The following is a 54,094-nucleotide window of genomic DNA, read 5'->3' on the forward strand; positions in this document are numbered from 1 at the left end:
GTCAGGCCCCAGGGCCTGTTCGGCGAACGCATCATCGAACGCGTCTGACGGCAGGAGCGCCCAAGTGTTCTACCGCGAAGCCGGCCAGTACAAGGTCACTTACGAAGCCGACCAGGCGATCTTCCCGATCGCCCAGGACCGCTTCGTCATGCTGGCCCTGATGGTCGTCGCCTTCCTCGTCGTGCCCTTCGTCGCCAGCGAATACACCTATCGCGCGGTGCTGATCCCGGTGGTGATCCTGAGCCTCGCGGCGATCGGGTTGAACGTGCTGATGGGCTATTGCGGCCAGGTCTCGCTGGGCTCGGGCGCGTTCATGGGCGTCGGCGCCTATGCCGCCTACAATCTCGGAATCCACCTGCCGTTCCTCAATCCGCTGGTCTGCATTCTGCTCTCGGGTTTCGTCGCGGCGGCGGTCGGCATCCTCTTCGGCATCCCGAGCCTGCGCATCAAGGGATTCTATCTCGCCTGTGCCACGCTGGCGGCGCAGTTCTTCGGCGACTGGGCGTTCCTGCGCATCAAGTGGATCACCAACTACACGCCCTCCGGCTCGATCAACGCGCCATCCATCCAGCTGTTCGGCTTCGACCTCAACTCGCCGACCGCGATCTACATCGTGGCGCTGGTCTTCACGCTCGTGCTGGGGCTCGCCGCCAAGAACCTGGTGCGTGGCCATGTCGGCCGGCAGTGGATGGCGATCCGCGACATGGACATCGCCGCCGAAATCATCGGCATCAAGCCGATGTACGCCAAGCTCACCGCCTTCGCCGTCTCTTCGTTCCTGATCGGCGTGGCAGGCGCCATGTGGGCCTTCCTCTATCTCGGCTCGTGGGAGCCCGCGGCCTTCTCGATCGACCGCTCGTTCCAGCTCATGTTCATGGTGATCATTGGCGGTCTGGGGTCGATCCTGGGCAGCGTCCTCGGTGCGGCCTTCATCGTGCTGCTGCCGATCTTCCTCAACCAGGCGCTGCCTGTGCTTGGCGGGCTGGTCGGCTGGCGAATCAGCACGGCCACCATCTCCCATTTCGAAGCGATGATCTTCGGCGCCCTGATCGTCTTCTTCCTGATCGTCGAGCCGCACGGGCTCGCGCGTTTGTGGGCGGTCGCCAAGGAAAAGCTCAGGCTGTGGCCCTTCCCGCACTGAGCGGGAGGGGATAGGTTTTTTGGCAAGGGACGGCCATCAAGGACCGTCCTCACATGTGAGGAGGAAACGATGGGACTACGCAATCTGGCGTTGCTCGGTGCGGCCATCGCATCGGCCGGCGTCTTCGCGGCCGCGTCGGCACAGGCGCAGAACGAACAGTTCATCCCGGGCCTGGTCTACCGGACCGGCGCCTACGCCCCGAACGGCGTGCCGTTCGCCGACGGCGTCGCCGACTACATCAACATGATCAACGCGCGCGACGGCGGCATCAACGGCGTGAAGATCGCCTTCGAGGAATGCGAGACCGGCTATGCCACCGACCGCGGTGTCGAATGCTACGAGCGCCTCAAGGGCAAGGGCCCGACCGGCGCGGCGTATTTCAGCCCGCTCTCGACCGGCATCACCTTCGCGCTGACCGAGAAGGCGCCGGGCGACAAGATCCCGCTGCTCACCATGGGCTACGGCCGCGCCGACAGCCGCGACGGTTCCGTGTTCACCTGGAACTTCCCGCTGATGGGCACCTACTGGACGGCCGCCGATGTCGCCATCCAGCACATCGCCAAGGAATGGGGCGGCGTCGACAAGCTCAAGGGCAAGAAGATCGCGCTCGTCTATCACGACTCGCCGTTCGGCAAGGAGCCGATCGCGGCGCTCGAGATCCTCGCCAAGAAGTATGGCTTCGAGTTCCTGCCGATCCCGGTGCCCGCGCCCGGCAGCGAGCAGAAGTCGCAATGGCTGCAGGTCCGCCAGGCCCGTCCGGACTATGTCCTGCTGTGGGGCTGGGGCGTCATGAACTCGGCCTCGATCAGCGAGGCGGGCAACGTCAACTATCCGCGCGACAAGATGCTGGGCGTGTGGTGGTCGGGCGCCGAACCCGACGTGCTGCCGGCTGGCGACAAGTCGAAGGGCTACAAGGCGCTGATGATGCAGCACGGCTCCGGCAAGCCCGCGGTCTATGCCGATCTCGAGAAGTTCGTGCTGTCGCAGGGCAAGTCGCTGACCAAGCCCGACGAGTTGGGCACGGTTCTCTATAACCGAGGCCTGATCAACTCGATGGTCGGCGTCGAGGCGATCCGTACCGCCCAAGGCAAGTTCGGCAACAAGCCGCTGACCGGCGAGCAGGTCCGCTGGGGCTTCGAGAACCTCAATCTCACCGCCGACCGCATCAAGCAGCTGGGCTTCGAGGGCATGATGGGCCCGCTCAAGGCGAGCTGCACCGACCACGAGGGCACGCGCCTCGCCCGCGTCCACCAGTGGGACGGCAAGGAGTGGAAGGTGATCTCCGACTACTATACCGGCGACGACACGGTGCTGGCGCCGCTGGTCAAGGACGTCGCCGCCAAGTACGCGGCGGAGAAGAAGATCACGCCGCGCGACTGCTCGAAGGAGAGCTGATCCTGCGATGACCGCTTCTGCGGCACCAATGGCGCCCGCGCCCGCCCCGTCGAAGGTCATCGACGTGGCAAACATCGAGGTGATCTACAATCACGTGATCCTCGTGTTGAAGGGCGTGTCGCTGTCGGTGCCGGAGGGTGGCATCGTGGCCTTGCTGGGCGGCAACGGCGCCGGCAAGTCGACGACGCTCAAGGCGATCTCGAACCTGCTTCGGACGGAGCGGGGCGAGGTCACCAAGGGCCAGATCCATTGTCGCGGCGAGCGGGTCGACGGGCTCACGCCCAACGACCTGGTCCGCCGCGGCGTCATCCAGGTGATGGAGGGCCGGCACTGTTTCGGTCATCTCACCGTCGAGGAGAACCTGCTGACCGGCGCGTTCATCCACGGCAACAAAAGGCGCCAGGTCGCCGACGACCTCGAGAAGGTCTATCACTATTTCCCGCGCCTCAAGGTCCGCCGCTCGAGCCAGGCCGGCTACACGTCGGGCGGCGAGCAGCAGATGGTCGCGATCGGCCGCGCCCTGATGAGCCGGCCCACGACGATCCTGCTCGACGAGCCCTCGATGGGCCTCGCGCCACAGCTCGTGGAAGAGATCTTCGGCATCGTGAAGAACCTCAACGAGCAGGAGAAGGTCTCGATCCTGCTGGCCGAGCAGAACACCAACGTGGCGCTGCGCTTCGCCCATTACGGCTACATCCTCGAGAACGGCAGGGTCGTCCTCGACGGCGATGCCGAGAGCCTGCGGTCCAACGAGGACGTGAAGGAATTCTATCTCGGCATCGGCGGCGAGGGCCGCCGCTCCTTCCGCGACGTCAAACACTACCGCCGTCGCAAGCGCTGGCTCTGACTCAAACGGACCGGATGAGTGTTTAGCGGGCGAGCGTGGCCCAGGCGGCGAAGGCGAGGGGCGGGATGGCGATGATATCGGCGATGGCGATGACGCGGAGCGCGCCGGCGGGATTTCCGTACAGCGCGTAGAAGGCCAGGAAGCCCACGACGTTGATCGTCGCCGCCAGCAGCGCGGCTGGGCGCACCGGCGCCCACCAGCTTGCCCAGAGACACAGGATGCCGACCAGCGCGAGCAGCAGCGCGCGATGGCGCATCAGGACCAGCATCGTGGTGTCGGTCGGTGCGATGCCGTAGAGGCGCGACAGGGTCTCGGGCAGGAAGACCGGCGCCACCGGCATCAGGTGAATGGCGCCGACGATGGCGAAGGCGAGCGGCAGGGCAATGGCGATCCACATGCCGCCGAGCTTCGATCGCCGGCAGCGGGGCCGGCAATTACCTGCAAGGTAGCAAGATCACGCCGCCGCCCGGGAGATCTTCTGGATCGGCGGCGCGAAGCGGAAGGCGGCACCCAGGCGGTTCCAGGCGTTGATCGTGGCGATCGACACCGAGAGGAAGGTGACCTCTTCCTCGCTGAAGTGGCGGCGCACGGCTTCGTAGGCCTCGTTCGAGACGCTCTGGCCCACGAGCCGGGTGAGCGTCTCGGCCCAGGCGAGCGCCGCGCATTCCCGGTCGGAGAAGATGCCGGCTTCTTCCCAGGTTGCGACGAGGTCGAGCTTCTCCTGTGGCATGCCGAGCTTGCGCGAGACGTTGAGGTGGATCTGCAGGCAGAAGGCGCAGTTGTTGAGCTGCGAGACACGCAGCTTCACCAGCTCGATGATCTGCTTGTCGATGCCCGACTCGTCGGCCTGCTTGCCCATGGCGATCAGCGACTGTTGGGCGACGGGCGCGGTCTTCGCGAAGGCGTCGTAGGAGATGCGGGGCTGGGACATCGGCGGCTCCATATATCAGAGTGCTGATATTAGGGTCGCTAGGCCGCTTGGCAAGGCTCGGGGCGCCGCCTACCGTGCGTGAAAATACGAGGAAACATATGTCCAGGCATTACGACACCTTGGAGACGCGCTTGCCCGCCGAGCGCGAGGCGGCGCTGATGAACGCCCTGCCGCAGCAGGTCACGCATGCCAAGGCCAACGCGCCGTTCTTCGCCCGGTGGCTGAAGGACATCGACCCCGCGTCTGTGACCTCGCGCGAAGCGCTCGCGAAACTGCCGGTGTTGCGCAAGTCGACCCTCGGCGAGGTGCAGAAGAAAGATCCGCCGATGGGCGGCCTCATCACCGTGCCGATGAACAAGGTGCGCCACGTCTTCATGTCGCCCGGTCCGATCTTCGAGATCGACACCGACGAGCCGGATTACTTCCGCGGCGCGCGCGCCATGTATGCGGCGGGCTTCCGGCCGGGCGACCTCGTCTACAACACCTTCGCCTATCACCTGACGCCGGCCGGCATGATGATGGAGTCCGCGGCGCGGGCGCTGGGTTGCGCCGTGGTGCCGGGTGGCGTCGGCAACACCGAACTGCAGCTCGACGCCATCGCCGCCATCCGGCCGAGCGGTTATGTCGGCACGCCGTCATTCCTGAAAATCCTGATCGAGAAGGCGGCGGAGCTCGGTAAGGACATCTCCTCGCTGAAGCACGCCTTCGTCGGTGCAGAAGCGCTGCCGCCGTCGTTGCGCAAGATGTTCCAGGACAAGGGCCTGAGTTGCCTGCAGAGCTACGGCACGGCCGATCTCGGCACGATCGCCTACGAGTCCGCTGCGCCCAACGGCGCAATCGAAGGCATGATCGTCGACGAGGGCGTGATCGTCGAGATCGTGCGGCCCGGCACGGGCGATCCCGTGCCCGACGGCGATGTCGGCGAAGTGGTGGTAACCAGCTTCAACCGTGCCTATCCGCTGATCCGTTTCGGCACGGGCGACATGTCGGCGGTGCTGTCGGGAACCAGCGCATGCGGGCGCACCAATATGCGCATCAAGGGCTGGATGGGCCGTGCCGACCAGCGCACCAAGGTGCGCGGCATGTTCGTGGATCCCGAGCAGATCGCCGAGATCGCAAAGAAGCATCCCGGCCTCGGCCGCCTGCGCCTCGTCATCGACTGGGTGAACCAGGCCGACACGATGACCCTGAAGGTCGAAGCCGTCGCGCCGACGCCCGAACTCGCCAAGGCCATGACCGACACGGTCCGCAGCGTCTGCAAGGTGGGCGGCGCCGTGGAGTTCGCCGCGCCGGGTGCCCTGCCGAACGACGGCAAGGTGATCGACGACACCCGTAAGTACACGTGATGGAGACCGGGGCCGACGAGCAGGCTGCCGATGTGGCGGAGATCAAGGCCCTCATCGCCCGTCAGTTCGCCAGCCTGAGCTGGGCGCAAGGAGGGACGTTCGACGGGGAAGGGTTCGCGGCCGACTTTCTCGCGGGAGCAAGGCTCCATCCCGCGGCTCGGCCGGTCGCGCCGCAGACGGTGGCCGGCTTCGTGGATCGCATGAAGGGACTCGCCGGCGCCACGTTACGGTCTCTCGACGAGACCGTGCTCGGCGCCGAGATCATCGTGTTCGGCAACGTGGCGGTCGCCGTCGCGGGCTGCGAGATGGTCGAGAACGGCTCGGAGAGCAGCCGGGCGGTCGAGATGATGCTCCTGGTCAGGACCGACGGTCGGTGGCGGATCGCGTCGCAGGCCTGGGACAAGGCCAGCGACGCACGCCCGCTTCCCGAACGGCTCCTGTCCGGGGCCTAGTTCACGTCGAGCTTCAGGCCTTCTTTGTCGATGACACCCTTCCATTGGGCGATCTGCGCGTTCACGAAGGCGTTGAACTGATCGGGCGTGCCGTAGGCCGGGAAGCCCGCCATGGTCTTGAAGCGCTCCAGGGTCTTCGGGTCGGCCAGCCACGCCTTCATTTGGGCGTTGAGCGAATCGACGATCGGCTTGGGCGTGCCGGCCGGCAGGAAGACGCCGAACCAGGTCGAGACGTCGAATGGCTTCAGTTCGGGCATGGTCTCGCAGATCGGGACCAGCTCGGGGGTCAGCGGATTGCGCTGGGCCGAGGTGAGACCCAGCGCCCGGAGCTTGCCGGCGCGCACGAACTCGATGGCGGTCGTCAGGTTGTCGAAGAAGAACTGGGTGACACCCGCCGTCAGGTCGTTGAGCGCCGGGGCGGCGCCGCGATAGGGGATGTGCTCGGCTTTTGTGCCCGTAAGCTGCAGGAACCACGCGCCGCACAGATGGGGCGACTGGCCGGTGCCGGACGAGGCGTAGGAGGCCTTGCCGTTCTGGGCCTTCAGCCAGGCGACGAATTCCGGGATGGTCTTGGCCGGGACCGACGGATGGACGACCAGCACGTTGGGGGCAGTGATGGCGTTGGACACCGGGATCAGGCCAGCCGGCGTATAGGGCATGTTGCGGTAGAGCGAGTAGGCGATCGACTGCGGGCCGATATTGCCCATCAGGATCGTGTTGCCGTCCGGGGCCGACTTGGCCACCTCGGCCGAGCCGATGACCCCGCCGGCACCCGACTTGTTGTCGACGACGCAGGACTGGCCCCAGGCGTCGGTGAGGTAGGCCGCCAGCAGGCGGGCGACGATGTCTGTGGTGCCGCCGGGGGCGGCCGGGCAGACCATGCGGACGTTCTGGGTCGGCTTCCAGGCAGCCTGGGCGTGCAGGCTGCGCGGCAGCAGGGCAGCGGCGGGCAGGGCCGCGGCAGCGCCCAGGGCGGTGCGGCGGCTCAGAATGCGGGTCATCATGTCCTCCCTTGATTCGTATTTGTTACCGACGACCTAGCATGGCCGCGCTGGCAAATCCGCCACAATTCCCGTATCTATTTGACGTGCGGCCGCCCCGAATCGCCGGGCTTTTCCGGTGGTTTCTCCCCTCTCTCAATGTGTCCGCGCCAAGGAGGAATATCTTGAAGAGGCGTACTTTCGTCTCCGGCTCGGTTGCGCTCGCCGCCGGTGCCCTGGCCGCCCCGGCCATCGCTGCCACGATCAAGCCCTACAGCTGGGATCTCAACCCGCCGATGGATTCGCGCGAGAACTTCATCGCCTGGGGTAAGGCCCGCGGTGAAGATCCCGTCTTCCTCGGCCAGCGCTGGGATCGCTTCCAGGCGCTGATCAAGAACAAGGACATCTGGGGCCAGGCGACCATGCGCGCCTTCCTGCTCACCCCGCGCGAAGAGTTCTCCGCGATCAGCCCGGCGATCGCCAAGCGCGCCTACGAGCACGCCTTCCTCGACATCGGCTACGGTGTGACCATGTCCGGCCCGCACGTGCAGGGCCGCATGACCAACGTCATCGACGTGAAGCGCGGCGAGAAGGTGCTCGAGATCGGCACCGGTTCGGGCGTGCAATCGGCGTACATCGCCAACCTCACCGAGAATGCCTACACGATCGAGATCATCGCGCCGCTCGCGCAGCGCACGCGCGGCCTTTACGACAAGCTGATCGACAAGGGCTACACCGAGTTCAAGCACATCAAGACCAAGGCGGCCGACGGCTTCTACGGTTGGGAAGAGGCTGCCCCGTTCGACAAGATCATCGTGACCTGCGGCATCGACCACGTGCCGCCGCCGCTGCTGCAGCAGCTCAAGGCCGGTGGCCTGATGGTGATCCCGGTCGGACCTCCGGGCGCGCAGCGCGTGCTCAAGGTCACCAAGACCCAGGGCGCCGACGGCTCCATCACGACGAGCCGCGAGGACATCTATGGCGGCAAGATCGTGCCGTTCGTGCCCTTCACCAAGCTCGAAGGCGACAAGATCGTCGGCACGCACAACCGCTAAAGGTCGCGTCGAGCGACTTTGAGAGATAGCGTCATCGCAGTGATACGAGGGACCTTTATCTAACGATAAAGGTCCCTCGGTTTACGTGCCGGACGGCACCGGTGACGGACCAGACTGAACGGCTGCCCCTCTAGAGATCGCGCAAAGCGATCCAACAAAAACAACGGAGATCCCCCTTGTCCATCACGGTCGATCTCGATCATCGCCCGCCGCTCACCTTCTATCTGTCCGTAGGCTTGGTCGCCGGCAGCATCATCGCGCTGCAGATCGGCATCATGCGGGTGTTCTCGGTCGGCAGCTGGGCCCATTTCGGCTCGCTGGTGGTCAGCCTCGCCATGTTCGGCTTCGGTCTTACCAGCGCCGTGATGTGCGTGGGCAAGAGCTGGTTCGAGCGGCACTGGATCGGCTCGGTCAAGGGCGCGCTTCTGGCCTTCGGGCCGCTGATGGTGGTGTGCAACCTCGCCGCCCAGCAGGTGCCGTTCAACGCGATCTTCCTGATCTCCGATCCGATGCAGAAGTGGCGCCTGTTCGCCAACTTCGTGCTCTACTTCCTGCCGTTCCTGGCGGGCGCGCTGTATCTCGGCGTCATCTTCCTGAAGGCCCAGAAGACCTTCAGTCGCGTCTACTTCGCCGACCTCGTCGGCTCGGGCCTGTGCGGCCTCACGGTGCTGCTGGCGATGTACGCCTGGCGGCCGGACGATCTCATCATGGCGCCGCTGATCCTGTGGCTGGCCGGTGGTGTGCTGTGGTTCGTGGCGCTGGGCGACCGCAAGGGCATGGCGGCCATCGTCGTCGTCGCGATCCTGGCGGCCGGGGTGCACCACTTCGCGCCGCAGGTGCTCGGCATCCCCAAGCTCGCCGTGTCCGACTACAAGGGCGTCTCCTACGCCCGCAAGTTCCCCGACGCGGTGCGCACCTACGAGCGCGCCACGCCGTTCGGCTATCTGGAAGTCTACTCCAGCTCCTACCTGCACTTCGCGCCGGGCCAGTCCGACAATGCGGCCTTCAACCTGAAGAAGATGCCGTCGAACGCCTATCTTGGCCTCTACATCGATTCCGAAGGCCCCGCAGGCATCATCAAGGACCTGCCGGCCGACGAGACGGCGTACTTCAAGTACCTGCCGATGTACTACCCGTACCTGCTGAAGAAGGACCCGAAGACCTTCGTGGTCCAGTTCGGCGGCGGCATCTCGACGGCGGTGGCGCTGAAGTCGGGCTCCAGTCAGGTCACGGTGGCCGAAGGCAACCCCGCGCTGCTGACGGCTTTCCGCGAGGATAAGGGCCTGCGCGACTTCACGGGCGACGTCCTCAACAATCCGAAGGTCAACGTCGTCGACTATGACGGCCGCCTCTACGTCGCTCATACCAAGAACCGCTACGACGTGATCGACCTGTCGCTGGCCGACTCGGCCGGCCTGTCGAGCCCCGGCGGCTTCTCGATCGTCGAGAAGTATTCGTACACGCGGGAGGCAATGAGCGCCTACATGCGCGCGCTGACGCCCGGCGGTATCCTGTCGGTGACTTTGTGGAACAAGGAAGAACCGCCGAAGTCGGTGCTGAAGCTCTACGCCACGATGGCCGCCGCGGCGCGTGACGTCGATGGTGGCAAGGACATCGCCAAGAAGTTCTACGTTGTCTCGTCCTACCTCTCGACCGCGACCGTTCTCTACAAGCGCGACGGCTTCACGCCCAAGGAGATCGAGGAGCTCAACGCCCATACCAAGGCGATGTCGTTCGACGAGATCTACTATCCCGGCATCAAGGTCGACGAGTCGGATCTCAAGCAGATCCTTTCCGACTATCACGATCAGTTCTTCTTCACCGGCGAGCAGAGCGATCCGACGGCGCCGTCCGAGAAGGAGCCGAACGACAAGCCGCCGCCCGGCATGACGACCGAGGCCGCGCCCGGCGCCGCCCCGACCGAGGTGAAGGCTGACGAAGCGCCGCCCACGCCGAAGATTCCGGCCACCGTGCTGGGACGCCTCGCCTGGCACTACCTGCTCGAAGGCGGCTGGCAGAAGGTCGCCGACCAATATGTCTTCGACACGCGCATCCTCACCAACCACCAGCCGTATTTCGCCGCCTACATCAAGGTGCCGGACCTGCTGAAGTTCACCGACCGGCTCGAACTGGTGCAGGACGAATGGGGTTATCTGCTGCTGTGGGCGACGCTCGGCATCGCGACCGTCTTCGCGCTGACGCTGGTGTTGTTCCCCGTGATCTTCGGCTGGCGTACGATCTTCAGCCGCTATCCCGGCAAGTTCGGCACGATGATCTACTTCCTGTGCCTGGGGCTCGGTTACATCATCGTCGAGGTGGGCATGATCTCCCACTTCATCCTGGCGCTTTCCAACGCCACGGTGTCGGCCTCGGTGCTGATCACCGGCATGCTGGTCTTCTCGGGCATGGGCAGCTTCTTCTCCGAACGCTTCCTCGACCGGGCCCGCACCTTCATGCCCAAGGTCTTCCTGGCGATCTTCGCGATCCTGGTGACCTATGCCTTCACCATCGACTACGCGCTCGACTGGATCGGCACGCTGCCCTATGCGCTGCGTATCCTGCTCTGCCTGCTGATCGTCTTCCCGCCGGCCTTCCTCATGGGCTTCCCCATGCCGACGGCGATGACGACGCTCGGCCGCCTCGGCAAGGACCACATGTTCCTGTGGGCCTGGGGCATCAACGGCTGCTTCTCGGTCATCGGCGCGGCCCTGGTGCCGATCGTGGCGACCAGCTTCGGCCTGCCGGCCGTGGTGCTGGTCGGCGCCTTCGCCTACCTGATCGCGCTGCCGACGTTCTTCTCCGTGCTCATGCCGCTTCCGGGGGCAGGGCGGCCCGCCGCCGCGTGAAGCGGCGGGCGCTGTTGCTGCTGGGGGCTCTCCTGATGCCAACCGTTGCGCACGCCCAGCCGAAGAAACCAAAGAAGGCGACGAAGCGGCAGCCGGCAAAGCCTGGGGCCAAGCCGGCTCCGGTGACAAAGGCAGCCGCGCCTCCGCCGTCGCCCGCGCTCAAGGAGGCGAAGACGCAGCTCGTCGCCTTCGACGCCTCGCCCTTCCCCTATCGCGGCCTCATCCCGGACACGACCAAGCCGTTCCTCGACGCGCGCGACGGCAAGCGGCGCGGCCACACGACCGGTCGCGGCGACGTCTATTGGGAAGAAGTGGCCTATAGCGACCGCCGTTCGCTGCTCTACCTGCCGCAGGGTTTCGATCCGACGCGGCCGGTCCTGATCGTGCTGTTCCTGCACGGCCAGGGGGCGACGCTCGAGCGTGACGTCGAGGCGCGCCAGGCCGTGCCGCGGCAGATCGCGGAGTCGGGCCAGAACATCGCCCTGGTCGCGCCGCAGCTCGCCCTCGACGCGCTCGACTCCAGCGCCGGCAATTTCTGGCGCGGCGGCCACTTCGCGAAGTATCTCGACGAGGCGGCCGAGCGGCTGATGCGCCTCTACGGCAGCCAGAGCGCCGGCCGGGGCTTCAACCTCGCGCCGGTGGTGATCGCGGCCTATAGCGGCGGCTACCTGTCGGCGGCCTATGCGCTTCAGCGCGGCGGCGCCAACCACCGCGTGAAGGGGCTCATCCTTCTGGATGCGCTCTATGGCGACGAGGACAAGTTCGCGGCCTGGTTCGCCGCGCGCCGCCAGCAGGCCTTCCTGCTCAGCGCCTTCACCGAGTCGACCAAGGACGAGAACGCCGCCCTGCAGGGGCTGCTGACCAAGCGGCGTATCGCCTTCAGTCGCACTGTCCCGAAGAGCCTGTCGCCCGGCACCGCCGCCTTCGTGGGCCCCACCGGCGGCCTCGACATGCATGGCGATTTTGTTACGCGCGCGTGGCAGGCCGATCCCCTGAAACAGGCGCTTTCCCTGATTCCCGGTTACGCCCCGGTTCATGGTAAAAAGACCGCATGAGCGATCCCCTGCGTCAGGAACTTTTGGACATCTTCGTCGGCCGCGCCACACGGCGCTATGGCCTGTCCGAGATCAACCAGCTCCAGCATGCGCTGCAGGCCGCGGCGTTGGCTGAAGCCGATGGCGCGCCGCCGGCCACGGTGCTGGCCTCGCTGCTGCACGATGTCGGCCACATGATCCATAAGCTCGGTGAAGATCCCGCTTCGCGCGGCGTCGACGACGTGCACGAGGAACTGGGCGCGCAATGGCTGGCCGAGCGCTTCGGCCCGGCCGTCAGTGAGCCGGTCCGCCTGCACGTCACCGCCAAGCGCTATCTCTGCACGGTCGAGTCGGATTACTTCGGCAAGCTCGCGCCCGATTCCGTACGCAGCCTGCAGCTGCAGGGCGGCCTGATGTCGCCCGACGAGGTCGAGGCCTTCCGCGCCAATCCGTATCACGCCGAAGCGGTGCGGCTGCGGCGCTACGACGAGGAAGCGAAGGACCCGCGCGCCAGCACGCCCGACTTCGATTACTACCTGCGCCACGTCCCGGCCTGCAGATTGTCAGCCAGAGCGTAAGCGAGGGACATTTCCTTTCCGCCCCATCAAGGATCCCTCGGCCCATGGCCTCGGGATGACACGGTCTTACCCATGATCTCCCGTTCCGAAGTCGAGGCCGCCTGGAGCCTGATCCGTCCGCATGTGCGTCGCACGCCGGTGATCGAACTTGCCGCCGGTTCGCTGGGCGTCACGGCGCCGCTCGCCCTGAAGCTCGAATCGCTGCAGGTCAGCGGCTCGTTCAAGGGCCGCGGCGCGTTCCACAAGCTGCTCGCCTCGAAGGTGCCGGCGGCGGGCATCGTCGCGGCCTCGGGCGGCAATCACGGCGCCGCCGCGGCCTATGCCGCGCGCGCCCTGGGCTACAAGGCCGAGATCTTCGTGCCGACCATCGCCTCGCCGGCCAAGGTGGCGCGGCTGCGCAGCTACGGCGCGGTCGTGAACCAGATCGGTCCCGTCTACGCCGAGGCCCGTGCGGCCTCCGAGAAGCGTGCCGCCGAAACCGGCGCCCTCACTGTGCCGGCCTACGAGGACGAGGTCGTGTTTGCCGGCGCTGGCAGTGTCGCACTCGAATTTGCCGAGCAGGCGGAGTTCGACACGCTGCTGATCGCCGTGGGAGGTGGCGGCCTGATCGCCGGCTGTGCCGCCGCGATCGGCTCGGCGAAGAAGATCGTCGCCGTCGAGACCGAAGGCACGCCGACGCTGCACGAAGCATTGAAGGCCGGAAAGCCGGTCGACGTCGCGATCTCCGGCATCGCCGCCGACGCGCTGGGGGCCAGCCGCATCGGCACGCCCAACTTCGAGGTCGCGCGGACGCTGGTCCGCGACTCCGTGCTCGTCACCGACGACGCCGTGCGCGACGCGCAACGCGCACTGTGGGACGAACTGCGCATTGTCGCCGAACCAGCGGGCGCCACCGGCCTCGCCGCGCTGCGTGCCGGCGCTTATCGCTCCGCGCCGGGTGAGCGGGTCGCCACGCTGATCTGCGGTGCCAACACCGATCCCGGTTCGGTGGCGTAGTGCAAGTTTGAGGTAGAGCAGAATTCTGCTATACTACCCGCAGGTATAGACGCAATGCGTCGGCCTTTTCTGTCTGTCGCGATCGGCTTTTGAGCGTCTGAAGGTTCAGTCCGCACGCATCAATGATGCGGCCGTGCTGCTTCGCTCGAAGCGCGTCGTGAAGGCAGTGCCAGCAACGCTCTGATTGACGCCAAGTCACGAACGGCCTGCCGCGATTGCCTCCGCTTGCTGCGGCGGGTTCAAAGCGCGCAGACCGAAGCCGTCGCTTGGCGTACCTCGCAACCATTCCGAAGGAACGAACGATGACCGACCGTAGAGCCGCTGAGATCTTGTATCCAGACCAAGGAAAATCATGGCGAATCGAACTGAAGTACAAGACGATTGCGCATCGAGGGCACGCTTATTTGGCTCTCGTCGACGGCAACGACAAGCTTGTCAGGGAACTTCATGGCCTTGGTTTTTCGAAGCATACCGGCAAGGAGATGATGATGGCCGACGACGGGGCAGACCTGAGAGGCCGAGACAAGCCGGCAAGGCTAGATGGCAAGCCCATAATGTCTGGCGAGAATATCTCCATCGGGACGGTAATGTCTGGAACAAGGGAGGAAGTGGAAAGAAAGTGGTCCCAGGGCGTCGCGACAATGAATGCGATCAACGAAAAAGAATTCGACTACAAGTCGCACGATATATCTTGCGAGGCCGGCACTGATGGCGGCCAGATCCAGAACAGCAATTCGTTCATCTACACGGTGGGTAAGGCACAAGGTTTCGACCTCGATCGCGCCATCAAAGAGGCCAATATGAGCCCTCGCGTGCTATCAGGATGGGGAAGAGATCTACTCGATCCGAAATACGAGCGTTATGTAGCGCCGCCGACATTCCCTGTGAGGGATGCGCCGTAGCGCTTTCGGACAACAACCATAGGTTTGTTGAATGATGATAGATTCTCGGCATGCTGCGCCTTTGTAATGAGGGGTGCAGACATGCCGAGGGTCGTCCAATATCGCCTTGGGTCAGTCGTTGTTCTTTTGTTTGCTCTGCTGACCGCTGGAGGCTGTGCGTTCTGCGACAATGTCGAGGGAGCTATCGTGAACGGTGATGGCGTGAATGGTCCCATGCACTATGAGCAGCCGGCCAATATCTGGATCGCCAACACGAGAATGGCATCCTTCCTTCATATGGTCATCGAGCAGAAAGGACGGCGTCAACTCGGCTATTCGGGATATGACTGTTCACCGCAGCCTGCTGCAGATTGTCCTGATTGTCTGTTGTGCACCCGAAGAATCCAGGGTGCCAACAACACCGACTGCAAGCCCGAAGGCGACTTGTTCATTCGAGCCTATATCGGCCCCGGGTCAAGGGTGCAGGCCCAGACCTATTGGCGGAAGTAAGCTTCTGCTCTGTATCCAGCGAACTTCACGGAATGCAACTATGGATTTTGATCTGCTGGATAATTCTCGGCATGATGGTCTTCTCTAGGTGGGGTGCGAGTATGCCGAGAGGCCTCCTGCAACATCTTCCGCCAGCCATTGTTCTGGTATTGGCTTCAATTGCCACCACAGGCTGCTTCTATTATTTGCCGCCCTGCTCCAATATCGAGACATTATGGACGGATGTTCCCCGTCCTAAGGGCCCTTACCACGAAGAGCTGCCAGCCAATCGCTGGATCGAAAATGTGAGAGCGGCAGATTATGTGCGCAATCTCATAGATAAAAAGGGCCGAGAGAAACTCGCGTCGGCCGGATACGATTGTACGCCTCGACCTGTGGTCGACTGCCCTGACTGCCTTGCATGCACCCGTACAATCAGAGGGGCCAGCAATAGGGAGTGTAACCCCGAAGGCGACCTGTTCATTCGGGCCTACGTCGGTCCCGGCTCGAACGTGCAGGCCCAGACCTACTGGAAGAAGTAGGTCGCCTGCAGCGCCGACGCCTGAGCTTACTTCCCGGCGGGCTTCACCGAAACGAGATCGAGGACGATCGTCTTGGCGGGATCGCGCCAGTCGGGGAAGCTTTCCTTGACCGAAGCCGAGACGGCCGGCGCCCACCAGTGGATGTTGCGGCTGTTCGAATCGGCCTTGGTTTCTTCGACACGGAAGGCGTCGAAGGTGCCGGCCGGCACCGTGATCTTCTCGTAGGCGGCGACGGTCATCGTGACGGTCGAGGTGTAGCTCTTGCCGTCGCGGCCGATGACGGTGACGGTGTTCGTGATCTTGTTGCCGACCTTGAGCGGCCACAACGCTTTCAGGTCGAGGCCCTTGGCGAAGGACTCGCCTTGCGCGTCGACCGAGCCGACGAGGCCGCCATGAACGCGCAGCGCCTCGGCGTTACCGTTCGAGAGGCTGTTGTAGAGACACGTGGTTCCGTCCTGGCCAGCGGCAGCGTTGACCTTCTCGAAGGTGCCGCCCTTGTAGGTGAACTCGGTGCCGCTGGCCGGGCACTGAAAGGATGCGGTTTGCGCGGAGGCGCCGCCCGCAACGGCGGTGGCGAGCAGCACGGCGAGGGCGATCGACTTCATGGGCTTGTTCCTCCGGATGTCGCGCGACTAAGCGCGCCGGAATCTACAAGTCAAACGAGGCTATCGCGTGACCTCGGTCACGATCGCGCGGTTGGCCTTGCCGGCGCCGTCACTGAAATCGTAGCGGATGGCGAACTTGTCGGAGGGCGCGATCCACCAGCGCGAGATCGAGCGCTGGCCCTTGTCGCCGGTCTCGTTCATCTCGATCAGGAACGTGTCGATCATCTTCTCGCCCGGTCCAGTGCGCCGCTCGTAGCGCACGACCGCGAGGCTGTAGGTCCAGGTGCCGCCGCCGACCTTGTAGCTTGCCTCGATCTTCTTGCCTGCTTCGAGCGGCCACAGGCGCTCAGGCCGGAGCGCGGAGATGAAGGCGGTGGCGTCGTTGCCGTCGGCGGACGGGTTGTCGAACAGCAGCGCCCGCAGCTTGAAGGGGCCGCCACCGACACGCTCCATGTTGCAATCCATGCCGCTGCGCCCGCGCGCCACGACCTTGACGCCGCTGTCGTAGGTGAAGGTCGTGCCCGGATCGGGGCAAGCGAACTCCATGGTCTGGGCGGAGGCGGTGCCGGCGGCGAGCAGGGCGGCGGACAGGATGGGCAGGAAGGCGGGCAGTCTCATGGCCCGGATCATAGCCAAATCAGACGAAATGGCACGCTGCCTGCGCGCCGTTGCCGACCGGCCGCAACACCGGCTTCTCGGCCCGGCAGCGGTCCTGGGCGATCGGACAGCGCGAGTTGAAGGGGCAGCCGGCAGGCGGGTTGAGCGGGCTCGGCAACTCGCCCTGCAGGACCGTGCGCTGGCGGGCGCGGGCGAGCTTGGGGTTGGCGATCGGCGCGGCCGCCAGCAGGGCCTTGGTGTAGGGGTGCTGTGGGCTCTTCCAGATCTGGTCGCGGCCGCCGACCTCGAACAGCATGCCGAGATACATCACCGCCACCCGGTCGGCGATGTGCTCGACCACGCTGAGATCGTGGCTGATGAAGAGGTAGGAGACGCCGAACTGGCTCTTCAGGTCCTCCAGTAGGTTGATCACCTGCGCGCGGACCGAGACGTCGAGCGCCGACACCGGCTCGTCGCAGATTATCAGCTTCGGGCTCAAGGCTAGAGCGCGGGCGATGCCGATGCGCTGGCGCTGGCCGCCGGAGAATTCGTGCGGGTAGCGCTGCTTGGCGTCGCTCGGCAGGCCGACCCAGCGCAACAGGGTTTCGACCCGCTCGGCCGTGGCGTCGGCTTTCCAGCCGGCCAGCACCATCGGCTGGGCCACCGAGCGACCGACGGTCGAGCGCGGGTTCAGCGAGCCGTAGGGATCCTGGAAGATCATCTGCACCTTGCGGCGCATGTCGGTGAGCTGCTCGCGATTGAGCGGCGCGATGTCCACGCCCTCCACCACGATCTCGCCGCCGGCGACCGGCACCAGCTTCATGATCGCCTTGCCGAGCGTAGACTTGCCGCAGCCCGATTCGCCGACGAGGCCGAGTGTCTCACCGACCGCGAGGTCGAGGCTGACGCCGTTCACGGCGCGCACGACACCGCCCGCGGTGTTGAACTGGACGCGCACGTCGCGCAGCGAGAGGAGCGACATGGTCAGGCTCCCTCGGCCGCGAAGCAGGCGACCAGCCGGCCCGGCCCGGGTACCGTCAGGGCCGGCTTCTCGGTGAGGCAACGGTCCATCACCCGCTTGCAGCGCGGCGCGAAGGCGCAGCCTTCCGGCAACGCATTGAGCGGGGGCACCATGCCGGGAATGTCGGCCAGCCGTTCGGCGCGCTCGGCGCCGGGTGTCGGCGTCGCGCCGATCAGGCCCACCGTATAGGGGTGCAGCGGGTTCTCGAACAGCTCGTCGACCGTGGCTTCCTCGACCTTGCGGCCGGCATACATGACCACGACACGGTCGGCGGTCTCGGCGACGACGCCGAGATCGTGGGTGATGAAGATCATCGCCATGCCGGCGTCGGCTTGCAGTTTCTTGAGCAGCGCCAGCACCTGCGCCTGCACCGTCACGTCGAGCGCCGTGGTCGGCTCGTCGGCGATCAGCACCGCCGGGCTGCAGGCGATCGCCATGGCGATGACGACCCGCTGGCACATGCCGCCGGAGAGCTGGTGCGGATAGGCGTCGAGCCGGCGCGCCGCGTCGGGCATGCCGACCAGTTCCAGCAGCTCGTGCGCCCGCACCCGCGCCTGGCCGCGGCCAAGCTCGGTGTGGGTCATCAGCACTTCGACGATCTGCTTCTCGACCGTGGCGACCGGGTTCAGCGAGCTGATCGGGTCCTGGAAGATCATGCCGATCTCCTTGCCGCGGATGCCGAGCATGGTCTCCTCGGGCAGGGGCACGATGTCCCGGCCGTTCAGCTTCACCTCGCCGCCGACGATGCGGGCCGGCGGATCGGGCAGCAGGCGCATGACCGACAGGGCCGACAACGACTTGCCGCAACCCGATTCGCCCACGATGGCGACGGTCTCGCCGGCGCCCACGCTGAGGCTCAGCCCGTCGACCGCCTTCATCTCGCCGCGGCGCGTGAACAGCGTGGTGCGGAGATCGCGGACTTCCAGGGGCGGCGGCAGGGCGGTCATCGCTCAGCGGTCCCGGAGCTTGGGGTTCAGCGCGTCGTTCAGCCCGTCGCCCACCAGGTTGAGGCAGAGCACGGTGATCATGATCGCGATGCCGGGAATGGCGCAGATGTACCAGGAGCTGCGGATGAGCTGCCGCCCGTCGCCGACCAGCCGGCCCCAGCTCGCGACATTGGGGTCGCCCAGGCCCAGGAACGACACGGCCGATTCGAACAGGATGGCGCCCGCGACGACCAGCGACGACAGCACGATCACCGGCGGCAGGGCGTTGGGCAGGATCTCCGAGACGATGATGCGGAAGTCGCTCATGCCCATCGAGCGGCAGGCCTGTACGAACTCGCGGTCGCGCAGCGACAGGAACTCGGCGCGCGTCATGCGGGCGATCGGCGTCCAGCTCACGATGCCGATGGCGATCACGATGTTGGTCAGGGTCGAGCCCAGGATGACCACGATGGTGAGCACGAAGATCAGGTTCGGGATGGTCTGGAACAGCTCCGCCGCACGCATGGCGATCTCGTCGACCCAGCCGCCGAAATAACCGGCGATGGCGCCGACACCCACGCCGATGATGGTGGCGACGGCCGAGGCAAACAGGCCGATCAGCAGGGTCGCCCGCGCGCCGTGCACGATCATCGAGAGGATGTCGCGGCCCAGCGAATCGGTGCCCAGCGGAAACTCGGGGTCCTCGCCGGGCCACAGTTCGGGCAGGCCGACGATGCGCAGCGGATCGGTCGGAAAGAACACCGAGGCGAACACCGCCGTCAGGGCGACCAGCAGGATCAGGCAGGCGCCGACCAGGGCGCCGCGATTGCGGGCAAACCTGCCGAGGAATTCGAAGCGCTGCATCAGCGGATCTCGATGCGCGGGTCGAGCCACATGTAGATCAGGTCGACCGCGATGTTGGCGGCGATGACCACCAGCGAGCCCAGCACCATGATGCCCAGCACGACCGGATAGTTGCGCGAACTCACGCTGTCGAACAGCAGCGAGCCGACACCCGGCCAGCTGAATACGCTCTCGATCACCACGCTGCCGGCCAGCACCGTGCCCATCTGCACGCCGAGGATCGTGACCACCGGCAGCAGCGCGTTGCGCAGCACGTGATGGATCGTGACCTTGTTGCGGCTGAGGCCCTTGGCGCGGGCGGTGCGCACGAAGTCGGCCTGCGCCACCTCCAGCATCGAGGAGCGCATCACGCGGGTGTAGATCGCGGCATAGAAGAGGCCCAACGCCAGGGTCGGCAGGATCAGGTGATGCAGGATCTCCAGCACACCGCCGGTGCCGCCGATCTTCATCATGCCGCCGACGGGCAGCCAGCCGAGCTTCACCGAAAACAGTACGATCATCATGATGCCCAGCCAGAAGCTGGGCGCGGCGTAGAAGAACATAGCGGCGACCGAGACCAGGCTGTCCCAGAAGGTGCGGACCTTCATCGAGGCGACGACGCCCGCCGCCACGCCGATCGTCACGGCCAGCGCGATGCTCGACACCATCAGCAGGACCGTCGCCGGCAGGTGGATCCAGATCGCCTGGATGACCGGCATGTTCTGGCGATAGGAGAAGCCGAAATCGAAATGCAGCAGCGCCCAGATGTACTTCAGGAGCTGCATCCACACGGGATCTTCGAGCCCGTAGGTCTTGCGTAGCAGTGCGACCGTCGCCGGATCGCTCACCTGGTTCTCGGCCGTCATCAGCTCGAGGAAGCTGCCCGGCGCCATCTGGATCAGGCAGAAATTGATGATCACCACGCCCAGCATCAGCGGGACGGCCTGGATCAGCCGTCGCCGCAGGAGCCGGAGCGCCGCCGTGCGGCGGGCGGAACCGCGAAGCGCGGGGGTCGGCGAGACTAGCTCGCCAGCCATAGGTCTCCCCAGTCCGCCGCCAGGAAGTTCGGGTCGTTGGAGTGGTTCTGCACCTTGGTGCTGGCCAGCGTGATCGACTCCAGCTCGACCAGCGGCAGGAGCGGGGCTTCCTGTGTGGTGACCTTCTGGAACTCGACGACCAGCGCCTTGCGCTTGGCCGGGTCGGTCTCGACCTTGATCTTGTCGACCAGCTTGTCGACGTCGGGGTTGGAATAGCCCGAGGCGTTGCGGAACGGCACACCCTTCAGGATGCCGTCGGTCGTGTAGTACTGCGTCGTCGAGGGCACCGGCTCCGACGGATTGGCCTGGTTGGAGATCGCCAGGTCGAAATCGTAGTCGGTGTAGATGCGCTTGATCGAGGTCGGACGGTCGGGGACCGTGAGGTTGACGCCGACGCCGACATCCTCGAGCGCCTGCTTCACATAGGCGCCGACCTTGCCGTTCTCCTGGAACCAGCCCGCCGAGAGCAGGTTCAGGGTGAAGCGCTTGCCGTCGGCCTTCTTCGGGAAGCCGGCCGCGTCGAGCAGGGCCGCTGCCTTCTTCGGATCGAAGTTGGTCTTGAAGGTGTCGGCGGTGAAGAACTCCTTGTTGGGGGAGTAGATCGGGCTCGTGCCCGGCCGCGCGTAGCCGTAGTAGACCGTCTTGGCGATGAAATCGCGATTGATGGCGTGGAAGATCGCCTGCCGCACGTCGCGCTTGGCGAAGACCGGATTGCGCATGTTGCATTCCAGGGTCGTCGACCAGACGGCCTCTTCATAGCCCTTGGGCGTGGCGACGAACTTGCCGGTGGCGGCGAGGCGCTTGATGTCCGGCGGCGCCACCGGGTTGAACACACCGATATGGATGTCGCCGGCTTCCATCGCCGCGGCACGGCCCGCCGGATCGCGCACGTAGCGGATGATCAGCCGGTCGAGATAGGGCTGGTCCTTCTTCCAGTAGTTCTCGTTCTTCACATACTCGAAGTGGCTGCCGCGCACCCACTCCTTGAACTTCCACGGACCCGTGGCGATCGGCGCGTTGTTGGCAGCGTTGGTGACGGGATCGCTGCCGGCATAGACGTGCTTCGGCACGATGTAGGAGACGATGCCGCACAGGGTCGACGCGAAGAAGAATTCCGGCGTCGGGTTGTTGTACTTGAAGACCACCGTCTCGGCGTCCGGCGCCTCGATGCCGGCAAAGTCGGTGAGCGCCGAGGCGGCGGCGTATTTCTTCCAGATCTCGCCGACGGAATAGACGACGTCGTCGACCGTCATGTCCTTGCCGTCATGGAACTTCACGCCCTTGCGGATCTTCACCGTGTAGGACTTGAAGTCGGCCGCTGGCTTCCACGACTCGGCCAGCACGCCCTCGAACTTGCCGTCCATGTTGCGCTTGGCCAGGCGTTCGAACAGCTTCGAGGAGGAGAAGGTCGGGCTCGATCCGCCGCCCGCGGGCACGTAACAGGCCTGCGGCTCGCCGCCGCCCCAGGTGGCGACCAGCGTGCCGCCACGCTTGGGCGTGCCTTGTGCGAACGATTGACTCGACGAGCCGACCAGACCGGCGGCAACGATGCCCGCGCCGAACACGCGGCGTGAAACCTTGATCGTCATGAATCCCTCCGTTTCCCCAATCCCGAGCCCCAATCCCCGAGGCAGACTAAGCAAACTTCATACCGGGTGGTCTAAGCCGGCAGCGTCGAGTAGGTCGCGCGACCGACGGCGACGAGCGCCCCCTGATCGTTGAACACGTCGACATCGACGACACCGACGCTCTTGCCCGCACGGCGCACGCGCGCCGTCGTGGTCAGCGAGGTCTTGATGGCGGGCCGCAGATAATCGACGCGGAAGTTGATGGTCGGCAGGCCGCGGCGCAGCGCCATGACCAGCGCATAGTCGCCGACCGTGTCGATGATCGCCGCGATCGGGCCGCCGTGCCATTGGCCGGTGCCGGCGCCGCGCTCGAATTCCGGCCGCATCGAGCAAGTCATCGTGACTTCCTCCTTGGCCGGATCCGTCGCGGTCACCTTGAGGCCGAGAAAGGCGATGAAGGGCGAGCGGTCGAGCTGCGCCTGCATCTCTTCGGAGGTCAGGGGCTGAAGCTTGTCGCTCATGGGGCCACCACGATCTTGCCGAACACTTCGCGGTCTTCGATGACACGCAATGCCTCGCGTGCCTCGGACAGCGGGAACACCTTGTCGACCAGCACCTTGAGCTTGCCGCTCTGCACCAGCTCCAGGAGCTTCTCGATGTCGGTGCGCATCCAGCCGTTGGAGCCCAGGATCTTCAGCTCGAAGGTCCAGATGAAGCGGATGTCTTCGGTCGGGCCGTAACCCGCCGTGGCGCCGCAGGTCAGCAGGCGTCCGCCGACCTTGAGCGTCTTGAGGGACGGCACCCAGGTGTCGCCGCCGGTGTAGTTCACGACCACGTCGATGCCCTGATGCGAGAGCGAGCCGCGTCGCGTCGGCTTGCCGTACATCGCCCAGGCTTCCTTCATGAAGTCTTTCTCGATGTAGTTAATCGTCTTGTCGGCGCCGAGCTCGGCCAGGCGCTGGGCCTTGGCGTCGGTGCCGGCGCAGGCGATGACTTCGCAGCCGGCGAGCTTGGCGAGCTGCAGGCAGCAGACGCCCACGCCACCGGAAGCGCCGAGGATCAGGACCTTCTCGCCCTTCGCGACGTTGCCGTTGGTGACCATCATGCGCAGCGCCGTGCCGTAAGCGACGGGGAGCGCGGCGGCATCGGCGTAGGTCACGCCGTCGGGGATCTTGATGAGCTGATGGGCGCGCGCCTTGCACAGTTCGGCCAGGCCGCCATGTACCGTCTCGCCCATCAGGCCGCCTTCGACCCGGTTGATCGGGTCGACCAGGACGCGGTCGCCCTTCTTCCAGCCGGTGACGCCCGGGCCGACCTCGGCGATCTCGCCGGCGACATCGAGGCCCATGATCGCGGGCATCGGCACCTTGATGCCGGGCATGCCGCGACGGGTAAAGACGTCGTGATAGTTCAGCGATGAGGCCTTCACCGCGACGATGACATCTCCTTCGCCGGGCGTCGGGTCGGGGAAATTGGTCTCGAAGACCAGGCGGTCCGGTCCGCCATGTTCACGGACGACTGCAGCTTTCATTGTTAGACGTCTCCGGTTGGGATCTGTTTGGCGAGAACGCGCTTGTCGATCTTGTTGGTGCCGGCGAGCGGCATCTCGTCGACGAACAGGACGCGGCGCGGATGCTGGTAGGCCGGCGCATTGGCCAGCGCGTAGGTTTTGATCGCCTGTTCGTCGAGATCGGCGTCGGCGGCCTTCACGACGAAGGCGATCGGCTTGTGGCCCTTGAGTTCGTCGGGCACGGGAATCACCGCGGCCTGGTGGATGCCGGGATGACGCTCCAGCATCTTCTCGACCTCGCCGGGATAGATGTTCTCGCCGCCGCAGACGAACATGTCGTCGACCCTGCCGACGAAATAGAAGAAGCCGTTCTCGTCGCGGCGGAAGACGTCGCTGGTGCGGTAGTAGCCATCCGGCGTCATCACTTCCGACGTCTTGGCGGGCAGCTTGTGATAGTGCGTCATCAGCGCGCCGCACTTCATCTGGAGCTCGCCTTCATCCTGCACTTCCTGGCCGTCGCGCACGAGGCGAAGCTGGACATCGGGATGCGGATAGCCGGTCGAGAGCACCGGCTGCGGCAGGCCTTTGGGATGCGGGCCGAACACGACGGGGCCGGCTTCGGTGGTGCCATAGCCATTGCTGACCATCGCCTTGGGAAACACCGCGTGCACTTGGTCGATCAGCGATTGGGTCACGGGCGCGGATCCCATGCGGACGGCCTCGACGGCCGAGAGATCGGTGCGGCTGAGCAGTTCACGCTCGCGCAGCATCATCGCGATCATCGTCGGCACCGAGGTCAGGAAGGCCACGCGATGCCTGGCGGCGGCCTCGATGTAGCCCTTGGTCGTGAACTGCGGCAGCAGCACCACGGTGTCGCCGTGCGAGAAAGTGGTCTGGCACATGGCGAGACCATTCATGTGATAGAGCGGCGCGGCCACGAGGGCGCGCTGGCCGAGCGGCACCGGCCGGCGCAGGCGCTGGCGGATCGCCCAGAGATGCGAATAGTGCGACAGCACCACACCCTTGGGGCGGCCCGTCGAGCCCGACGTGTAGAGGAACATCGCCGGTTCTTCGGGCTTCATCGGCAGCGGCGTGAATGGACCCTCGTCGAGCAGCGACTCGAAGTCCTGGTCGAAGGAGAGCTTCGGCACGGTGTCCGGCGCCAGCGGCAGCCGCGCATCGTCGCCGATCACCAGTTTGGCGTCGCTGTCGCCTACGACGTAGGCGACCATCTCGGCCGGCAGCTTGTAGTTGACCGGCACGGAGACCAGGCCCGCCTGCATCGTGCCGAGGAAGGTCAGCAGGAACTCGGCGCGGTTGGCCGACAGGATCGCGACCCGGTCGCCGCGCTGCAAGCCGCGCTTCAGCAGCCCGCGCGCCACCGCGCCGCTCAACCGGATGATGTCGGCGTAACTGTAGCTGCGCTCCGTCCCGTTCCCGCCCGCGTCGATCAGCGCCAGGCTATCGGAAGGCACGTCACGAGAGATCGCGTCGCCCTGATTGTCGTACTTGATCGTCACCATGAGGAAAGTCCCGCGAGTGCCTGGTCGGTGAGCTTGAGCCCGTAGTCGAGCGTGTCCTTGCGCCACTGTCCGTCGAACGGGCAGAAGGCATCCATCATGTCGGCCTGCAAGGTGGCCAGGACGTCCGGATCCAGGCCGTGATGATGACGGCGCAGCCATTGGTCGAGGCGCAGCACGCGGCGCATGTTGACGCCGCGTGTGCCGAACTCGATCACCGCGCCGCACATGTCGCGATTGCCGAGGAAGCGCTGCACGCCCTGGAAGACGAGGCCGGTATAGTTGGGCCGCGCCATACCGTGCGGTCGCACGCCGTCGACATTGTCCTTGCCCCACCAGTCGCAGGCACGGGCGAACAGCGGGCCGGCCGGATCGTTGAAGCAGAGGAAGAACGGCTTGCCGTATTCGCCGATGCCGGTGTGCCAGTCGATGAAGGCGACGCGCTCGGCGCCGGCCAGCGTCTCCTTGACGATCGTCTCCAGCGTCCGGTTCGACCATTCGGCACCCTTGCCGCCGAACATCAGCCCGTCCTGATGCTCGTACTGGCCGCGCGCCAGGGTGTCGAACAGCACGTCGCGGCCGTTCGCCTCGGTGAAACGTTCGAGCACGCCCGCGACGCGGTCGTTCTCCGCGTCGGTCCATTCGCGGATCAGCAGGTCGCCGTGCAGCGTCTCGTAATGCGGGTTGGTGGGCGTCGGACCGGCCTCGCGGTCGATGAAGTTGCGATTGAGGTCGACGTTGTTCTCGGTGGTTCGCGTGAAGTGCGCAAAGCCGTAGGGATTGAGCCCGTGCACCAGCACGACGCCCATATCGGCCGGCAGCCGCGACGCGCCGCCCGAATTGAGCCAGCCGATCTGGACGGCCGAGCCGGAGAAGCCCTCCTGCCCGTGCGTGCCGCTCACGAACAGGCCCTGGCGCGGTGCCTTGCGGTCGCCGAAGCAGGCGACGTCGATCGCCAGCGGACCACCGTCGGGCGCCTTCTTCGTCGGGTGCAGGAACGAACGCACCTCACCCTGGGCGGCAGTGGCCGCCTTCAGGAACTTCGCGCGCGCGTTGGCGTAGCTTGCTGCGAAGCAATCGTAATATTCCATCGAATCCCTTCTCGGCCGCTCCCCAGCGGCCCTGCCGTACCCGTCAGACTATTCGATGAACTCCAACACTGCGTTCAGCGCCTGCTTGGCGGGCACCACCACCCGGCCTGCGCTCTTGATCACGCCGCCGATCTTGCCGTCCTGCAAGGCACGTGCCGCCTTGTCGGCCGACAGCGTGCGGAACGTGAGCCCGGCCATGTAGGCCTTGCGGCCCTCGGCATCCGGGGCGGCATCGCCGAACTGCGCCTTGAGCTCAGCCTCGGTCACGATGTCGACCCTCGAGTTGCCGACCACGACCGACTTGCCGCCCTTGATGTCGCGCACCGATTCCGGTCCGAACATGTCGGCATAGAGCTTCGCGGCCGCGGCGGGATCCGGTTCGACGATCAGGAAGCGGACGATGGCGACCGTGCCGTTGGCGTGATGACGCCACTCGTCGCGCCAGACGACGTCACGGGTGAAGTGGTGACAGTAGTAGACGCGGCCATACGGCACCACGCCGCCCTTCATGCGGACGGTACGGAAGCGGGCATCGCGCATCTCGCCGCCGACCTTCACGGGGCGCGTGAACTCGACGGGCGGATCGACCGGCACGCCGGCCTTGCTCAGCCAGTCGTAGGTGACGGCGGAATCCTCGGCGCCGAACACCAGGCCGTTGAGGCCCAGCGGAAATTCAAGCAGGTCGAGACGGCCCGAGGTGGCGTCCTTCGGGATGGCGATCAGCTCGAGATAGTCGGTGCCGAACATCGCGAGGTGGTTCATCGAACCCAGCGAATGATAGCCGCGTTCGGTGAGCGAGAAGCCCAGGCGCGTATAGACGTCGGCCGCATGATCCATGTCGTTGCGGGCGTTGATGACCACATGGTCCAGTGTCGCCAAAGGCAGATTCATTTTCAGTCCCCCTCGCATTCAACGTCGCCCATCTTGGCACAGCGGGCACGTCAGGATTTCTTATATTGGGTCACGATCCTTTCATGCGGGGAAACGGTTTCCAAGTTTCGTATTCGATACGGAATTGAAATCCTATTTCGACCCTCCGGCGATCAACACCGTCTTGTGGCCCACGATTTGCCGCAACGCTCGGGCCGCAATACTCAGGCCGGCGCGTTGCGGGCGATCACCTCGCGATAGAAGGCGGCGCTGAGCTTGGGCGTGCGCTTCTGCGTCTCATAATCGACATGGACGAGGCCGAAGCGCGTCGCGTAGCCATCGGCCCATTCGAAATTGTCGAGCAGGCTCCACAGGAAATAGCCCCGCACCGGCACACCCTCTGCCGTCGCGCGCTGCAGGTGCATCAGGCAGTTCCGCAGGTACATCACGCGATCGACATCGTAGACCGTGCCGTCGGCGGCCGGTTGATCCGCAGCCGAGGCGCCGTTCTCGGTGATGAAGATGTCCCTCACCTGCCAGAGTTTCGCGGCGTGACGTGGCGCCCAGTAGAGCGCCTCCGGGCCCAGGGTCAGCCAGGACGAGGCCATGTGCGGATGCGACGATGGGAACGGTACTGCCATGAAGCCCGGTGCGGCCTCGCTCGCCAGCACGTATTGGCTCGGCGCATAGACATTCAGGCCGACGAAATCGACCTTGCTCGAGATGATCTTCAGGTCCTGCTCGGTGAACTTCGGCGCGTCGCGGCCGGCCTTTGCGAGATAGGCGTCGGTGTAGCGGCCTTCCATCATCACGGTGAGATAGGGCGCATTGAGCTCGCGCGTCGCCAGCTCGGCGGCCTTGATGTTCTCGGCCGTTTCGACGGACGGCAGCGCCGTGGCGATGTTCTCCGCCGGGCCGACACGCGTGCCGCGCCGGCCGTTCGCCCGCACCGCCTGCACCGCAAGCCCGTGCGCCAATACCGCGTGGTGGCGCACCTGGTTCAGCCGCCCCAACGAGAGCTTGAGACCGGGCGCGAAGTTGCCGGTCTCGTGGCCCTGCTCCACGAAAGTCTGCATCTCGTTGATGGTGAAGACCTGGCGCACGCGGTCGGTCAGACGGCTGGCGATATAGGCGGCGTACTCGCCGAAGGCTTCCGCGGTGTCGCGCGATTCCCAGCCGCCGCGATCCTGAAGGGCCTGCGGCAGGTCCCAGTGATAGAGCGTCGCGTAGGGCTCGATGCCGGCGACCAGCAACTCGTCGACCAGCCGGTCATAGAAATCGAGGCCCTTCGGATTGGCGGTGCCCCGGCCTTCGGGAAAGACGCGCGGCCAGGCGATCGAGAAGCGATAGGTCCTGGCCCCCATCGCCTTCATCAGCGCCACGTCTTCCTTGTAGCGATTGTAGTGGTCGACGCTGATCTGGCCGTTGGAGCCGTCGCGGATGCGGCCAGGCTGCTGGGTGAAGGTGTCCCAGATGGAGGGACCGCGGCCGCCTTCGTGGGTCGCGCCCTCGACCTGATAGGCAGAGGTGGCGGTGCCCCAGCGGAAACCCTCGGGGAATTCGTTGGCGAGGCGCCGGCTCCCCTGGGACGTTCGGGGGGCGGTGTGGGCCGATCCGTAAGCCGTTGCAGCGAGGGTGGTGGCACCCGCCGCGGTCAAAAGTGTGCGGCGGCGGGTCAGTTTGAAGGGCATCGGGTAGAGCAGCTCCAGTCGGTCTTGGACCGTACGGAAGCATCCCCCGTGCCATCCCGCCCTGACGGGCAGGTTTCAGTTTTTAGGCGCTTTCGTTACTCAGCACGTCGCCAAACAGCTTCCAGGTCTCGCCGTCGAAGGCCGAGAGGCGGATCGACTGGATGGGATAGAAGTCCGTCGGGCTGGTGTTGATCGTGATTCCAGGCAGCAGCATCGGCACGACCAGTTTCTTCATGCTGGCGGCCTGCTTCATCAGGTTCTCGCGGGTCAGGTTGTCGCCGCAGGCGGTGAGGCAGTGCTTCATGGTCGAGGAAACGGCGTAGGCGTAGGTGTTGCCCGAATCGGCCGGGTTGGCGTCGGGCAGGTATTTCTTCATCCACGCATCCCATTCCTTGTAGTCCGCGTCGTTGACCCACTGGGAGTCGGTCGCGTCCTTCAGGTAGGCGGCGGTGATGATGCCCTTGCTGTTCTCGAAGCCGGCGGGCTTCAGCACGGCGGCCACCGAGGCCGAGACGTTGGCGAGATACTGGTCGGGCTTCCAGCCGAGGTCGGCCACCTTGCGGATCGCCTGCGCCGCGGCCTTTGGTGCGCCGTCGTTGAAGAAGACATTGGCGCCGGAGTTCTTGATCTGGATGATCTGGCTGTCGACGGTGGGATCGGTGACCTCGTAGCTCACCTTCGCCGTGACGTACTTCTCGTTCTCCTTGCCAAGGCCATCGAGGAAGCCGCTGGTGTAGTCCTTACCCGAATCGTCGTTCTGGTAGAGGATGCCGATGCGCAGGTCCTTGAGATTGTCCTTGTGCTTGGAAAGGACATGCTTGGCGTAGATCGCCGCCTCGGTGTGGTAGTCGGGCTGCCAGCCCATGGTCCACGGGAATTCCTTGGGCATGCCCCACTTCGAGGCGCCGGTGGCGACGAAGAGCTGCGGTACCTTCTTCTGGTTCAGGTACTTCTGCACGACTGTGTTGGTCGGCGTGCCGAGCAGCTGATAGATCGCGAAGACCTTGTCGTCCTCGACCAGCTTGCGGACCATCTCGACGGTCTTGGGCGGCGAGAAGCCGTCGTCGTAGGTGATGAAGTTCACCTTGCGACCGTTGATGCCGCCATTGTCGTTCACCATCCGCCAGTAGGCCTCGATCGCCTTGCCGATCGTGCCGTAGGCCGAGAGGGGGCCACTGTAGGGGTTGGTGTGGCCGAGCTTGATCTCCTTGTCGGTGACGCCCGTGTCGTACTTCTTCTGGGCACTTGCGATGTAAGGTGAAAACGCGAACGCAGCACTACCCGCCGCGAAAACGCGGCGACGCATCTTGGTCATTTGTTTCCTCCAGTCGTCGTTATTAGAGCAGGTGGCCTGCTCGCTCCGCCTTGGTGCGAAGATAGTTCTCGTTGTGCCCGTTGGACGGGAAAGAGTGCTGGACGCGCGCCGCGACCTCGATGCCGTGGCGCTCGAGCTGGGCGATCTTCTCGGGATTGTTGGTCATCAGCCGCACACGCTTGATGCCCATGCGCGCGAGCATGGTGGCGGCCGGCGCATAGATGCGCTCGTCGGCGTCGAAGCCGAGCTGTTCGTTGGCGTCGATCGTGTCGAAGCCGTCGTCCTGCAGTTCGTAGGCGCGCAGCTTGTTGACTAGGCCGATGCCGCGGCCTTCCTGCGCGAGATAGAGCAGTACGCCCGATCCCTGCTTGGCGATCTCGGTGATGGCGCTGCGCAACTGCACGCCGCAGTCGCAGCGCAGCGAGCCCAGCAGGTCGCCGGTGAAGCATTCCGAATGCAGGCGGATCAGGACCGGTTCGGTCGGATCGATCTCGCCGACGACGATGGCGAGATGCTCCTTGCCGCCGTCGCTGGGACGCCAGGCGAGGATGCGGGTGTTCTCGGCGCCTTCCAGCGGCACATGGGCCTGCGCGACCTGCTGCAAGGTGCGCGATGCGGTCTCCTCGTAGCCGGCCACGTCGGCGGCATCGACGTAGACGAGATCCTGCTCGCGCGCCCAGTCGCGCCGCTTGTTGCCGGGATCGCGGCTGAGCGGTCCCAGGACGACGGCCGGCAGCAGCCGCGAGAGCTTGGCGAGTTCGATCGCGGCCTGCGCGATCACCGGCGCGTGGCTGGCGACAGGACGGGACAGGTGGCGCAGCGCCACGTGACGGCCGGTCTTGTCGCTTTCGTGCGGGCGCAGGATGACGTCGACCGGCACGCCCTCGGGCAGGTCGATGGTGATGGGCTTGTTGGTCTCGCCCATGCCGCCCGCGATATGCGGCGGGATCTCCATGCCGATCGCCTCGGCCCGCCGCCGCGTGGTGACCAGGACGGGGGCATTCTGGGCCAGGCCCTGCAGGCGCTGCAGGGCACGCGGGCCACAGGATTCGGCGGCGATCACGAGGGCGCCGGCGCCGTCGGCGTCACGCAGCACGACGATGCCGCCGCGGCGCAGCTCTGCCATGGCGCGTTCGACGGTGGCGACTGCAGACGCGCTGCGGGAGTGGTTGGGGCCGGAATTCATCATTCTTTATTATCACGCCACGGGTTTTCATCGAAGTGAACCGCTTTTGTGCCCAGATCGTACCGGATAGACTGACTTTCGGGATGGCTGACAGGTAGCAAACGCATGTCCGTGAACAATCGTGGCAAGAAAATCCTGTTGGTCGACGACGACCAGGCGTTGCGCACCGTGCTCGCCGAACAGCTCGACCTCTATGACGGCTTCACCACTATCCAGGTCAGCACGGCCGCGGAAGGTCTGGAGAAGGCCAAGCTCGCGCACTACGACGCTATCCTGCTCGACATCGGCCTGCCCGACATGGACGGCCGCGAACTGTGCAAGCTGATGCGCCGCCAGGGCGTGCGTGCGCCGGTGATCATGCTGACCGCCGCCGACAGCGACGCCGACACGATTCTCGGCCTGGAATCCGGTGCGAACGACTACGTCACCAAGCCGTTTCGCATCAACGTGCTGCTGGCCCGCCTGCGTGCGCATCTGCGCCAGCACGAGCGCAGCGAGGACGCGGTCATGACGATCGGTCCCTACGAATTCCACCCCGCGGCCAAGATGCTGATGGAGAAGGGCGGCAAGAAGAAGGTCCGCCTGACCGACAAGGAAGCCTCGATCCTGAAGTACCTGTTCCGGGCCGGCGACCGGCCGGTGGCCCGCGACGTCCTGCTCAACGAGGTCTGGGGCTACAATGCCGGCGTGACGACGCACACGCTGGAAACCCACATCTATCGCCTTCGCCAGAAGATCGAGAAGGATCCCGCAAGTGCGGCGATCCTTGTGACCGACCGGGGCGGCTACCGGCTCCAACCATAGCCCTTGCCAAAATGTGAACGAGGCGTCATCTTTTCGGCAAACAATATTCTATGCAGCCCGGGAGGGTGAAGTCATGAGCACGCAGCGGATCTACGCCCTGCCCGTCGACGTGACGCAGTGGAAGTTCGACGGCGCAACCGATCTCCAGTTCAACTGGGAATATGACGACGGCTCCTCGTCGCTGCTCGAGCTCTACGAGAAGGGCAAGCAGCAGCAGTGGGACGCCAGCACGCGCCTCGACTGGTCGCTTGAGCTCAATCCCGACAATCCGATGGAGCTGAAGGACGAGGCGATCTCGATCTACGGCACCGATCACTGGAACAAGATGACCGAGAAGGAGCGGAGCTGGCTCCGGCTCCATCTCCAGGCCAACTCGATCTCGCAGTTCATGCATGGCGAGCAGGGCGCGCTGATCGCCAGCGCCAAGATCGTCGGCACCGTTCCCGACATGAACGCCAAGTTCTATGCCGCCACGCAGGTGATGGACGAGGCCCGCCACGTCGAGGCCTACAAGCGGCTGCTGCACGAGAAGTTCCAGGTCGCCTATCCGATCAACAAGGCACTGCAGACCCTGCTCGAGCAGACGCTGACCGACCGCCGCTGGGACATGACCTATCTTGGCATGCAGGTGCTGATCGAGGGCCTGGCGCTCGCCGCCTTCCAGTCGATCCGCGACAAGGCCGGCAATACGCTGGCCGGTGCGGTGAACGCCTATGTCATGCAGGACGAGGCGCGCCACGTTTCCTTCGGGCGCCTCGCACTGCGTGAATACTATCCGCACCTGTCGGATGCGGAGCGCGACGAGCGCGAGGAGTTCGTGGTCGAGGCGCTCCATTTCATGCGCGACCGCTTCAACCAGTCCGAGGTCTGGGAGCGGCTCGGCCTGCCGGCCAAGGTGCTGGACGACATCCATTACAATTCCAAGCAGATGAATTCCTTCCGCGGCCGCCTGTTCAGCCGCGTCGTGCCGACGGTGAAGGATATCGGCCTGTGGGGCCCGCGCGTTCAGAAGGCCTTCGCCGAGATGGGCGTGATGGACTACGCCAAGATCAACGTCGCGGAAGTCCTCGCCAACGATGGCAAGGTCGCCGAGGACTTCGACAGGAAGATGTTCGTCGAGAAGTCGATCGCGGCCGAGTAGCTGCGATCAGAGCAGGATTGCCAGGACCAGCATCGCCGCCGGCACGAGCAGCGGATACGGCATGGCCGTCAGCAGCAGGCCGCCGATCACCGCGCCGACGAGATAGCCGGTCCAGGTCAGGGTCAGCAGCCATGTGTTGGCGGCCGACGGCAGCGGCGTGTCGACGCCGCGCCACAGGCGGTCGACCAACCCATCGGCGGTGCGGGCCAGTGTGCTGGTCACCACGACCGTGCTCACCGCATGACCGGCGAAGCTGGTGATCGTCGAGGCCTGCAGCCCCATGGCGAAGGCCACGATCATCACCGCGTTTTCCTTGCTGAGCGGCAGGAAGCCCACCCCGGCGATGATGGCGGCTTCGAGCAGCAACCCGGCGGTCGGCGACTTCAGCAGCCGCAACATGACGCGAGCCAGCATGGCGCCCGGGAAGAATGCGACGAGTGGCGTCAGATGGTTCCAGGCGCCGAGATGATTGCCCTTCGCCAGGTCGATGCCGGCCAGAACCGTATTGCCGGTCATGTTCGCGGCGAACACGCCGTTCATCGTGACATAGCCGATGGCATCGGCGATGCCGGCGACCACCGTCAGGAGGGTCGCCTGCGCGAGGGGCCGGACGACGCTAATCGCTACACCACGTCGTAGGTGATCTCGACCTCGGCCCCGAAGCAGTGGCCCTGGCAGGTGAGGATCCAGTTATTGGCGAGATCGTCGGGCGTATAGATGTCGTTCTTGGCCAGCATGACCTTGCCCTTGATGGTCTTGGCCGCGCACGAGGCGCAGAAGCCTTCCTCGCAGGAGGAGAGCGGGTTGAGCCCGGCGCCGCGCGCCGCTTCTAGGATGGTCTGGCCCTTCGCATAGGCCACCTTGTGGACCTTGCCCTCGAAATGGATCGTGATCTCGCTCGGGATCACGTCGCCTTCCTCGCTGGGCTGGACCGGGATCGCGTCGTTGCCCGAAGCCTCGAACCGCTCGATGCGCACCTTGTCGTGCGGCATGCCGTGCTCGAATAGCGTTTCCTCGACCAGGCTCATGAACGGGCCGGGGCCGCAGAGATAGACGTCACCGGCCTCGTAGCCTTTCATCGCCGCCACGATCTCCTCGGGCTTGATGATGCCCTGCGTCGCATCGAGGTGATGGATCACCTCCAGCCGGCCGGCATGGGCCTTGGCGAGCGCCTCGAACTCGGCGTCGAAGATCACCGACTGCTTGTCGCGGTTGGCATAAAATAGCCGGATCTGCCGCTTGCCCTTAAGGGCGCTCTTGATGAGCGACATCATCGGGGTGATGCCGCTGCCGCCACCGAACAGCAGGAGCGGCCCGTCGCCGTCGCCCAGCACGAAGCGGCCGGCCGGCGGCAGGACCTCGAGCATGCCTCCCTCGGTCAGCGCGTCGTGGAACCAGTTGGAGCCCTTGCCGCCCGTGACCCGCTTGATCGTCACCTTGGGCAGCCCGTCGGTCTCGGGGGCGCTCGACAGCGAGTAGCAGCGGTTGAAGCCGCCGTCGGCGTGCGGCACCCGGAAGGTCAGGAACTGGCCGGCCTTGTAACGGTACTTTTCGGCGAGATCGGCCGGAATTTCGAGGACGAAGGAGCGCGCGTCAGGCGTCTCCTGGATGATCTTGGCGATGCGCAGCTGGTTATAGGACATCAAAAACTCGTCTTTAGATCCCCGATTTCCGGCCCATTTCGGGGCGGACTCCTCTAGCAGACTATGTTAGCTTCCGCCGAGAAAAATGAGCGGAGCGTCATCTTCAGATGCTCCTATGGGATGGGACTAGGTTCAGGGCCAGGAGGCAAGAGCCGATGACAACGCAAAAAATTTATCAGCTGCCGGTCGAAGTCACGAACTGGAAGTTCGATGGCGCCACCGAGATCGCCTTCAACTGGGAATACGAGGACGGCTCCGCCGACCTGCTGAACCTGTACGAAAAGGGCAAGCAGCAGCAGTGGGACACCAGCACCCGCATCGACTGGAGCCAGGAACTCTTCGAAGGCAACCCGATGGGCATGGCCGACGAGACGATCCCGATCTACGGCTCGCCCTTCTGGGAAAAGATGACCGACAAGGAGAAGGACTGGCTGCGCTTCAATCTCCAGTGCCATTCGATCTGCCAGTTCATGCACGGCGAGCAGGGCGCGCTGATCGCCACCGCCAAGATCGTGAACACCGTGCCGGACATGAACGCCAAGTTCTACGCCGCCACCCAGGTGATGGACGAAGCCCGCCACGTCGAGAGCTACAAGCGGCTGATCCACGAGAAGTTCAAGTCGGCCTATCCGATCACCGAGTCGCTGAAGAACCTGCTCGAGCAGACGCTGACTGACCGCCGCTGGGATATGACCTATCTCGGCATGCAGGTGCTGATCGAGGGCCTGGCGCTCGCCGCCTTCCAGCGCATCCGCGACACCGCCAAGAACAACCTGGCCGGCGCCGTGAACGCCTACGTCATGCAGGACGAGGCGCGTCACGTCACGTTCGGCCGCATGGCGCTGCGTGAATACTATCCGCACCTCTCCGATGCCGAGCGCGCCGAGCGCGAGGAGTTCGTCGTCGAGGCGCTCTACTTCATGCGCGACCGCTTCAACCAGGGCGAGGTCTGGATGCGGTCCGGCCTGCCGGTCGATAAGCTCATGGAGTACGCCTACAACTCCGGCGCCATGCAGTCCTTCCGCACGCGCCTGTTCACCCGCATCGTGCCGATTCTCAAGGAGATCGGCCTGTTCGGACCGAAGGTCCAGAAGGCGCTGGGCGACATGGGCGTGCTGGAATACGCCAAGATCGACGTCGAGAAGCTGCTCGGCAACGACCTCAAGGTCGCCGAGGACTTCGACGCCAAGAAGTTCGTGAAGGAACAGATCGCCGCCGAGTAGGGCGCGATCTCTGGTCGAATGGGAAAGGGGCCTCGCGGCCCCTTTTCTTTTGTATTCATGTCATCCTGAGCGAAGCGAAGGATCTCACGCCCGCCAGGGAGTTCGTCGGTCGTTCTGCTAGGTCCTTCGCTGCGCTCAGGACGACGGGTTACTTAATCTACTGACAGGTATCGATGCGCGGCGCCGCGCCGAGCACGGTCGCGACCTTGGAGATGTCGAGGCAGCGCGTGCCGATCCAGGCTTTGGTCTGCACGAGGATTGCGTAGCGCGCGAAGGTGTCGGCTTGCGCTTCGGGCGTTGGCTTCTTGCGCGCCAGCAGCCAGCTCAGCGCATAGATGTTGCCGGTTGCGAAGTCGGCCGAGGCGATGTCGGGGTCCTTCTCCCAAAGGGCCACGTTCTTCTTCGCGGCGCCGGTCGGGTCGGTGAGGCCGGCCAGCCACGTATTGGCGTTCGCCGCGAGCGCATAGGAGCCGCCGTTCTGGGCGATCAGCGCCTTCACCTGTTCGGCGACGGCGATGTAACCTTGGCCCTCGACGGTGCTGCCGGCGCAGCCGATGCGGCAGAGCGCCACGAACATCAGGTACTCGGCGAGGATGATCTCGATGTTGCCGTTGTTGTGCCGCCGCCAGGCGCGCGCGAGGTTCCAGCCCTGCGTCAGCTCCGCGCCGGTCCATGGCTTGGCGGCCTGCGGCGTGTCGCGTTCCAGCTCGCCGATCACGGCCTGCGCGGCGGATTGCCATTCGGCGGGAATCTGTGCAGCGGCCTGCGTGGTGGTGCCGAGCAGCGCCAGCAGCAGGATCGAGAGGAGTCGTTTCATGGCAGGCTCCCTGTTGTCTTGATGGGTCAGTATTTGCGGGCCGTCTTGCGATCGCGGCTTTCGTATTGAACGATGTCGTCGGCCTTCAGCACGGTGGCGTCGGGCGGCATCAGCCAGCGCATCTGCGCCGGCCTGATCAGGGCGTAGTGTCGGGCATCGTCGAGCGCCGCGCCGACGTCCCAGCAATCCTCCCCGTTGGTGATCCAGGTGGCGGGCGCGAAGCGGCGCAAATCGATCGCGGTCGAATAGGTGCGCAGGGTCTTGCGGCCCTTGTTGAAGTACTCGTGGAAGTACGACATCGCGAGCTCGCGCAGGCTGCGATAGACCGGGTCGCGCCAGCGCAGCCAGGCGTGGTTGCTCTTGGAGATCGCGCCCCAGCAGCCGTCGCGCTTGAACAGGGTGACGACGTGATCGGAATCCTCGCGCGTGGCCGTCAGGTCCATGACCAGCGGCGGCTCGCCCTGCAGCCACAGCGCGCAGGCCGCGACGAAGGCCGCCTCGAGGCAGTGGGCCTCGCGATGGCGCAGCACGCCACGCACGGACCTCAGGCTATCGCCGCCCTTTTCGAAATTGGCCGGAAGGGCGGAGACGAATTCCTGTACGCGCTGCGGCGTGCGCAGGGACGCAAGGGTGCGTCCTTCGGCGGCGGTGAGACCCAGTTCGGCAGGCGTGGGGCGTTTGCGTCTGCGCATCGTGTGCAATAGTGCCGTGATGCGCCGTGACAGACTAGTGAAGGATCGGGGTGGTTGGTGGAGCTGAGGGGGATCGAACCCCTGACCTCCTCATTGCGAACGAGGCGCTCTCCCAGCTGAGCTACAGCCCCCTCCGACCCTTGGAGAACCGCGCGGATAAAGGGTGCCGGGCCCCCTGTCAAGCAAACCGGCCTGTGTTAGCGTCCGGCCGGCATTTTCATGAGTATTTTGATTGAGAGGTAAGACCGTGGCTACGACCAAGAAAATCGTCCAGACGGATGCCGCCCCCAAGGCGCTCGGCCCCTATTCGCAGGCGGTCGTGGCCAACGGGCTGGTGTTCTGCGCCGGCCAGATCCCGCTCAATCCCGCGACTGGCGACATCGTCGAGGGCGGCATCGCCGAGCAGACCCACCAGGTCCTGAAGAACCTGCGTGCTGTGCTGAAGGCGGCGGGCAGCGATCTCGGCCAGGCCGTGAAGACGACCGTGTTCCTGAAGAGCATGGACAGCTTCGCCGCCATGAACGAGGTCTATGGGCTGCCTGAATATTTCGGCAGCGCCACGCCGGCGCGCTCGACCGTCGAAGTCGCCCGCCTGCCGCGCGACGTCATGGTCGAGATCGAAGTCGTCGCCCTGGTCTGACGCCATGAGCCTGGTCACCTGGTTGCTGGCGCTGGGCTCCTTCACGGTGGCGGCGCTGATGTTCGCCTATCTGGTGATGTCCCTCGTGTTCATCATCCCGACCTGGCGCATCTGCACGCGTGCCGGCTTCTCCGGCGCGCTGTCGCTCTTCCATCTGGTGCCGGTGATCGGCTCCTTCATCGTCATGGGCGTGCTGGCCTTCAGCACTTGGCCCGCCGGCGAAGCCTCGCCGAGACGATAGATGATGGGAGGCGAGATCGCGGCCCTCATGGGCTTCTTCGGTCTGACCGGCGCGTTCGCGCTGATCGGGACCGTGCTGGCGGCCTGGATGGCCTGGCGCATCGTCGAGAAGACCGGCCTGCCGGGCTGGACGGGCCTCGGCGCCATCCTGCTCACGTTGACCGGCATCGGGTCGATCGTGCCGCTGATCCTTCTCTGGGTCTTCGCCTTCATGCGCTGGCCGCGCGACGAACCCGCTGCCGGTGGCCCCGTCGGCTATGCACCGGCTGGAGGGCCCGTGCCGACGGCCGGTCCGGTCGCTTTGGCCGGCCCGTCGATGGCCCTGCCCGATGGCCGCGGCTGGCGGCTTGTCGGCACGCTGGGCAACGGCGGGGCGGTATCCCTCTCGATCGAGGGGACTTCGGGAAGCTACGCGCTGACCGGTGCCCCTGCCGGCGCGCCGACCGATCTCAGCGTGCCCGATCCGTCGGTCGGTCAGCCCCATGCGCGACTGCTGCTCTCGGGCCGCCGGCTGGGCCTGGAGGATCTCGGCAGCCCGGGTGGCACCTTCATCGACGGCGCCCGCCTGTTGCCCGAGCATGGGCCGCGCGACATCAGCGCCGTACGCTCGGTTCGCCTCGGCAGCGTCGATCTTGCGCTCACGCGGGCCTGAAATGGGCTTGTGATCGGCAATCCACGCCGAGTAGGGTGCGCGCGGCCGGCGGTATGCCGGTGTGAGCGGCCGGAGATGTCATGATTTCGCTGATGAGGCTGATCGACGCGATTATCGCCGGCTACACGTGGATCGTGATCGCCAGTGCGATCATGAGCTGGCTGGTGGCCTTCGGCGTGGTGAACGTCCGCAACCAGTTCATCCGCGTGATCGTCGACATGCTGTACCGGCTGACCGAACCGGTGCTGCGTCCGCTCCGGCGCATCCTGCCCAACCTGGGCGGTGTCGATATTTCTCCGGTCGTCCTCCTGCTCGGCCTCTATTTCGTGAACGACCTGCTGCACGAGTATTTCTGGCCGGCGGTGATTCGCTGACCGCTCCCGCCGCCGATCCGGCCTTCCTGCGCCGGACCTCCGGTGGCGTGACCATCGAGCTGCGCGTGCAGCCCCGGGCCCGCCGTGCGGCGCTTGCCCGCTCAGCCGAGGGCGCGCTCAAGGCCGCAGTGACCGCAGCCCCCGAGGATGGCAAAGCCAACGAAGCCGTCATCGCCCTGCTGGCGCAGGCTTGGCGCGTCCCGAAATCGACCATCGAGATCGTGCGCGGCGAGACGGCGCGCGAGAAGGTTTTGATCGTCGCCGGCGAACCCGAAGCGCTTGCCGGGCGGATTGCGGAATGGGTGGACAAGCATGGCTGAAGCAAAACTGATCGATGGCAAAGCCTTCGCGGGCGGCCTGCGCCAGCGGGTGGGCGCCGGTGTGGCCGACCTGATCGCCAAGGGCGGACCCAAGCCCGGCCTCGCGACGGTGCTGGTCGGCGCCGATCCGGCTAGCCAGGTCTATGTGCGCAGCAAGGGCAAGCTCGCCGTCGAGCTCGGCATGGCGAGCTTCGACCACCAGTTGCCCGAGGACACGACGGAGAAGGAGCTGCTGGCGCTAGTCGCCCGGCTCAATGCCGATCCCGCGGTCAACGGCATCCTGGTCCAGCTTCCGCTGCCCAAGCACATCGACACGGCCAAGGTGCTGATCGCCATCGACCCGGCCAAGGATGTCGACGGCTTCCATCCGGTGAATGTCGGCCGCCTCGGCTCGATCGCGGCGGGCGCGCCGCTCGACTTCCCGGTGCCGTGCACGCCGCTCGGCTGCTCGATGTTGCTACAGGATGCGCTGGGCTCGTTGTCCGGCCTGAACGCGGTGATCGTCGGCCGCTCCAATCTCGTGGGTCGTCCGGTGGCGCAGCTCCTGCTGCGCGCCGATTGCACCGTCACGATCACCCATTCGCGCACCCGCGACCTGGCCGCCGTCTGCCGCCAGGCCGATATCCTCGTCGTTGCGATCGGCAAGACCGAGTTCGTGCGTGGCGACTGGATCAAGCCGGGCGCGGCGGTGATCGATGTCGGCATCAATCGCATCCCGACGCCGGAGGGCAAGAGCCGGCTGGTCGGCGATGTCGCCTTCGCCGAAGCACAGAAGGTGGCCGGACATGTCACGCCGGTGCCGGGTGGGGTCGGCCCGATGACGGTGGCCTGCCTGATGTACAACACGCTGCAGGCGACGCGGAACGTCGCCGGCCTGCCCTTTGTTGCGGTCTGACGGGGCGGTCCGATCAGTTCTTCAGCATGCCCGCGACCAGCGCGGTCACGTTGTGGCGCATCATCTTTTCGTAGGTCGGCGCCGGTCCGTCCGGCCCTGACAGCGCATCGCTGTAGAGGCGCGGGCCGACGACTGCGCCCGACTCGCGCGCGATCTGGTCGACCAGGCCGGGGTTGGTCATGTTCTCGACGAACAGCGCCTTGATGCGCTGCTCGCGCGCTTCGCGGATCAGCATCGCGACATCGCGCGCCGACGGTTCGCTGCTGGTGTTGTAGCCGCGCGGCGACTGGAACTTCACGCCATAGGCACTGGAGAAATAGCGAAACGAATCGTGGCCCGTGATCGCGCGCCGCTTGTCGGCCGGCACCTTGGCGATCTCCTCCTTCACCCAGTCATCGAGCTCGACCAGGCGGCGGTCGATCTGCTCGGCGCGCTCGCGATAGGCGGCGGCGTTCGCCGGATCGGCATCGGCGAGACCCTTGGCGATGTTGGCGACATAGGTGCGGACGCGCTGGACGTCCTGCCAGCAATGCGGATCGGGACCATGACCATGCGAGTGGCCGGGACTGGGCCCCGCAGGAACGGTGGCGACGCCGGTCGAGGCCACGACCGAGCGTCCCTTGAAGGGGGCGGCCTTGGCGAGCCGATCGATCCAGCCCTCGAAGCCCAGGCCATTGCTCACCATCACCTGCGCTTCGGCCAGCGCCCGCGCATCGGTGGGACGCGGCTGGTAGGCGTGGGCGTCCATGTCGGGGCCGACCAGCACGGAAAGCGCCACCTTGTCGCCGGCCACCTCGGCAATCAGGTTGCCCAGGATCGAGAAGGTCGCCACCGCCTTGATCCTGGTTTCCGCGGAAGCGGGCAGGGCGGCGAACAGGCTCAGGGTCAGGAAAAGAACGACGCGAACAAGCATTCGTTATAATATAACATCAGACAGGGAAGTCGAGCCACTCCGGCCTATGTCCGGTCGCGTCGAGAAAGCGCAGCAGGTCGGCCGGGGTGAGGGCGGTGGTCATGGTGTTGACCAGCGGATGGGCATTGATCGGTCCGCCCTCGGCGATCCCGCGGTCGAGCACGACGCGGACCTTGTGGTCCGCGTCGTTGATCACGGCCAGGGGCGTGACGGAACCCGGTTCGACACCCAGCTGCCGCCGCAGCCGGTCCGGGCTGCCGAACGAGAACTTGCCCGCCCCCAGCCGTTCGCCGAGGCGCTTCAGGTCGATGGCGCGGTCCTCCAGCGCCACGACCAGCCACATCTCTTCCTTCCGGTTGCGCAGGAACAGGTTCTTGATGTGATGGCCGGGCAGGTCGCCGCGCAGCGCCTTGGCCTCCTCGACGGTGAAGACCGGCGGATGCTCGACGGTGCGATGCGCGATGCCGAGCTGGTCGAGCCGGGCGAAGAGTTGTTGCGGATCAAACATCGCGTGCGCGTAGCCCATCCGGCACGAATACGGCAAGTATCCGCGGCTCTTTCGGGTGTCCGAAGGAGACCTCCGACAGCCCCTTGCCAAGGGGTCCGAAAAGCCCTATCAACGCCGCCTTCCGGCCACCTACCCAGCCGGATACGGAGCGCGGGCGTAGCTCAGGGGTAGAGCACGACCTTGCCAAGGTCGGGGTCGAGGGTTCGAATCCCTTCGCCCGCTCCAATTTCTACCAAAGCATCTAGCCAACACTTGTTGGCCGGTTCGCATCCCGGTCTCGGACCGGGGCGAGACCTGATGCTTTCGGTCGCCTTTCCTATAGATTGCGCATCCCATTTTCGCCGCGGACATGGTCTAGGCGTCGGGCTCGTCACTGCGTGGGAGGCCACAAATGAACACATCGACCGACCAGGGCCTTCTCGTCGTCCGCAGCGTGGCCGACCTGCGCCGCGCCGTGGCCGATTTCCGTAAGGCCGGCCGCACGATCGGTCTCGTGCCGACGATGGGCGCGCTGCATGAGGGGCATGTCAGCCTGGTGAAGGGCGCGCTCGATCGCGGCGATGTTCCGGTGACGAGCATCTTCGTCAATCCGACGCAGTTCGGACCGAAGGAAGATTTCTCCGCCTATCCGCGCGACGAGCAGGGCGACTTCGACAAACTGCGCGACGCGCAGTGCCGTATCGTCTTCGCACCGACCAAGGACGAGATGTATCCCGGCGAGCAGCTCACGACGGTGACGGTCGCCGGCATCACCGACGGCCTGTGCGGCCCGCTGCGGCCCGGTCACTTCCAGGGCGTCGCGACGGTCGTGAGCAAGCTGCTGCTGATGGCGATGCCGGACCGCGCCTATTTCGGCGAGAAGGATTACCAGCAGCTCCAGGTCATCAAGCGCATGGTGCGCGACCTCGCGATGCCGTTCGAGATTGTGGGCATGCCGACGGTGCGCGAGAAGGACGGTCTCGCGATGTCGTCGCGCAACCGCTACCTCAGCCCCGAAGAGCGCACCAAGTCACTCGGCATGTACAAGCAGCTCGTGAAGGTCGCCGATACGGTGCGCGACGGAAAGAAGTCCTGCACCGAGGCGACGGCTGCGGCCTCGCAGGCGCTGCGCGACGGCGGCTTCGACATCGTCGAGTATTTCACGGTCGTCGATGCCGACAGCCTGAAGCCGCTCGAGCATGTCACGGGCCCGGCTCGCGTGATCGCCGCCGCCCGTCTCGGCCGCACGCGCCTGATCGACAATCTCGCGGTCTAAGCCGCTTCGAGCAGCAGCACGCTTCCCTGGCCGCCGTCGGCGCAGATGCTGACGATGGCGCGCTGGCCCTTCGGCATCGCGGCGAGTTCCTTCACGGCCTGGCTGATGATGCGGGCGCCGGTGGCGCCGAACGGATGGCCGAGCGCCGTGCTGCCGCCGTTGGGATTCATGCGCTCGCGCGGGAAGGCACCGAAGTCGCGCGCGACCTTGGCGTGATCGCGCAGGAAGACGGGATCCTGCAGCGCCTTGAGATGGAAAGCGACCTGGGCTGCAAAGGCTTCGTGGATTTCCCAGAGATGGATGTCGCCATAGGCGAGATCATTCCGTGCCAGCAGGCGTGGGATGGCGAAGGCCGGCGCCATCAGCAGGCCCTCGACGCGGAAATCGACCGCGCCGATCTCCCAGTCGACCAGTTTTACGCGCGGCGTGTTGGAGGGAAGCCGGTCGAGGCCTTTCTGCGAGGCGACCCAGACGGCGCTGGCGCCATCGGTCAGCGGCGAGGAATTGCCGGCGGTCAGACTGCCCTTGCCGCTGGTGCGATCGAACGAGGGCTGGAGCCGTGCCAGCTTCTCGGTCGTCGTGTCCTTGCGCGGAATGGTATCGCGCTTCACGTCGCCCACGGGAATGACAAGGTCGTCGAAGAAGCCGCGATCCCACGCCGCCACCGCGTTGCGGTGACTGGCCAGCGCGATCTCGTCCTGCTCGACCCGCGAGATCTGCCACTCCTTGGCGGTGATCTCGGTGTGCTCGCCCATGCTGAGCCCGGTGGTGCGGTTGCTGATCGCCGGGATGTAGAGCTTGAGATCTCTCAGGTGCAGATGCGTAAGCTGGTCGATTTTCTGGCCGAGCGATCGCGCCTGCTGGAACTTGCGCAGCCAGTCTGAGAGCCGCTGGTCGAGGCCGATCTGGATGCGGGAGAGGCTGTCGACGCCGCCCACCATCGCGAGGTTGTTGACGTCGCCGTCGATCATGCCGGCGGCCTCGATCACGCCGATCATGCTGGTCGAGCAGGCCATGACAGTGGACAAGGCAGGCACCGTGGCGTCGATGCCGGCATCCATCAGCACCTCGCGGGCGATGTTGCTCCAGGTCAGGCTGGGAACGACGGCGCCCCAGACGGCGAAGTCCGGCCGTCCATCCTTCAGCAGCCCTGCCATATGACGCGCTACCGGCACCGAGAGTTCGATCGCGTCGTACTTCGCCAGCGCGCCATCGATCTTCGAGAAGGGCGTGCGAACGCCTGAGGCGATCCAGACGTCTGCCGTGCGCTTCATCGTGGGAGCCTAGGCGGCCTGTTCGAGGGTCGAGGCGACGTCGCGCGTGGTCACACGCCGGAGGTCGCGCACCTTGGTCGTGTCGAACGGGCGCGCACGATGCATGGTGCAGCGATTGTCCCAGATCACGAGGTCGCCCTTCTTCCAGGTGTGCGCATGGACGAAGCGCGGCTGCGTCGCGTGCTCGATCAGGTCGAGGATGATCAGGCGGCCGTCGGCCACCGGCATGCCGAGGATGTGCGAGGCGTGTGCGGCGAGATAGAGCGTCTTGCGATGCGAGCCGGGATGCGTGCGCACGAGTCGCTGCGGCACCGGCGGCAGGGAGGCGCGCTCTTCCTCGGTGTACTGCACGACGCCGAGCTGTTCGCGCGAGCGCCAGATCGAATGTTCGGCGACCAGCCCCTCAAGCTCCTGCTTCTTCTTGTCGGGCAGCGCGTCGTAAGCCGCACGCAGGTCGGCGAACTCGGTATCGCCGCCTTCCTCGGGAATGACATGCGCATAGAGCATCGACAGGCCGCCGGGCACCGCGCGGAACGAAGCATCGGTGTGCCAGAGTCGGTTGGCCAAACCGTCGAGACGGCGGCGCGCATCGGGCTTCAGCACGTTGCCTTCGCTGTCGAGGTTGGAAATGTCGGCAACCTCGTCGGAATCGATGCGGTGCTTGATGTCGCGATGCCTGAGCCGCAGCGCCGAAGCGGCGACCGGTCCGAAGTTGCGGGCGAAGGTCACCTGCTGGTCGTCGACCAGTTTCTGGTCGTGGAAGACCACAACCGCGTAGCGGTTGATGGCATCCTCGATCGCCAGATGATCGGCGGGCTTCAGCGGCTGGGAAACGTCGACGCCGGAGATCTCGGCGACGAATTCAGGATGAACTGGCGTAACGGTGATGCTCACAACCGCCTCCTGCGGCTATAGTGGCCCGATAACTCATTCTCCTCCAGGAAACGCCATGCCGCAAACGATGAAGCTCGCCCTGCTCGACGATTACCAGAAGGTTGCCATGCGCATGGCCGACTGGGACCGGCTGAAGAAGCGCGGCGTCGAGATCACGGTCTTCCAGGAACCCTTCACCTCGATCGAGGATGCGGCGCAGAAGCTGGCGCCCTTCGACATGCTGGGTTTGCTGCGCGAGCGAACGGCTTTCCCGCGCGCGCTGATCGAAAAGCTGCCGAACCTGAAATTCATGGTGCTGACCGGCGCCCGCGCCGCGAGCCTCGACGACAAGGCAGCGGCCGAGCGCGGCATTCCGATCTCCACGACTCCCGGCGGCACGTCGAATGCACCGACGGCGGAGCTCGGCTGGGCGCTGCTGATGATGTGCGCCCGCGATCTCGCCAAGGCTGAACGGCTGGCGCGCCAGGGCAAGTGGCACGACGGCATCGAGCAGATGGTCGTGCTCGAGGGCAAGCGGCTGGGCATCCTCGGTCTCGGCAAGCTCGGCAGCCGCGCGGCGCGCTACGGCAAGGCCTTCGGCATGGACGTCGTGGCCTGGAGCCAGAACCTCACGCCGGAGAAGGCGGAAGAGGGTGGTGCCAAGTACGTCAGCAAGGACGAGCTGCTGGCGACCTCGGACTTCGTGTCGATCCACCTCGCGCTTTCGGACCGCACGCGCGGCCTCATCGGCGCGGCGGAACTCGCGAAGATGAAGAAGACCGCGATCCTGGTGAACACCTCGCGCGGCCCGATCGTCGACGAGGCGGCCCTGATCGCGGCGCTGAAGAACCGCACGATCCTGCATGCCGGCCTCGACGTCTACGACAAGGAGCCGATGTCGGCCGACCATCCCTTCACGAAGCTCGACAACGTCACCCTCATTCCGCACCTGGGCTACGTCGTGGAAGAGAGCTACCGCCACTTCTACGAGGGCACGATCAAGGACATCGAGGCCTGGCTCGACGGCAAGCCGATCAACGTCCTCAATCCGGACGCGCTGGCAGCCAGGCGGTAGCGCAGCGCCTGGCGGCGGCGGTCACCGAGGGGGCAAAGATTTTGTGCCGGAATGTCGATTCCACGCGTTCCCGGACGTCGATGGGGTGACGGAAACATCCGTCACCCACCCGAGGAGATCTACATGACCCAGTATCTGCTGCTGCTCTACCAGACACCCGACTACAACGTGGATCTGCCGCGCGAGAAGATGGCGGAGATGACCAGGCGCTACATCGCCTGGGCCGATGGCCTGCGCGCCAAGAACAAACTGCTGGGCGGCGAGAAGCTCACGGCCAGCGGTGGCCGGCATCTGCGCGTCAAGGACGGCAAGACCGTCGCCAGCGATGGGCCCTATGCCGAAGCCAAGGATGTGATCGGCGGCTACTTCGTCATCGAGGCCAAGGATCTGGCCGAGGCCGAAGCGCTGGTGAAGAGCTGCCCGCATCTCGAGATCGCACCCACCAACTGGGCCGAGATCCGGCCGATCGAGGACATGGCGCAGGTCCGCGCGGCCGTAGGCTGAGGCTTGTCCGGCGACGTCCATAGGCTCGTCGAAGCGCTCGCCCGCGATTCGACGAGCCGCCTGGTCGCCGCTCTTGCGCGGCGGCTGGGCGCCGGCCGTATCGACACGGCGGAGGAGGCGGTGCAGCACGCGCTGATGCAGGCGCTGTCGCTTTGGCCGTTCAAGGGCGTGCCGGATCGGCCCGAAGCCTGGCTCTCCACCGTTGCCCGCAATCGTGCGCTCGACCTGCTGCGCGGCGCGACCCGGGGTGCGGCGCTTGCCGATGAACTCGTCGCGTTCGCGTCGCCGACCGTCGAGAGCGAAGGCCGCTTCGACCGCGAGTTGAACGACGACGAGCTGTCGCTTCTGTTCGCGGTCTGCCACCCCGCCCTTTCGCCCGAGATGCGCGTCACCTTTGCGCTCAAGACCGTTTGCGGCCTCACCGTGCCGCAGATCGCGGCCGGCCTGCTGAGCGAGCCCACGACCGTCGCCCAACGCCTCGTGCGTGCGCGCAAGCAGCTCGAAGCTTCAAACGTCGCGATCGAAACGCCGTCGCCCGATGTGCTGGCCGATCGAGCCGAGGCGGTGCGTATCGCGCTGTTTCTAATGTTCAACGAAGGCTATTCGGCCTCGTCGGGCACGGCCTTGGTCCAGCCCGAGTTCTGCGTCGAGGCCGTGCGTCTTTCCCGCGCGCTGGCGGCACATCCCGTCACGAGCGCGCCCGCCAGCGATGCACATGCGGCGCTTCTGGCGCTCACGGCGGCACGCCTGCCGACGCGGGTCGGCCCCGACGGCGTGGCGCAATTGCTGGAGGACCAGCCGCGCGATCAATGGGACCGCGGCCTGATCGCGCTCGGCCTGGATCATCTCGACCGCTCCGCACGGGGGCGCGAACTCACCATATGGCATCTGCGTGCCGAGATTGCCGCATTGCATGCGCTGGCGCCCAGTTCGGCCGAAACCGACTGGCCGCGCATCGTGGCCGTCTACGACCAGCTTGCCGGGGTCGATCCGTCGCCGGTTGTCGAATTGGCGCGGGCCGTGGCGCTGGGGCGTGCGCGTGGACCGGCGGCGGGCCTCGCGGCATTGCCGGTCGTCGACGGCAGTCCCTACGGTCATGCGGCAACGGCGATCTTTCTCACCGAGCTGGGCCGTACGGAAGAGGCGCGGGGTCACTTCGAGAAGGCGAGAGGTCTTGCGCGGACCGAGCCAGAGCGGCGGTTGTTGGAGCGGCGGCTCAGATCGTAACGGGAGCTGCGCCTCTGCTGATCATCGTCATTTCGCAATCGGCGCCACCGTCCGCACGCGGACGAGGATCAACCAGACCGCGCCGGCGAGGATCACGCCGGCGGCCAGCCATTCGTGCGTCGTCAGCGCGGCCGGCGTCAGCCAGCCCAGGCGGGCGAAGACGGCTTCGAGCGCGATGGCGAAGAACGGCATCGCCGTCAGCGCGATCAGATAGGTCTGCACGCCCGAATGGTTGATCGTCCAGAAGCCGAGCCAGGTGCCCGGCGCACGGAACAGCAGGCCGGCCAGGATCGCGTAGAGCCAGAGTTCGATGCGGCCGAACGCGTCGCCGCCGCCGGCCCAGGGTGAGGCCATCGCGCCGATCAGGCCCGCCAGCGTCCAGACCAGGATCAACGCCAGCGACGCAGCGACCAGGATCTCACCGGTGAAACGGCTGCGCGCGGCGGGATCGGTCGAGCGGTTGCGCGGGTGATAGGCGATCATCCACGAGGCCGCGACCGCCACCGATTCGGAAGCGATCAGCCAGGCGACGCCGCGCCATGCCGTGTCCGAGGCGAGACCGCAGACGAAGGCCACGACGCCGATCGCCAACAGCGCGAGGCCCGGCCAGTCGCGCCGCGCCGGCGCCTGTCGCATCAGCGCCCAGCCCGTCAGCGCACCGATCAGCACGCTTACGGTCGAAATCAGTGTGCTCTGCGTGACGGCGAGCCACACGATGGCGGCGGCGGTGCAGCCGTTGATGACGACGCGCATGAAGGCGTAGCAGACCGTCCACGGCACCAGCAGGTCCGCCCAGCTTCCCGGCGTGCGGCGGCCGACCCACAGCATCGCAAGCCCGGCGCTCAGCAGCTGCACCAGCGTATAGGCCCAGGCGTCGAGCTGCGCGCCGCTCACGACATGGCGCGTCAGCAACAGATAGACCGACCAGAGGAGGGAGTTGCCGAGCGCGATGGCCAGGACGTGACCGCTCATTGCGGATCTCGCAGGCTTTGTCTCAGGTACGGAAGCGCAGCAGCAGGTGATTGACGCCGTTCAGCTTGACGTAGAGGTCCTCGAACTGCGTGTAGAAATCCTCCCACTGCGGCAGGATCCCCTGCGCACCCAGCGAGGTATAGATCTCCGCGACCGTGCGGCGTCCGTCGATCTGCGAGATGATGCGTGGCGCCAGCGCCGGAAGCTGGGCGCGCCACGGAAAGCCGTCGAGATTGGCCACCAGGGGCGCGCCGGGCTGCAGGCTGGCCGAGAGCTTCTGCGCATCCATGTCGCGGAGCACCGGAATGGCCGAGGTGTCCTCCGGCCGCGCCACCGTGTCGAAGCCGGCGCGCGTGGCATAGAAGACGTGAGTGCGCAGGTTGCCCGCGAGACGTTCGGCGAAGGCCGCGCGTTCGAGCAGCGGCAGTGAGCTCGCCTGCCGCGCGATCACCGGATCGCTCATATAGGTCGCGGGCTCGTAGCGGACCGGTTCGAGGAAGGCCACGACCCTCAGGCCGGAAGCGGCCGCCATCGCGCCGATCTGCGGCACGGTGAGGGCGCGGTCGCAACTGTGCAGCAGCAGGTCGTAGAGGCCCGCGTCGCCGCCGGTCACATGGTCGTTGAGGTAGGGATTGCGCCGGAACAGGTTGGTCGTCGGCAGGAAGCGGATCAGGCGCTTGGCCATCGCCAGCCGGTCCTCGATCGCCATCGACGGCGGCGCGACGGTCTGGAGCAACTCCTGCAGCGGATAGACGCCGCTACGGCCGTATTCGCCGTAGAGCATGACGCCCATGCCGCCATCGGCGTGCAGGACGCTCGCCAGGGCCTGCATGCCGGCTGTCGGGTCGGGCAGGTGATGCAGCACGCCGGTGCAGTCGATGTAGTCGAACTGGCCGATGTTCATCGTCGGCAGGTCGAGCAGCGAGCCGGTCAGGAACGTGATGTTGCGCAGGCCGCGGGCCTTGGCGCGGGCCTCGCAGATCTGCCGGGAGGCCGTCGACAGGTCGAGATAGATGACCTCGCCGGGGCAGCGCCGGTCAACCAGCTGCTGGGCCAGCATGATGCAGGCATCGCCCGTGCCACCGCCCGCGACCAGGGCGCGGAACGGGCGGATGAAGTTCAGCCGGCCGGAGAACAGGTAGTGATTGATTTCGAGGACATGGCTCGGCGTGCCCGTGATCAGGCGGATCGCCTCGTCGCGCGGGTCTCGAGCAGGATAGGGCAACGCCTCGTACTGGGCGCGAACGCTGTCCAACGGCGAGGAAACGGTCATCAGGGCCTTGTTTGACGGCGGGCGGAACGCTACCGGGGGGATGGCAACGCCTGCCAATCATTACTGCAACAAATCTAGGGGCCATGAAAGGCTATTTCGGCATCGGTATCGAGGGTCCGAGCAAGTCGATGAACGTCGGCACCTTGTTCCGGACCGCCCACGCATTCGGCGCCTCGTTCGTCTTCACCTTGCGTGCTCAATACGACGTTCGCGCCGGCGCCCTGGCTGATACGTCGGACACGCCGCTGTCGGTGCCGACCTACCGTTTTGCCGACATGGAGTCGTTTCGCCTGCCGCTGGGGTGCCGGCTGGTCGGTATCGAGATCACCGATGATGCGATCGAGCTGCCGACGTTTCGGCATCCGCGCCAGGCCGCCTATATCCTGGGCTCCGAACGCGAAGGCCTGTCGCCTGCCGTTCAGTCCGTCTGCGACTATGTCGTGAAAATCCCGACCCGGTTTTCGGTCAATCTCGGCACGGCCGGCGCGCTCGTCATGTACGACCGCCTGATCAGCCTCGGCCGCCACGCGCCGCGCCCGGTCGGCGAGGGCGCGCCGACCGAGGAGCTCGACCAGCCGGTCTTCGGTGAGCCGATGTACAAGCGCAAGCAGCGGCTGCGGCAAAAAGCGCAATCAAAACAATAGTTTGACTGGACGCAGTTGCGCAGCCCGGGTGCGGCGACTATCTCACGCGCTCAATGTCCGTTCTGCCCACCGAACCGCTGCAGATCCTGGAGCCCGGCGCCGCTGCGCACGGGCGCAATGACCTGCGCCGCAACTTGATCGGCCTGTCGCGCGACGGGCTGAAGACGGCGCTGGCTGAAGCGGGGTTGGAGCCGTTCCGCGCCGCCCAGATCTGGCAGTGGATCTACTGGCACGGCGTCACCGACTTCGGGCGCATGAGCAACATCGCCAAGAAGACGCGCGACCGGTTGGCCGATCAGTTCGTGATCGAGCGGCCCTCGATCGTCACCGAGCAGCGCTCGACCGATGGCACCCGCAAGTGGCTGCTGCGCTTCGCCGACGGCAACGAGGCCGAGACGGTCAATATTCCGGAGACGGATCGCGGCTCGGTCTGCGTGTCGAGCCAGGTCGGCTGCACGCTCACCTGCACTTTCTGCCATACCGGCACCCAGCCGCTGGTGCGCAACCTCACACCCGACGAGATCGTCGGCCAGTTCATGGTGGCGCGCGACAGCTACGGCGAATGGCCGACGCCGACTGCCGATGCGCAGCGCATGCTCAGCAACATCGTCATGATGGGCATGGGCGAGCCGCTCTATAACTTCGACAATGTCGTCACGGCGCTGAAGATCGTGATGGACGATCAGGGCATCGCGCTCAGCCGCCGCCGTATCACGCTCTCGACCTCCGGCGTCGTGCCGATGATCGGAAAAGTGGGCGAGGCACTCGACGTCAACCTCGCGGTGTCGCTCCATGCCGTGAGCGACGAAGTGCGCGACACTTTGGTACCGATCAACAGGAAGTGGCCGATCGCCGAGCTGCTGAAGGCTTGCGCCGATTATCCCGGTGCGCGCAACAGCCGGCGCATCACCTTCGAATACGCGATGCTGAAGGGCGTCAACGACAGCGACGCCGATGCGCGCGAGCTGGTGCGCATCCTGAAGCCGATCCACGCCAAGGTGAACCTGATCCCGTTCAACCCCTGGCCGGGCGCACCCTACGAGTGCAGCTCCAACAACCGCATCCACCGCTTCGCCGAGATCGTGAACGATGGTGGCCTCAGCGCCCCGGTGCGCACGCCGCGCGGTCGCGACATCTCCGCGGCCTGCGGCCAGCTCAAGAGCGCCAGCCTGCGCCAGCGCGGCGTTAAGGTCGCGCTCTAGCTACTTCGTAAAAGCGACGACCTTCGACAGGAAGGCATTCTCGCTCGACACCGGATGCAGCCCGGTCGCGCCGAACCATTCGTCCATGCTGCCGGTCGTGTATTCGGCGTAGTACGGTTCGTGGAAATAGTGCGGGAAGAGGTCGAGCAGTCCGTCCCAGTCGGGGCGGTCGCCCTTCTGCAGGGAATCGACGATCACGACCAGACCGCCCGGTTTCAGCACGCGCGCCATCTCGGCGATCGCCTTGGCGCGGATCTCCTTCGGCAGCTCGTGCAGCAGGAACGAGGAGACGACGAGGTCGAGGCTCGCCTCGTCGAACGGCAACGTCTCGGCGGCGGCTTCCTCGAGCTTTACCCGCGCCGTACGTCCGATCAGGCGGCGCGCTTCCTCGAGATAGGGTTTGCTGAGATCGATGCCGGTGAGCTTCAGGCCCGGCCAGGCGCCATGCAGGGCGGCGAGCAGGCGGCCGGTGCCGCAGCCGACATCGAGGCCGCGGACGTCGCGCTGGTTGCGGCCCGCGAGCCAGGTGGCGATCGGCGCCAGCGCGCGGCGGCGCATGACATCGGCCGCACCCGTGAACAGGACCTCGACCTGCGTGTCGTAGAGCGCGGCGGAATGGTCCGAGAGCCAGCCGTCGCTCTGGAAGTGGAAATTCTGCCGGTAATAGTCGGGCAGGCCGTCGGCCTGGGTGCCGGGCGGGAGTTCGTCGTCGAGCGTGCCGTGCCGGCGGGCGTCGACCTGTGGCAGGTCGCGGAAATAGAGCAGGCTGCGGCGCAGGAATTCGGCGGGTTCGGGGCCCAGCAGGCGCGGGGCGGGAAAGAGCCCGGCCGCGACGTCCCGCCATTCGCGCTCGAACAATGCGCGCATCTCGGTGGTCATTTCAGCCCGGCTGGGCGTCGGCCCGACGGCAAAATCGGGCTTGGGCATGGGCTTCAGAATGCGGCGGCCGGCGGCATAGTGGCCGGCATACCAGGCGACTCGCGCGGTCTGGCGGGCGGCGTAGGAGAGGCGATCGAGGGTGGAAACCATGGTGGGCCCGATTTTGCTCTCGATTGTAGCGCCTTTGCGGCGCGCTTGCCCCATCGGGGTCGACCGCTATATTCCGCGCGCCTTTACCGAATCGACATGAAAGCGGCCAGCATGAGCGTTTCTTATACCGGGCCCTACAAGAAGGGCGACATCAAGAAGGTCGTCCTCGCCTATTCCGGCGGCCTCGACACTTCGGTCATCCTGAAGTGGCTGCAGACGGCCTATGGCTGCGAGGTGGTGACCTTCACCGCCGATCTCGGCCAGGGCGAGGAACTGTCGCCGGCCCGCAAGAAGGCGGAGCTGCTGGGCATCAAGCCCGAGAACATCTTCATCAACGACGTGCGCGAAGAGTTCGTGAAGGACTTCGTCTTCCCGATGTTCCGCGCCAATGCCCTTTACGAGGGCCAGTACCTGCTCGGCACCTCGATCGCGCGGCCGCTGATCGCCAAGCATCAGATCGACCTTGCGCTGAAGACCGGCGCCGACGCGGTCTGTCACGGCGCCACCGGCAAGGGCAACGACCAGGTCCGCTTCGAGCTCGCCTATTACGCGCTGAAGCCCGACATCAAGGTGATCGCGCCGTGGCGCGAATGGGAACTGACCTCGCGCAC

Annotated in this window: 58 protein-coding genes and 2 tRNA genes (2 of these 60 cut by a window edge); 30 read left to right on the forward strand and 30 right to left on the reverse strand. The window is 65.7% G+C overall.

The genetic code is table 11. The features are described 5' to 3' along the window. From AC1RP5_RS03470 to AC1RP5_RS03485, 4 genes are all read left to right on the forward strand, one after another. Nucleotides 1-48, forward strand: the final stretch of a protein-coding gene (locus AC1RP5_RS03470) for a branched-chain amino acid ABC transporter permease (protein ID WP_493109183.1). It extends 879 nt beyond the left edge of the window; the window shows 48 of its 927 coding nt (coding positions 880-927); the start codon falls outside the window, past its left edge; it ends in the stop codon at nucleotides 46-48. A gap of 16 nt (nucleotides 49-64) precedes the next feature. Then, a complete protein-coding gene (locus AC1RP5_RS03475; RefSeq protein ID WP_493109184.1) occupies nucleotides 65-1,141 on the forward strand; it encodes a branched-chain amino acid ABC transporter permease in 1,077 nt (358 codons plus the stop codon). 69 nt (nucleotides 1,142-1,210) lie between these two features. Further along, nucleotides 1,211-2,536 carry an ABC transporter substrate-binding protein gene (locus AC1RP5_RS03480; protein WP_493109185.1) on the forward strand — a complete coding sequence of 442 codons (1,326 nt, stop codon included), beginning with the start codon at nucleotides 1,211-1,213 and terminating at the stop codon, nucleotides 2,534-2,536. 7 nt (nucleotides 2,537-2,543) lie between these two features. After that, nucleotides 2,544-3,383: an ABC transporter ATP-binding protein gene (locus AC1RP5_RS03485; protein WP_493109186.1), complete on the forward strand. Its 840-nt coding sequence runs from the start codon at nucleotides 2,544-2,546 to the stop codon at nucleotides 3,381-3,383. 22 nt (nucleotides 3,384-3,405) lie between these two features. Here AC1RP5_RS03485 and AC1RP5_RS03490 read toward each other — a convergent pair whose 3' ends face one another. Further along, the gene (locus tag AC1RP5_RS03490) at nucleotides 3,406-3,780 is read right to left on the reverse strand and encodes a hypothetical protein (RefSeq protein WP_493109187.1); all 375 of its coding nucleotides are present in this window, start codon (nucleotides 3,778-3,780) and stop codon (nucleotides 3,406-3,408) included. A gap of 57 nt (nucleotides 3,781-3,837) precedes the next feature. Continuing rightward, entirely contained in the window at nucleotides 3,838-4,314 is a 477-nt protein-coding gene (locus AC1RP5_RS03495) for a carboxymuconolactone decarboxylase family protein (protein WP_493109188.1), read from the reverse strand. Nucleotides 4,315-4,412: 98 nt separating this feature from the next. Between AC1RP5_RS03495 and AC1RP5_RS03500 the strand changes: the two genes are divergently transcribed. Further along, entirely contained in the window at nucleotides 4,413-5,660 is a 1,248-nt protein-coding gene (locus AC1RP5_RS03500) for a phenylacetate--CoA ligase family protein (protein WP_493109189.1), read from the forward strand. Next, nucleotides 5,660-6,112 carry a nuclear transport factor 2 family protein gene (locus AC1RP5_RS03505; RefSeq protein WP_493109190.1) on the forward strand — a complete coding sequence of 151 codons (453 nt, stop codon included), beginning with the start codon at nucleotides 5,660-5,662 and terminating at the stop codon, nucleotides 6,110-6,112. Before AC1RP5_RS03500 ends, AC1RP5_RS03505 begins: the two co-directional genes overlap by 1 nt. Here AC1RP5_RS03505 and AC1RP5_RS03510 read toward each other — a convergent pair. Then, nucleotides 6,109-7,116, reverse strand: coding sequence for a Bug family tripartite tricarboxylate transporter substrate binding protein (locus AC1RP5_RS03510; RefSeq protein ID WP_493109191.1), 1,008 nt, complete (start codon nucleotides 7,114-7,116; stop codon nucleotides 6,109-6,111). The genes AC1RP5_RS03505 and AC1RP5_RS03510 overlap by 4 nt on opposite strands. Nucleotides 7,117-7,277: 161 nt before the next feature. Between AC1RP5_RS03510 and AC1RP5_RS03515 the strand changes: the two genes are divergently transcribed. The 7 genes from AC1RP5_RS03515 to AC1RP5_RS03545 all read left to right on the forward strand — a co-directional run bounded on the left by AC1RP5_RS03515 (nucleotide 7,278) and on the right by AC1RP5_RS03545 (nucleotide 14,992). Next, nucleotides 7,278-8,147 (forward strand): protein-L-isoaspartate O-methyltransferase family protein, encoded by an 870-nt coding sequence (locus tag AC1RP5_RS03515; protein WP_493109192.1) that lies wholly within the window; start codon nucleotides 7,278-7,280, stop codon nucleotides 8,145-8,147. A 176-nt stretch (nucleotides 8,148-8,323) separates the two neighbouring features. Then, on the forward strand, nucleotides 8,324-10,993 hold the full coding sequence (locus AC1RP5_RS03520) for a hypothetical protein (protein WP_493109193.1): 2,670 nt from the start codon (nucleotides 8,324-8,326) through the stop codon (nucleotides 10,991-10,993). Nucleotides 10,994-11,115: 122 nt separating this feature from the next. Then, nucleotides 11,116-12,048: an alpha/beta hydrolase gene (locus AC1RP5_RS03525; protein WP_493109194.1), complete on the forward strand. Its 933-nt coding sequence runs from the start codon at nucleotides 11,116-11,118 to the stop codon at nucleotides 12,046-12,048. Continuing rightward, a complete protein-coding gene (locus tag AC1RP5_RS03530) occupies nucleotides 12,045-12,605 on the forward strand; it encodes an HD domain-containing protein (RefSeq protein WP_493109195.1) in 561 nt (186 codons plus the stop codon). The genes AC1RP5_RS03525 and AC1RP5_RS03530 overlap by 4 nt, the downstream gene beginning before the upstream one ends. A gap of 72 nt (nucleotides 12,606-12,677) precedes the next feature. Next, complete coding sequence (locus AC1RP5_RS03535; RefSeq protein ID WP_493109196.1) at nucleotides 12,678-13,601, forward strand: serine/threonine dehydratase; 924 nt, start codon at nucleotides 12,678-12,680, stop codon at nucleotides 13,599-13,601. Nucleotides 13,602-13,903: 302 nt separating this feature from the next. Further along, nucleotides 13,904-14,503 carry a hypothetical protein gene (locus AC1RP5_RS03540; protein ID WP_493109197.1) on the forward strand — a complete coding sequence of 200 codons (600 nt, stop codon included), beginning with the start codon at nucleotides 13,904-13,906 and terminating at the stop codon, nucleotides 14,501-14,503. Between the two features lie 81 nt (nucleotides 14,504-14,584). Next, nucleotides 14,585-14,992 (forward strand): hypothetical protein, encoded by a 408-nt coding sequence (locus AC1RP5_RS03545; protein ID WP_493109198.1) that lies wholly within the window; start codon nucleotides 14,585-14,587, stop codon nucleotides 14,990-14,992. 547 nt (nucleotides 14,993-15,539) lie between these two features. Here the strand turns inward: AC1RP5_RS03545 and AC1RP5_RS03550 are convergent. The 15 genes from AC1RP5_RS03550 to ribA form a co-directional block, all read right to left on the reverse strand. Further along, nucleotides 15,540-16,118, reverse strand: coding sequence for a hypothetical protein (locus tag AC1RP5_RS03550; protein ID WP_493109200.1), 579 nt, complete (start codon nucleotides 16,116-16,118; stop codon nucleotides 15,540-15,542). A gap of 60 nt (nucleotides 16,119-16,178) precedes the next feature. Beyond that, the gene (locus tag AC1RP5_RS03555; protein WP_493109201.1) at nucleotides 16,179-16,736 is read right to left on the reverse strand and encodes a hypothetical protein; all 558 of its coding nucleotides are present in this window, start codon (nucleotides 16,734-16,736) and stop codon (nucleotides 16,179-16,181) included. A 19-nt stretch (nucleotides 16,737-16,755) separates the two neighbouring features. Beyond that, nucleotides 16,756-17,697, reverse strand: coding sequence for an ABC transporter ATP-binding protein (locus AC1RP5_RS03560; RefSeq protein ID WP_493109202.1), 942 nt, complete (start codon nucleotides 17,695-17,697; stop codon nucleotides 16,756-16,758). 2 nt (nucleotides 17,698-17,699) lie between these two features. Continuing rightward, entirely contained in the window at nucleotides 17,700-18,683 is a 984-nt protein-coding gene (locus tag AC1RP5_RS03565) for an ABC transporter ATP-binding protein (protein ID WP_493109203.1), read from the reverse strand. Between the two features lie 3 nt (nucleotides 18,684-18,686). After that, nucleotides 18,687-19,526 (reverse strand): ABC transporter permease, encoded by an 840-nt coding sequence (locus tag AC1RP5_RS03570; protein WP_493109204.1) that lies wholly within the window; start codon nucleotides 19,524-19,526, stop codon nucleotides 18,687-18,689. Further along, nucleotides 19,526-20,542 carry an ABC transporter permease gene (locus AC1RP5_RS03575; protein ID WP_493109205.1) on the reverse strand — a complete coding sequence of 339 codons (1,017 nt, stop codon included), beginning with the start codon at nucleotides 20,540-20,542 and terminating at the stop codon, nucleotides 19,526-19,528. Before AC1RP5_RS03575 ends, AC1RP5_RS03570 begins: the two co-directional genes overlap by 1 nt. Continuing rightward, complete coding sequence (locus AC1RP5_RS03580; RefSeq protein WP_493109206.1) at nucleotides 20,527-22,131, reverse strand: ABC transporter substrate-binding protein; 1,605 nt, start codon at nucleotides 22,129-22,131, stop codon at nucleotides 20,527-20,529. Before AC1RP5_RS03580 ends, AC1RP5_RS03575 begins: the two co-directional genes overlap by 16 nt. Nucleotides 22,132-22,202: 71 nt before the next feature. Beyond that, nucleotides 22,203-22,631 carry a PaaI family thioesterase gene (locus AC1RP5_RS03585; protein WP_493109207.1) on the reverse strand — a complete coding sequence of 143 codons (429 nt, stop codon included), beginning with the start codon at nucleotides 22,629-22,631 and terminating at the stop codon, nucleotides 22,203-22,205. Beyond that, a complete protein-coding gene (locus AC1RP5_RS03590; protein WP_493109208.1) occupies nucleotides 22,628-23,641 on the reverse strand; it encodes a zinc-binding dehydrogenase in 1,014 nt (337 codons plus the stop codon). Before AC1RP5_RS03590 ends, AC1RP5_RS03585 begins: the two co-directional genes overlap by 4 nt. Nucleotides 23,642-23,643: 2 nt before the next feature. Next, nucleotides 23,644-25,143 (reverse strand): class I adenylate-forming enzyme family protein, encoded by a 1,500-nt coding sequence (locus AC1RP5_RS03595; RefSeq protein WP_493109209.1) that lies wholly within the window; start codon nucleotides 25,141-25,143, stop codon nucleotides 23,644-23,646. Continuing rightward, entirely contained in the window at nucleotides 25,137-26,231 is a 1,095-nt protein-coding gene (locus AC1RP5_RS03600) for a M14 family metallopeptidase (RefSeq protein ID WP_493109210.1), read from the reverse strand. The genes AC1RP5_RS03595 and AC1RP5_RS03600 overlap by 7 nt, the downstream gene beginning before the upstream one ends. A gap of 48 nt (nucleotides 26,232-26,279) precedes the next feature. Then, nucleotides 26,280-27,122 carry a VOC family protein gene (locus AC1RP5_RS03605; protein WP_493109211.1) on the reverse strand — a complete coding sequence of 281 codons (843 nt, stop codon included), beginning with the start codon at nucleotides 27,120-27,122 and terminating at the stop codon, nucleotides 26,280-26,282. 203 nt (nucleotides 27,123-27,325) lie between these two features. Next, nucleotides 27,326-28,792, reverse strand: a complete 1,467-nt coding sequence (locus AC1RP5_RS03610) for a GH1 family beta-glucosidase (protein WP_493109212.1) — start codon at nucleotides 28,790-28,792, stop codon at nucleotides 27,326-27,328. A gap of 82 nt (nucleotides 28,793-28,874) precedes the next feature. Then, nucleotides 28,875-30,107, reverse strand: coding sequence for an ABC transporter substrate-binding protein (locus tag AC1RP5_RS03615; protein WP_493109213.1), 1,233 nt, complete (start codon nucleotides 30,105-30,107; stop codon nucleotides 28,875-28,877). A 22-nt stretch (nucleotides 30,108-30,129) separates the two neighbouring features. Beyond that, entirely contained in the window at nucleotides 30,130-31,296 is a 1,167-nt protein-coding gene (gene ribA / locus AC1RP5_RS03620) for a GTP cyclohydrolase II (RefSeq protein ID WP_493109214.1), read from the reverse strand. Nucleotides 31,297-31,398: 102 nt separating this feature from the next. On the opposite strand from ribA, the gene AC1RP5_RS03625 reads away from it, so the two are divergent. Then, entirely contained in the window at nucleotides 31,399-32,097 is a 699-nt protein-coding gene (locus AC1RP5_RS03625; RefSeq protein ID WP_493109215.1) for a response regulator transcription factor, read from the forward strand. A gap of 73 nt (nucleotides 32,098-32,170) precedes the next feature. Continuing rightward, complete coding sequence (locus AC1RP5_RS03630; RefSeq protein WP_493109216.1) at nucleotides 32,171-33,238, forward strand: ferritin-like domain-containing protein; 1,068 nt, start codon at nucleotides 32,171-32,173, stop codon at nucleotides 33,236-33,238. 6 nt (nucleotides 33,239-33,244) lie between these two features. On the opposite strand, the gene AC1RP5_RS03635 is transcribed toward AC1RP5_RS03630, so the two are convergent. Then, on the reverse strand, nucleotides 33,245-33,928 hold the full coding sequence (locus AC1RP5_RS03635) for a YoaK family protein (RefSeq protein WP_493113288.1): 684 nt from the start codon (nucleotides 33,926-33,928) through the stop codon (nucleotides 33,245-33,247). Then, complete coding sequence (locus tag AC1RP5_RS03640) at nucleotides 33,862-34,881, reverse strand: 2Fe-2S iron-sulfur cluster-binding protein (RefSeq protein ID WP_493109217.1); 1,020 nt, start codon at nucleotides 34,879-34,881, stop codon at nucleotides 33,862-33,864. Before AC1RP5_RS03640 ends, AC1RP5_RS03635 begins: the two co-directional genes overlap by 67 nt. A gap of 155 nt (nucleotides 34,882-35,036) precedes the next feature. Between AC1RP5_RS03640 and AC1RP5_RS03645 the strand changes: the two genes are divergently transcribed. Next, nucleotides 35,037-36,104, forward strand: coding sequence for a ferritin-like domain-containing protein (locus AC1RP5_RS03645; RefSeq protein WP_493109218.1), 1,068 nt, complete (start codon nucleotides 35,037-35,039; stop codon nucleotides 36,102-36,104). Between the two features lie 157 nt (nucleotides 36,105-36,261). Here AC1RP5_RS03645 and AC1RP5_RS03650 read toward each other — a convergent pair whose 3' ends face one another. From AC1RP5_RS03650 to AC1RP5_RS03660, 3 genes are all read right to left on the reverse strand, one after another. Continuing rightward, a complete protein-coding gene (locus AC1RP5_RS03650; protein WP_493109219.1) occupies nucleotides 36,262-36,921 on the reverse strand; it encodes a hypothetical protein in 660 nt (219 codons plus the stop codon). Nucleotides 36,922-36,947: 26 nt separating this feature from the next. Then, a complete protein-coding gene (locus AC1RP5_RS03655) occupies nucleotides 36,948-37,613 on the reverse strand; it encodes a hypothetical protein (protein WP_493109220.1) in 666 nt (221 codons plus the stop codon). 55 nt (nucleotides 37,614-37,668) lie between these two features. After that, nucleotides 37,669-37,744, reverse strand: a tRNA-Ala gene (locus AC1RP5_RS03660). 116 nt (nucleotides 37,745-37,860) lie between these two features. On the opposite strand from AC1RP5_RS03660, the gene AC1RP5_RS03665 reads away from it, so the two are divergent. The 6 genes from AC1RP5_RS03665 (at nucleotide 37,861) to folD (ending at nucleotide 40,734) form a co-directional block, all read left to right on the forward strand. Continuing rightward, nucleotides 37,861-38,253 (forward strand): RidA family protein, encoded by a 393-nt coding sequence (locus AC1RP5_RS03665; RefSeq protein ID WP_493109221.1) that lies wholly within the window; start codon nucleotides 37,861-37,863, stop codon nucleotides 38,251-38,253. Between the two features lie 4 nt (nucleotides 38,254-38,257). Beyond that, complete coding sequence (locus AC1RP5_RS03670; RefSeq protein ID WP_493109222.1) at nucleotides 38,258-38,494, forward strand: hypothetical protein; 237 nt, start codon at nucleotides 38,258-38,260, stop codon at nucleotides 38,492-38,494. Further along, nucleotides 38,495-39,145 carry an FHA domain-containing protein gene (locus tag AC1RP5_RS03675; RefSeq protein WP_493109223.1) on the forward strand — a complete coding sequence of 217 codons (651 nt, stop codon included), beginning with the start codon at nucleotides 38,495-38,497 and terminating at the stop codon, nucleotides 39,143-39,145. It begins immediately after the preceding gene. Nucleotides 39,146-39,225: 80 nt separating this feature from the next. Then, nucleotides 39,226-39,519 carry a YggT family protein gene (locus AC1RP5_RS03680; RefSeq protein WP_493109224.1) on the forward strand — a complete coding sequence of 98 codons (294 nt, stop codon included), beginning with the start codon at nucleotides 39,226-39,228 and terminating at the stop codon, nucleotides 39,517-39,519. Nucleotides 39,520-39,566: 47 nt separating this feature from the next. Continuing rightward, nucleotides 39,567-39,839, forward strand: a complete 273-nt coding sequence (locus AC1RP5_RS03685) for a DUF167 domain-containing protein (protein ID WP_493109225.1) — start codon at nucleotides 39,567-39,569, stop codon at nucleotides 39,837-39,839. Beyond that, the gene (folD, locus tag AC1RP5_RS03690) at nucleotides 39,832-40,734 is read left to right on the forward strand and encodes a bifunctional methylenetetrahydrofolate dehydrogenase/methenyltetrahydrofolate cyclohydrolase FolD (protein WP_493109226.1); all 903 of its coding nucleotides are present in this window, start codon (nucleotides 39,832-39,834) and stop codon (nucleotides 40,732-40,734) included. The genes AC1RP5_RS03685 and folD overlap by 8 nt, the downstream gene beginning before the upstream one ends. Nucleotides 40,735-40,747: 13 nt before the next feature. Here the strand turns inward: folD and AC1RP5_RS03695 are convergent, their stop codons facing one another. Then, nucleotides 40,748-41,647, reverse strand: coding sequence for a metal ABC transporter solute-binding protein, Zn/Mn family (locus tag AC1RP5_RS03695; RefSeq protein WP_493109227.1), 900 nt, complete (start codon nucleotides 41,645-41,647; stop codon nucleotides 40,748-40,750). A 16-nt stretch (nucleotides 41,648-41,663) separates the two neighbouring features. Next, nucleotides 41,664-42,155, reverse strand: coding sequence for a prolyl-tRNA synthetase associated domain-containing protein (locus tag AC1RP5_RS03700; RefSeq protein WP_493109228.1), 492 nt, complete (start codon nucleotides 42,153-42,155; stop codon nucleotides 41,664-41,666). A gap of 150 nt (nucleotides 42,156-42,305) precedes the next feature. On the opposite strand from AC1RP5_RS03700, the gene AC1RP5_RS03705 reads away from it, so the two are divergent. Beyond that, nucleotides 42,306-42,380: transfer RNA gene (locus tag AC1RP5_RS03705), tRNA-Gly, on the forward strand. A gap of 166 nt (nucleotides 42,381-42,546) precedes the next feature. Continuing rightward, complete coding sequence (gene panC, locus AC1RP5_RS03710) at nucleotides 42,547-43,410, forward strand: pantoate--beta-alanine ligase (RefSeq protein ID WP_493109229.1); 864 nt, start codon at nucleotides 42,547-42,549, stop codon at nucleotides 43,408-43,410. Here the strand turns inward: panC and AC1RP5_RS03715 are convergent. Both AC1RP5_RS03715 and AC1RP5_RS03720 read right to left on the reverse strand, forming a co-directional pair. After that, nucleotides 43,407-44,684: an acetyl-CoA C-acyltransferase gene (locus tag AC1RP5_RS03715; protein ID WP_493109230.1), complete on the reverse strand. Its 1,278-nt coding sequence runs from the start codon at nucleotides 44,682-44,684 to the stop codon at nucleotides 43,407-43,409. The two genes, panC and AC1RP5_RS03715, sit on opposite strands and share 4 nt — an antisense overlap. Before the next feature lie 9 nt (nucleotides 44,685-44,693). Further along, the gene (locus AC1RP5_RS03720) at nucleotides 44,694-45,578 is read right to left on the reverse strand and encodes a TauD/TfdA dioxygenase family protein (protein ID WP_493109231.1); all 885 of its coding nucleotides are present in this window, start codon (nucleotides 45,576-45,578) and stop codon (nucleotides 44,694-44,696) included. 55 nt (nucleotides 45,579-45,633) lie between these two features. Here AC1RP5_RS03720 and AC1RP5_RS03725 point away from each other — a divergent pair, with 55 nt between their 5' ends. From AC1RP5_RS03725 to AC1RP5_RS03735, 3 genes are all read left to right on the forward strand, one after another. Then, complete coding sequence (locus AC1RP5_RS03725; protein WP_493109232.1) at nucleotides 45,634-46,632, forward strand: D-2-hydroxyacid dehydrogenase family protein; 999 nt, start codon at nucleotides 45,634-45,636, stop codon at nucleotides 46,630-46,632. Nucleotides 46,633-46,755: 123 nt separating this feature from the next. Then, nucleotides 46,756-47,136, forward strand: coding sequence for a YciI family protein (locus tag AC1RP5_RS03730; protein ID WP_493109234.1), 381 nt, complete (start codon nucleotides 46,756-46,758; stop codon nucleotides 47,134-47,136). A gap of 3 nt (nucleotides 47,137-47,139) precedes the next feature. Continuing rightward, nucleotides 47,140-48,363, forward strand: coding sequence for an RNA polymerase sigma factor (locus tag AC1RP5_RS03735; protein WP_493109235.1), 1,224 nt, complete (start codon nucleotides 47,140-47,142; stop codon nucleotides 48,361-48,363). A 27-nt stretch (nucleotides 48,364-48,390) separates the two neighbouring features. Here AC1RP5_RS03735 and AC1RP5_RS03740 read toward each other — a convergent pair whose 3' ends face one another. Together AC1RP5_RS03740 and AC1RP5_RS03745 are read right to left on the reverse strand one after the other, a co-directional pair. Then, a complete protein-coding gene (locus AC1RP5_RS03740) occupies nucleotides 48,391-49,335 on the reverse strand; it encodes an EamA family transporter (RefSeq protein ID WP_493109236.1) in 945 nt (314 codons plus the stop codon). 22 nt (nucleotides 49,336-49,357) lie between these two features. After that, a complete protein-coding gene (locus AC1RP5_RS03745) occupies nucleotides 49,358-50,608 on the reverse strand; it encodes a methyltransferase (protein ID WP_493109237.1) in 1,251 nt (416 codons plus the stop codon). A gap of 83 nt (nucleotides 50,609-50,691) precedes the next feature. On the opposite strand from AC1RP5_RS03745, the gene AC1RP5_RS03750 reads away from it, so the two are divergent. Both AC1RP5_RS03750 and rlmN read left to right on the forward strand, forming a co-directional pair. Next, the gene (locus AC1RP5_RS03750) at nucleotides 50,692-51,252 is read left to right on the forward strand and encodes an RNA methyltransferase (RefSeq protein WP_493113289.1); all 561 of its coding nucleotides are present in this window, start codon (nucleotides 50,692-50,694) and stop codon (nucleotides 51,250-51,252) included. Between the two features lie 53 nt (nucleotides 51,253-51,305). Beyond that, complete coding sequence (rlmN, locus tag AC1RP5_RS03755) at nucleotides 51,306-52,454, forward strand: dual-specificity RNA methyltransferase RlmN (RefSeq protein ID WP_493109238.1); 1,149 nt, start codon at nucleotides 51,306-51,308, stop codon at nucleotides 52,452-52,454. Here the strand turns inward: rlmN and AC1RP5_RS03760 are convergent, their stop codons facing one another. Next, on the reverse strand, nucleotides 52,455-53,483 hold the full coding sequence (locus tag AC1RP5_RS03760; protein ID WP_493109239.1) for a class I SAM-dependent methyltransferase: 1,029 nt from the start codon (nucleotides 53,481-53,483) through the stop codon (nucleotides 52,455-52,457). A gap of 111 nt (nucleotides 53,484-53,594) precedes the next feature. On the opposite strand from AC1RP5_RS03760, the gene AC1RP5_RS03765 reads away from it, so the two are divergent. After that, nucleotides 53,595-54,094 carry the beginning of an argininosuccinate synthase gene (locus tag AC1RP5_RS03765; protein WP_493109240.1) on the forward strand. The gene runs 757 nt beyond the window's last position, so the window shows 500 of its 1,257 coding nt (coding positions 1-500); it begins with the start codon at nucleotides 53,595-53,597; its stop codon lies beyond the right edge, outside the window.

Source organism: Reyranella sp. GW821-FHT12G01, assembly GCF_058806575.1.

What these genes read in the sequence shown, in the direction of transcription:
- AC1RP5_RS03480 (WP_493109185.1), top strand. Translation starts at nt 1,211, where the DNA reads ATGGGACTACGCAATCTGGCGTTGCTCGGTGCGGCCATCGCATCGGCC.
- AC1RP5_RS03485 (WP_493109186.1), top strand. Translation starts at nt 2,544, where the DNA reads ATGACCGCTTCTGCGGCACCAATGGCGCCCGCGCCCGCCCCGTCGAAG.
- AC1RP5_RS03490 (WP_493109187.1), bottom strand. Translation starts at nt 3,780, where the DNA reads ATGTGGATCGCCATTGCCCTGCCGCTCGCCTTCGCCATCGTCGGCGCC.
- AC1RP5_RS03495 (WP_493109188.1), bottom strand. Translation starts at nt 4,314, where the DNA reads ATGTCCCAGCCCCGCATCTCCTACGACGCCTTCGCGAAGACCGCGCCC.
- AC1RP5_RS03500 (WP_493109189.1), top strand. Translation starts at nt 4,413, where the DNA reads ATGTCCAGGCATTACGACACCTTGGAGACGCGCTTGCCCGCCGAGCGC.
- AC1RP5_RS03505 (WP_493109190.1), top strand. Translation starts at nt 5,660, where the DNA reads ATGGAGACCGGGGCCGACGAGCAGGCTGCCGATGTGGCGGAGATCAAG.
- AC1RP5_RS03510 (WP_493109191.1), bottom strand. Translation starts at nt 7,116, where the DNA reads ATGATGACCCGCATTCTGAGCCGCCGCACCGCCCTGGGCGCTGCCGCG.
- AC1RP5_RS03530 (WP_493109195.1), top strand. Translation starts at nt 12,045, where the DNA reads ATGAGCGATCCCCTGCGTCAGGAACTTTTGGACATCTTCGTCGGCCGC.
- AC1RP5_RS03535 (WP_493109196.1), top strand. Translation starts at nt 12,678, where the DNA reads ATGATCTCCCGTTCCGAAGTCGAGGCCGCCTGGAGCCTGATCCGTCCG.
- AC1RP5_RS03540 (WP_493109197.1), top strand. Translation starts at nt 13,904, where the DNA reads ATGACCGACCGTAGAGCCGCTGAGATCTTGTATCCAGACCAAGGAAAA.
- AC1RP5_RS03545 (WP_493109198.1), top strand. Translation starts at nt 14,585, where the DNA reads ATGCCGAGGGTCGTCCAATATCGCCTTGGGTCAGTCGTTGTTCTTTTG.
- AC1RP5_RS03550 (WP_493109200.1), bottom strand. Translation starts at nt 16,118, where the DNA reads ATGAAGTCGATCGCCCTCGCCGTGCTGCTCGCCACCGCCGTTGCGGGC.
- AC1RP5_RS03555 (WP_493109201.1), bottom strand. Translation starts at nt 16,736, where the DNA reads ATGAGACTGCCCGCCTTCCTGCCCATCCTGTCCGCCGCCCTGCTCGCC.
- AC1RP5_RS03560 (WP_493109202.1), bottom strand. Translation starts at nt 17,697, where the DNA reads ATGTCGCTCCTCTCGCTGCGCGACGTGCGCGTCCAGTTCAACACCGCG.
- AC1RP5_RS03565 (WP_493109203.1), bottom strand. Translation starts at nt 18,683, where the DNA reads ATGACCGCCCTGCCGCCGCCCCTGGAAGTCCGCGATCTCCGCACCACG.
- AC1RP5_RS03570 (WP_493109204.1), bottom strand. Translation starts at nt 19,526, where the DNA reads ATGCAGCGCTTCGAATTCCTCGGCAGGTTTGCCCGCAATCGCGGCGCC.
- AC1RP5_RS03575 (WP_493109205.1), bottom strand. Translation starts at nt 20,542, where the DNA reads ATGGCTGGCGAGCTAGTCTCGCCGACCCCCGCGCTTCGCGGTTCCGCC.
- AC1RP5_RS03580 (WP_493109206.1), bottom strand. Translation starts at nt 22,131, where the DNA reads ATGACGATCAAGGTTTCACGCCGCGTGTTCGGCGCGGGCATCGTTGCC.
- AC1RP5_RS03585 (WP_493109207.1), bottom strand. Translation starts at nt 22,631, where the DNA reads ATGAGCGACAAGCTTCAGCCCCTGACCTCCGAAGAGATGCAGGCGCAG.
- AC1RP5_RS03590 (WP_493109208.1), bottom strand. Translation starts at nt 23,641, where the DNA reads ATGAAAGCTGCAGTCGTCCGTGAACATGGCGGACCGGACCGCCTGGTC.
- AC1RP5_RS03595 (WP_493109209.1), bottom strand. Translation starts at nt 25,143, where the DNA reads ATGGTGACGATCAAGTACGACAATCAGGGCGACGCGATCTCTCGTGAC.
- AC1RP5_RS03600 (WP_493109210.1), bottom strand. Translation starts at nt 26,231, where the DNA reads ATGGAATATTACGATTGCTTCGCAGCAAGCTACGCCAACGCGCGCGCG.
- AC1RP5_RS03605 (WP_493109211.1), bottom strand. Translation starts at nt 27,122, where the DNA reads ATGAATCTGCCTTTGGCGACACTGGACCATGTGGTCATCAACGCCCGC.
- AC1RP5_RS03610 (WP_493109212.1), bottom strand. Translation starts at nt 28,792, where the DNA reads ATGCCCTTCAAACTGACCCGCCGCCGCACACTTTTGACCGCGGCGGGT.
- AC1RP5_RS03615 (WP_493109213.1), bottom strand. Translation starts at nt 30,107, where the DNA reads ATGACCAAGATGCGTCGCCGCGTTTTCGCGGCGGGTAGTGCTGCGTTC.
- ribA (WP_493109214.1), bottom strand. Translation starts at nt 31,296, where the DNA reads ATGATGAATTCCGGCCCCAACCACTCCCGCAGCGCGTCTGCAGTCGCC.
- AC1RP5_RS03625 (WP_493109215.1), top strand. Translation starts at nt 31,399, where the DNA reads ATGTCCGTGAACAATCGTGGCAAGAAAATCCTGTTGGTCGACGACGAC.
- AC1RP5_RS03630 (WP_493109216.1), top strand. Translation starts at nt 32,171, where the DNA reads ATGAGCACGCAGCGGATCTACGCCCTGCCCGTCGACGTGACGCAGTGG.
- AC1RP5_RS03640 (WP_493109217.1), bottom strand. Translation starts at nt 34,881, where the DNA reads ATGTCCTATAACCAGCTGCGCATCGCCAAGATCATCCAGGAGACGCCT.
- AC1RP5_RS03645 (WP_493109218.1), top strand. Translation starts at nt 35,037, where the DNA reads ATGACAACGCAAAAAATTTATCAGCTGCCGGTCGAAGTCACGAACTGG.
- AC1RP5_RS03650 (WP_493109219.1), bottom strand. Translation starts at nt 36,921, where the DNA reads ATGAAACGACTCCTCTCGATCCTGCTGCTGGCGCTGCTCGGCACCACC.
- AC1RP5_RS03655 (WP_493109220.1), bottom strand. Translation starts at nt 37,613, where the DNA reads ATGCGCAGACGCAAACGCCCCACGCCTGCCGAACTGGGTCTCACCGCC.
- AC1RP5_RS03670 (WP_493109222.1), top strand. Translation starts at nt 38,258, where the DNA reads ATGAGCCTGGTCACCTGGTTGCTGGCGCTGGGCTCCTTCACGGTGGCG.
- AC1RP5_RS03675 (WP_493109223.1), top strand. Translation starts at nt 38,495, where the DNA reads ATGATGGGAGGCGAGATCGCGGCCCTCATGGGCTTCTTCGGTCTGACC.
- AC1RP5_RS03680 (WP_493109224.1), top strand. Translation starts at nt 39,226, where the DNA reads ATGATTTCGCTGATGAGGCTGATCGACGCGATTATCGCCGGCTACACG.
- folD (WP_493109226.1), top strand. Translation starts at nt 39,832, where the DNA reads ATGGCTGAAGCAAAACTGATCGATGGCAAAGCCTTCGCGGGCGGCCTG.
- AC1RP5_RS03695 (WP_493109227.1), bottom strand. Translation starts at nt 41,647, where the DNA reads ATGCTTGTTCGCGTCGTTCTTTTCCTGACCCTGAGCCTGTTCGCCGCC.
- AC1RP5_RS03700 (WP_493109228.1), bottom strand. Translation starts at nt 42,155, where the DNA reads ATGTTTGATCCGCAACAACTCTTCGCCCGGCTCGACCAGCTCGGCATC.
- panC (WP_493109229.1), top strand. Translation starts at nt 42,547, where the DNA reads ATGAACACATCGACCGACCAGGGCCTTCTCGTCGTCCGCAGCGTGGCC.
- AC1RP5_RS03715 (WP_493109230.1), bottom strand. Translation starts at nt 44,684, where the DNA reads ATGAAGCGCACGGCAGACGTCTGGATCGCCTCAGGCGTTCGCACGCCC.
- AC1RP5_RS03725 (WP_493109232.1), top strand. Translation starts at nt 45,634, where the DNA reads ATGCCGCAAACGATGAAGCTCGCCCTGCTCGACGATTACCAGAAGGTT.
- AC1RP5_RS03730 (WP_493109234.1), top strand. Translation starts at nt 46,756, where the DNA reads ATGACCCAGTATCTGCTGCTGCTCTACCAGACACCCGACTACAACGTG.
- AC1RP5_RS03740 (WP_493109236.1), bottom strand. Translation starts at nt 49,335, where the DNA reads ATGAGCGGTCACGTCCTGGCCATCGCGCTCGGCAACTCCCTCCTCTGG.
- AC1RP5_RS03745 (WP_493109237.1), bottom strand. Translation starts at nt 50,608, where the DNA reads ATGACCGTTTCCTCGCCGTTGGACAGCGTTCGCGCCCAGTACGAGGCG.
- AC1RP5_RS03750 (WP_493113289.1), top strand. Translation starts at nt 50,692, where the DNA reads ATGAAAGGCTATTTCGGCATCGGTATCGAGGGTCCGAGCAAGTCGATG.
- rlmN (WP_493109238.1), top strand. Translation starts at nt 51,306, where the DNA reads ATGTCCGTTCTGCCCACCGAACCGCTGCAGATCCTGGAGCCCGGCGCC.
- AC1RP5_RS03760 (WP_493109239.1), bottom strand. Translation starts at nt 53,483, where the DNA reads ATGGTTTCCACCCTCGATCGCCTCTCCTACGCCGCCCGCCAGACCGCG.